44 protein-coding genes and 2 pseudogenes (1 of these 46 running past the window's edge) are annotated in these 57,671 nt (G+C 70.5%); 17 read left to right on the top strand and 29 right to left on the bottom strand.

All coding sequences use genetic code 11. The annotated features are described in order from the left end of the window. Positions 1 to 58, top strand: the end of a protein-coding gene (locus AB0M79_RS34530) for an NAD-dependent epimerase/dehydratase family protein (RefSeq protein ID WP_364222433.1). Its footprint begins 869 nt before the window's first position; the window shows 58 of its 927 coding nt (coding positions 870–927); the start codon falls outside the window, past its left edge; the stop codon is at positions 56 to 58. Between the two features lie 311 nt (positions 59 to 369). Here the strand turns inward: AB0M79_RS34530 and AB0M79_RS34525 are convergent, their stop codons facing one another. From AB0M79_RS34525 to AB0M79_RS34510, 4 genes are all read right to left on the bottom strand, one after another. After that, on the bottom strand, positions 370 to 1,995 hold the full coding sequence (locus AB0M79_RS34525) for a ricin-type beta-trefoil lectin domain protein (protein ID WP_364222430.1): 1,626 nt from the start codon (positions 1,993 to 1,995) through the stop codon (positions 370 to 372). Positions 1,996 to 2,031: 36 nt separating this feature from the next. After that, on the bottom strand, positions 2,032 to 3,423 hold the full coding sequence (locus AB0M79_RS34520) for a glycoside hydrolase family 43 protein (protein ID WP_364222427.1): 1,392 nt from the start codon (positions 3,421 to 3,423) through the stop codon (positions 2,032 to 2,034). An 81-nt stretch (positions 3,424 to 3,504) separates the two neighbouring features. Next, a complete protein-coding gene (locus tag AB0M79_RS34515) occupies positions 3,505 to 4,977 on the bottom strand; it encodes a family 43 glycosylhydrolase (protein WP_364222424.1) in 1,473 nt (490 codons plus the stop codon). Positions 4,978 to 4,995: 18 nt separating this feature from the next. Continuing rightward, on the bottom strand, positions 4,996 to 6,060 hold the full coding sequence (locus AB0M79_RS34510) for an arabinan endo-1,5-alpha-L-arabinosidase (RefSeq protein ID WP_364222421.1): 1,065 nt from the start codon (positions 6,058 to 6,060) through the stop codon (positions 4,996 to 4,998). A gap of 362 nt (positions 6,061 to 6,422) precedes the next feature. Between AB0M79_RS34510 and AB0M79_RS34505 the strand changes: the two are divergent. The 3 genes and pseudogenes from AB0M79_RS34505 to AB0M79_RS34495 all read left to right on the top strand — a co-directional run. Beyond that, a pseudogene (locus AB0M79_RS34505) lies at positions 6,423 to 6,553 on the top strand (IS3 family transposase); the annotation flags it as partial. A 76-nt stretch (positions 6,554 to 6,629) separates the two neighbouring features. Continuing rightward, positions 6,630 to 7,619, top strand: coding sequence for a PaaX family transcriptional regulator C-terminal domain-containing protein (locus AB0M79_RS34500; RefSeq protein ID WP_364222418.1), 990 nt, complete (start codon positions 6,630 to 6,632; stop codon positions 7,617 to 7,619). A gap of 462 nt (positions 7,620 to 8,081) precedes the next feature. Then, positions 8,082 to 10,403, top strand: coding sequence for an RICIN domain-containing protein (locus tag AB0M79_RS34495; RefSeq protein WP_364222415.1), 2,322 nt, complete (start codon positions 8,082 to 8,084; stop codon positions 10,401 to 10,403). A gap of 310 nt (positions 10,404 to 10,713) precedes the next feature. On the opposite strand, the gene AB0M79_RS34490 is transcribed toward AB0M79_RS34495, so the two are convergent. Continuing rightward, entirely contained in the window at positions 10,714 to 11,520 is an 807-nt protein-coding gene (locus tag AB0M79_RS34490; RefSeq protein ID WP_364222412.1) for an AraC family transcriptional regulator, read from the bottom strand. 49 nt (positions 11,521 to 11,569) lie between these two features. Between AB0M79_RS34490 and AB0M79_RS34485 the strand changes: the two genes are divergently transcribed. After that, entirely contained in the window at positions 11,570 to 12,031 is a 462-nt protein-coding gene (locus AB0M79_RS34485) for a DUF2000 domain-containing protein (RefSeq protein ID WP_364222409.1), read from the top strand. Positions 12,032 to 12,251: 220 nt separating this feature from the next. Next, complete coding sequence (locus tag AB0M79_RS34480) at positions 12,252 to 12,662, top strand: hypothetical protein (protein WP_364222406.1); 411 nt, start codon at positions 12,252 to 12,254, stop codon at positions 12,660 to 12,662. Here the strand turns inward: AB0M79_RS34480 and AB0M79_RS34475 are convergent. Then, positions 12,617 to 13,798: an amidase gene (locus AB0M79_RS34475; protein WP_364222403.1), complete on the bottom strand. Its 1,182-nt coding sequence runs from the start codon at positions 13,796 to 13,798 to the stop codon at positions 12,617 to 12,619. The two genes, AB0M79_RS34480 and AB0M79_RS34475, sit on opposite strands and share 46 nt — an antisense overlap. A gap of 700 nt (positions 13,799 to 14,498) precedes the next feature. On the opposite strand from AB0M79_RS34475, the gene AB0M79_RS34470 reads away from it, so the two are divergent. Then, a complete protein-coding gene (locus tag AB0M79_RS34470) occupies positions 14,499 to 15,068 on the top strand; it encodes a hypothetical protein (protein ID WP_364222400.1) in 570 nt (189 codons plus the stop codon). A gap of 487 nt (positions 15,069 to 15,555) precedes the next feature. Here the strand turns inward: AB0M79_RS34470 and AB0M79_RS34465 are convergent, their stop codons facing one another. Continuing rightward, complete coding sequence (locus AB0M79_RS34465) at positions 15,556 to 15,777, bottom strand: hypothetical protein (RefSeq protein ID WP_364222463.1); 222 nt, start codon at positions 15,775 to 15,777, stop codon at positions 15,556 to 15,558. Between AB0M79_RS34465 and AB0M79_RS34460 the strand changes: the two genes are divergently transcribed. Then, positions 15,692 to 15,913, top strand: coding sequence for a WD40 repeat domain-containing protein (locus AB0M79_RS34460; protein WP_364222397.1), 222 nt, complete (start codon positions 15,692 to 15,694; stop codon positions 15,911 to 15,913). The genes AB0M79_RS34465 and AB0M79_RS34460 overlap by 86 nt on opposite strands. Here AB0M79_RS34460 and AB0M79_RS34455 read toward each other — a convergent pair. The 5 genes and pseudogenes from AB0M79_RS34455 to sigJ all read right to left on the bottom strand — a co-directional run bounded on the left by AB0M79_RS34455 (position 15,885) and on the right by sigJ (position 19,855). After that, complete coding sequence (locus AB0M79_RS34455; RefSeq protein WP_364222394.1) at positions 15,885 to 16,091, bottom strand: hypothetical protein; 207 nt, start codon at positions 16,089 to 16,091, stop codon at positions 15,885 to 15,887. The genes AB0M79_RS34460 and AB0M79_RS34455 overlap by 29 nt on opposite strands. Before the next feature lie 8 nt (positions 16,092 to 16,099). Continuing rightward, complete coding sequence (locus AB0M79_RS34450; protein WP_364222391.1) at positions 16,100 to 17,416, bottom strand: bifunctional class I SAM-dependent methyltransferase/N-acetyltransferase; 1,317 nt, start codon at positions 17,414 to 17,416, stop codon at positions 16,100 to 16,102. Next, positions 17,413 to 18,339 carry a ribosome small subunit-dependent GTPase A gene (rsgA, locus tag AB0M79_RS34445; protein ID WP_364222388.1) on the bottom strand — a complete coding sequence of 309 codons (927 nt, stop codon included), beginning with the start codon at positions 18,337 to 18,339 and terminating at the stop codon, positions 17,413 to 17,415. The genes AB0M79_RS34450 and rsgA overlap by 4 nt, the downstream gene beginning before the upstream one ends. 464 nt (positions 18,340 to 18,803) lie before the next feature. Further along, a pseudogene (locus tag AB0M79_RS34440) lies at positions 18,804 to 18,893 on the bottom strand (IS5/IS1182 family transposase); the annotation flags it as partial. 89 nt (positions 18,894 to 18,982) lie between these two features. Next, complete coding sequence (gene sigJ / locus AB0M79_RS34435) at positions 18,983 to 19,855, bottom strand: RNA polymerase sigma factor SigJ (protein ID WP_364222385.1); 873 nt, start codon at positions 19,853 to 19,855, stop codon at positions 18,983 to 18,985. A gap of 34 nt (positions 19,856 to 19,889) precedes the next feature. Between sigJ and AB0M79_RS34430 the strand changes: the two genes are divergently transcribed. Then, the gene (locus AB0M79_RS34430) at positions 19,890 to 21,044 is read left to right on the top strand and encodes an FAD-dependent oxidoreductase (protein ID WP_364222382.1); all 1,155 of its coding nucleotides are present in this window, start codon (positions 19,890 to 19,892) and stop codon (positions 21,042 to 21,044) included. Positions 21,045 to 21,132: 88 nt separating this feature from the next. Here the strand turns inward: AB0M79_RS34430 and coaD are convergent, their stop codons facing one another. Beyond that, complete coding sequence (gene coaD / locus AB0M79_RS34425; protein WP_364222379.1) at positions 21,133 to 21,570, bottom strand: pantetheine-phosphate adenylyltransferase; 438 nt, start codon at positions 21,568 to 21,570, stop codon at positions 21,133 to 21,135. Between the two features lie 209 nt (positions 21,571 to 21,779). Between coaD and AB0M79_RS34420 the strand changes: the two genes are divergently transcribed. Together AB0M79_RS34420 and AB0M79_RS34415 are read left to right on the top strand one after the other, a co-directional pair. After that, positions 21,780 to 23,207: a hypothetical protein gene (locus AB0M79_RS34420; protein WP_364222376.1), complete on the top strand. Its 1,428-nt coding sequence runs from the start codon at positions 21,780 to 21,782 to the stop codon at positions 23,205 to 23,207. Positions 23,208 to 23,602: 395 nt separating this feature from the next. Further along, positions 23,603 to 24,259, top strand: coding sequence for an Imm1 family immunity protein (locus AB0M79_RS34415; protein WP_364222373.1), 657 nt, complete (start codon positions 23,603 to 23,605; stop codon positions 24,257 to 24,259). A gap of 87 nt (positions 24,260 to 24,346) precedes the next feature. Here AB0M79_RS34415 and AB0M79_RS34410 read toward each other — a convergent pair whose 3' ends face one another. The 3 genes from AB0M79_RS34410 to AB0M79_RS34400 form a co-directional block, all read right to left on the bottom strand. Then, positions 24,347 to 24,688, bottom strand: a complete 342-nt coding sequence (locus AB0M79_RS34410; protein ID WP_364222370.1) for a hypothetical protein — start codon at positions 24,686 to 24,688, stop codon at positions 24,347 to 24,349. Positions 24,689 to 24,808: 120 nt separating this feature from the next. After that, complete coding sequence (locus AB0M79_RS34405) at positions 24,809 to 27,337, bottom strand: DNA topoisomerase IV subunit A (protein WP_364222367.1); 2,529 nt, start codon at positions 27,335 to 27,337, stop codon at positions 24,809 to 24,811. 53 nt (positions 27,338 to 27,390) lie between these two features. Continuing rightward, entirely contained in the window at positions 27,391 to 29,463 is a 2,073-nt protein-coding gene (locus tag AB0M79_RS34400; RefSeq protein ID WP_364222364.1) for a DNA topoisomerase IV subunit B, read from the bottom strand. A gap of 274 nt (positions 29,464 to 29,737) precedes the next feature. Between AB0M79_RS34400 and AB0M79_RS34395 the strand changes: the two genes are divergently transcribed. Then, entirely contained in the window at positions 29,738 to 32,092 is a 2,355-nt protein-coding gene (locus tag AB0M79_RS34395) for a PQQ-dependent sugar dehydrogenase (RefSeq protein ID WP_364222361.1), read from the top strand. A 68-nt stretch (positions 32,093 to 32,160) separates the two neighbouring features. Here the strand turns inward: AB0M79_RS34395 and AB0M79_RS34390 are convergent, their stop codons facing one another. After that, positions 32,161 to 34,740 (bottom strand): HEAT repeat domain-containing protein, encoded by a 2,580-nt coding sequence (locus tag AB0M79_RS34390; protein WP_364222460.1) that lies wholly within the window; start codon positions 34,738 to 34,740, stop codon positions 32,161 to 32,163. A gap of 404 nt (positions 34,741 to 35,144) precedes the next feature. Between AB0M79_RS34390 and AB0M79_RS34385 the strand changes: the two genes are divergently transcribed. After that, complete coding sequence (locus AB0M79_RS34385) at positions 35,145 to 35,519, top strand: hypothetical protein (protein ID WP_364222358.1); 375 nt, start codon at positions 35,145 to 35,147, stop codon at positions 35,517 to 35,519. A gap of 25 nt (positions 35,520 to 35,544) precedes the next feature. Continuing rightward, positions 35,545 to 36,126 carry a GNAT family protein gene (locus tag AB0M79_RS34380; RefSeq protein ID WP_364222355.1) on the top strand — a complete coding sequence of 194 codons (582 nt, stop codon included), beginning with the start codon at positions 35,545 to 35,547 and terminating at the stop codon, positions 36,124 to 36,126. Between the two features lie 186 nt (positions 36,127 to 36,312). Here AB0M79_RS34380 and lepB read toward each other — a convergent pair whose 3' ends face one another. Beyond that, positions 36,313 to 36,612: a signal peptidase I gene (lepB, locus tag AB0M79_RS34375; RefSeq protein ID WP_364222353.1), complete on the bottom strand. Its 300-nt coding sequence runs from the start codon at positions 36,610 to 36,612 to the stop codon at positions 36,313 to 36,315. Positions 36,613 to 36,671: 59 nt separating this feature from the next. On the opposite strand from lepB, the gene AB0M79_RS34370 reads away from it, so the two are divergent. Beyond that, positions 36,672 to 36,923 (top strand): hypothetical protein, encoded by a 252-nt coding sequence (locus tag AB0M79_RS34370; protein WP_364222350.1) that lies wholly within the window; start codon positions 36,672 to 36,674, stop codon positions 36,921 to 36,923. Positions 36,924 to 36,999: 76 nt separating this feature from the next. On the opposite strand, the gene AB0M79_RS34365 is transcribed toward AB0M79_RS34370, so the two are convergent. The 3 genes from AB0M79_RS34365 to AB0M79_RS34355 form a co-directional block, all read right to left on the bottom strand. Further along, positions 37,000 to 38,079: a DUF418 domain-containing protein gene (locus AB0M79_RS34365; protein ID WP_364222347.1), complete on the bottom strand. Its 1,080-nt coding sequence runs from the start codon at positions 38,077 to 38,079 to the stop codon at positions 37,000 to 37,002. Between the two features lie 189 nt (positions 38,080 to 38,268). Continuing rightward, positions 38,269 to 39,246 (bottom strand): NAD(+)/NADH kinase, encoded by a 978-nt coding sequence (locus tag AB0M79_RS34360; RefSeq protein WP_364222344.1) that lies wholly within the window; start codon positions 39,244 to 39,246, stop codon positions 38,269 to 38,271. 82 nt (positions 39,247 to 39,328) lie between these two features. Next, a complete protein-coding gene (locus AB0M79_RS34355) occupies positions 39,329 to 39,721 on the bottom strand; it encodes a VOC family protein (RefSeq protein ID WP_364222341.1) in 393 nt (130 codons plus the stop codon). A 249-nt stretch (positions 39,722 to 39,970) separates the two neighbouring features. On the opposite strand from AB0M79_RS34355, the gene AB0M79_RS34350 reads away from it, so the two are divergent. Continuing rightward, positions 39,971 to 41,524, top strand: a complete 1,554-nt coding sequence (locus AB0M79_RS34350) for a glycoside hydrolase family 43 protein (RefSeq protein WP_364222338.1) — start codon at positions 39,971 to 39,973, stop codon at positions 41,522 to 41,524. A 30-nt stretch (positions 41,525 to 41,554) separates the two neighbouring features. On the opposite strand, the gene AB0M79_RS34345 is transcribed toward AB0M79_RS34350, so the two are convergent. Continuing rightward, positions 41,555 to 42,856, bottom strand: coding sequence for an aspartate aminotransferase family protein (locus tag AB0M79_RS34345; protein ID WP_364222335.1), 1,302 nt, complete (start codon positions 42,854 to 42,856; stop codon positions 41,555 to 41,557). 84 nt (positions 42,857 to 42,940) lie between these two features. Here AB0M79_RS34345 and AB0M79_RS34340 point away from each other — a divergent pair, with 84 nt between their 5' ends. After that, entirely contained in the window at positions 42,941 to 43,828 is an 888-nt protein-coding gene (locus AB0M79_RS34340) for a LysR substrate-binding domain-containing protein (protein ID WP_364222332.1), read from the top strand. Positions 43,829 to 43,850: 22 nt separating this feature from the next. Here the strand turns inward: AB0M79_RS34340 and AB0M79_RS34335 are convergent, their stop codons facing one another. From AB0M79_RS34335 to AB0M79_RS34305, 7 genes are all read right to left on the bottom strand, one after another. Then, entirely contained in the window at positions 43,851 to 44,891 is a 1,041-nt protein-coding gene (locus AB0M79_RS34335; protein WP_364222329.1) for a DUF916 domain-containing protein, read from the bottom strand. 64 nt (positions 44,892 to 44,955) lie between these two features. Beyond that, positions 44,956 to 45,588, bottom strand: a complete 633-nt coding sequence (locus tag AB0M79_RS34330; RefSeq protein ID WP_364222326.1) for a hypothetical protein — start codon at positions 45,586 to 45,588, stop codon at positions 44,956 to 44,958. A 37-nt stretch (positions 45,589 to 45,625) separates the two neighbouring features. Then, positions 45,626 to 48,802: a family 43 glycosylhydrolase gene (locus AB0M79_RS34325; protein WP_364222323.1), complete on the bottom strand. Its 3,177-nt coding sequence runs from the start codon at positions 48,800 to 48,802 to the stop codon at positions 45,626 to 45,628. Between the two features lie 71 nt (positions 48,803 to 48,873). Then, positions 48,874 to 53,598, bottom strand: coding sequence for an Ig-like domain-containing protein (locus tag AB0M79_RS34320; RefSeq protein ID WP_364222320.1), 4,725 nt, complete (start codon positions 53,596 to 53,598; stop codon positions 48,874 to 48,876). Between the two features lie 170 nt (positions 53,599 to 53,768). Continuing rightward, positions 53,769 to 55,685 carry a beta-L-arabinofuranosidase domain-containing protein gene (locus AB0M79_RS34315; RefSeq protein ID WP_364222317.1) on the bottom strand — a complete coding sequence of 639 codons (1,917 nt, stop codon included), beginning with the start codon at positions 55,683 to 55,685 and terminating at the stop codon, positions 53,769 to 53,771. A gap of 2 nt (positions 55,686 to 55,687) precedes the next feature. Continuing rightward, positions 55,688 to 56,611: a carbohydrate ABC transporter permease gene (locus AB0M79_RS34310; RefSeq protein ID WP_364222314.1), complete on the bottom strand. Its 924-nt coding sequence runs from the start codon at positions 56,609 to 56,611 to the stop codon at positions 55,688 to 55,690. 4 nt (positions 56,612 to 56,615) lie between these two features. After that, positions 56,616 to 57,533 carry a sugar ABC transporter permease gene (locus tag AB0M79_RS34305; protein WP_364222311.1) on the bottom strand — a complete coding sequence of 306 codons (918 nt, stop codon included), beginning with the start codon at positions 57,531 to 57,533 and terminating at the stop codon, positions 56,616 to 56,618. Between the last annotated feature and the right edge of the window lie 138 nt (positions 57,534 to 57,671).

The raw sequence follows: 57,671 nt of genomic DNA, 5'->3' as shown, positions 1-57,671 counted from the left end.
GACGCCGACCGCACAGGGCATCGCGACCTCACTCGACGCGGCGCGAACGACAACGTGAGCGTGGCAGCAGTCCTCCGTCTGCTGAACGACCGCCTACTCCTCGTCGGAGACTGCAGTCGCGAGGCGGGCAAGACGTCACGGGTACCGGCAGCGTTGCCGGGCCGCGGTCACTCGGCCCGGCAACGCTCACGGGTGTGAGCCTCAGATCGCTACAGGCTGCGGCATTGTCCTGACTTCGGACCGGCGGCCGTGTTGGTGAGGCCGTTGTTCACCGGCGGCGGGGTGTTGTTGCTGCACGCCAGTGGGCCCGTGATCACGTTTCCTGCGATGACGTTCCATTTACAGTCCCCAGCGGCCTTGCGGCCGTGCTCAGATGCGGGTCCAGTGCTGGTTCGGCGCGCCGGTGCAGGTCCACAGGATGACCGTGCTGTTGTTGGCGGTGGCGGCCTGGTTGACGTCGAGGCACTTGCCGGATTGGGTGCCGCGGACAGTGCCGTCGGATTGCAGTGTCCAATGCTGGTTGGTGCCGGTGCCGCAGGTCCAGAGGATCACCCTGGTCCCGTCGGCGGTGCCGTTGTTCTCGGCGTCGAGGCACTTGCCGCCGATGCGCAGCTGTCCTGAGGTGCTGGTGATGATCTGGGTGATGCCGCCGTTGCAGTCCCAGATGACGGCCTGGACGCCGTCGGTCGGTGCGCCGCCGAGCACGTCCAGGCAGCGACCGGATCCGGCACCGCGAAGGCTGAACGTCGTGGTGGGGGTGGTGGTGCCGGTCCGGACCCGGTACATGACCACACCGTGCGGCGGGACGGTCGCGCTGATCGCCCCTGAGGTGTTGCGGGCCGCCTTGGTCCAGACGTCGAACAGCTGGTAACCGCCCGCCGCCGGCATGCCGATCCCCGCGGCGGTGGTGGCGATCGTCGCGGTGCTGCCCGAGCGGTTGAGTAGCGCAACCGCCCCCGAACCGTCGCTGAGTGTCTTGGCCCACACCTCGGTCTCACCGAAGTCGCGCACCCGCTGAGCCTGCCGGCCCGCGCTGTCCTGGTTGATCGCCAGCACGTCCGGGTTGGTCAGCACCGAGCGCACGTCGGCGGACATCGTGGTGAGGTCGTTGCCGGCGATAAGCGGAGCGGCCATGATCGCCCACATGCTGAAGTGCGCTCGGTTCTCGGTGGGCGTGAAGGTACCGCGGACGCCGACTTCGAGCATGTCGGGGTCGTTCCAGTGCTGCGGACCCGCCCAGGAGTGCAGCGGCGCCTGCACGTCGAGGATCTCGGTGATCCCCATGAAGCAGTCGGCGCGGCAACCGGTGCTCCAACTGTCGGTGATGTCCTCGGTGGTGCGCCACATGTCCGCCACCGGGCTCCAGTTGTAGGACGGGCCGGTGTTGCTGTGGGCGCTGTTGGGGTTGATGGAGTAGACGATCGGCCGTCCGGTGGCGCGCAGCGCGTCACGCATCTTGGTGAAGCCGGCGTTCTGGTCGTTCAGGGTGCCCCAGGGCGAGCACCAGTCGTACTTCAGGAAGTCCACACCCCAGGAGGCGAAGGTGTTGGCGTCCTGCTGCTCGTGGCCCAGCGCGCCGGTGGCGCCGCCGAGGGCGTTGAAGTACTGGGCGCAGGTCTTTTCGCGCGGCGCTTGGTAGATGCCGAACTTGAGCCCCTTGCCGTGGATGTAGTCGCCGAGCGCCTTCATGCCGGAGGGGAACCGTACCGGGTCGGAGCGCAGGTTCCCGGCGGCATCGCGGGTCGTCGCCTGCCAGCAGTCGTCGACGACGACGTACTGGTAGCCGGCCGCCCGCATACCGGAGTTGACCATGGCGTCGGCGGCTCCGCGGATCTTGGCTTCGTTGATGTCACACCCGAAGGTGTTCCAGCTGTTCCAGCCCAGCGGTGGCCGGACGGCCGGGCTGCCGGGCGCCGCCACGGCGGGTGGGACGGCGAGTGTCACGCTCGCCGTGGCGGTGACGAGGGCAGCAAGAGCCGCCACCGATCGCTTCATGAGCACCTGCTTCCGCACAGACAACGGATTGTCGAGTCAGGAAACGCGGAAGGTGGCGTCCTGGCGATCCGTGGCGCTGGAACTCGCACTGATCGGGTCGATGCGCAGCACGTAACCGGAGTGGCGCAGGTGTCGGTCGGGGAAGTTGTACGACCGGAACGACGACCAGCTGGAGTCGGCCAGGCCGGCCACCCGGGTGAAGGTGGCATCGGCGCGGAACGTCGCGGTGTTGTCGTTGGCATCCAGCCGGATCGCGTAGTTGCTGTGCCGCAGGAACCGGCCGGGAAAGTTGACCGACTCGAACGACACTCCGGCGGCGTCGGCCAGGCCGGGCACCATCCGCCACAGCTGGTCCTGGTGCGGGTCGAACGGGTAGGCGTCGATCCGGCCGATGTTGTCGGCATGCCGGATGTACCGGTCCGGGAAGTTGTACGACTTCAGCCGCACCCAGCTGGGCAGGCCCCAGCGCGCGACCAGCCCGTCGTACTCGGCGGCGGTGATACCGACGATGGAGCCGTGCTTGGCGTTCAGCGGCGGTGTGTAGTCACGCTGGTTGAGCAGCGTCCACGAGTTGCCGCCGATGTTCGACGTGGACCACGCGTAGTAGTCGTTGTTGACCGGGCTGAACGAGTCGCCCCAGAGCCGCCAGCCGCTGCCGGTGTTGCTCCTGATCAGCAGCGGCGCCTCCATGGCGTTGCCCTGCCGTAGCCCGCTGGTGTAGTTGCTGTAGCTGTTCGGGTTGCCGGTCGACGAGCGGGCGCCGTAGATCAGGCCGTCGGCCAGGTTCTTGTAGTACATGTAGAACGTCGACCCGTCGACCACGATGTCGGCGTCGAGCACCGGGTATCCCGGACTGAAGTAGACCTGGTTGGTGCTGACCGTCCGGAAGTCCGACGTGTAGTTGACCATGAACACGTCGGCGCCGTTGTAGGCGGAATAGACGATCGCGTACTGGTTGCGCGAGGCCACCCAAAACGCCGTGGGCGCCCAGGTGTGGGTGTTCAGGCCGTGCATCCGGATCCGGCGGTAACCGGTGAAGCTGCGCAGGTCGGTGGAGTCCCAGACGTGCAGGTACTGGTTGTTCTCGTTGAAGATGCGCCCGCGCAGGTCGGTGGCGAGGACGACGAAGGTGCCGTCCTGCTTGCGCAGGATGAACGGGTCGCGCAGGCCGAGAGTGCCGGCGGTCGGGGTCGCCACCGGGTTGTTCTGGTTCAGCGGCCGCCAGTTCAGCCCGTCGGTGCTGACCGCCAGATGCAGGGCGTAACTGTCGCCGCTCTCGTTCGGGGTCTCCTTGAAATAGCCGAAGACGTAGGCGGTGTTGGCAGCCAGGGCGGGCGCCGGCATGCCGAACACGGCGGCACCGCCGGTGGCGGCGGTCAGCGAACTCAGTGCGGCCAGGCGGGTGAAGTTGCGTCGGGAAAGGTGCACGGCATTCTGCCTTTCACTGGTCGTACGCGGCGGGGGGCGCCTGCCCCGGCGGCGTACCGGGGCAGGCTGGGCAGTGGGCCTCTACTCGCCGGAGGGTGCGGTCAGGGTGACGCCGAGACGGGCCGGAGTGCCGAAGTTGGGTGTGCCGTCGGCGTTCCAGGTGAACTTCTGGGCGCGGGTGGAGCGGTTCATGTCGCAGCCGCCGCCGGCCGAGTCGTTGGCGTGGTAGACGATCCAGTCCTCGGTGCCGTCCGGGCTCTTGAAGAAGCCGTTGTGGCCGGGGGCGAAGACCCCGTTGGCGTCGTTGCGCTGGAAGACCGGGTTCGGGCTCTTGGTCCAGTGCGCGAGGTTCAGCGGGTCGGTGCCGGTGAGGGTGAGCAGGCCGAGCTTGTAGTCGGGACCCCAGCACGCCGACGCCGAGTAGACGACCATCACCCTGCCGTTGTGGTACAGCGGCTCGGGACCCTCGTTGACGGCGCCGGTCTGGCGCTCCCAGGACAGGGTCGGCGAGCTGAGCCGGACCCGGGAGCCGGTGAGCGTCCACGGGTTGGTCAGGCGCTGGATAAAGTTGGACTGGCCGTACGAGCCGCCGGCGTTGTAGGTGCCCATCAGGTAGAGGTTGCTGCCCACCCTGAGCACGCTGGCGTCGAGCGCCCACTCGTTGCCCAGGTCGGCCTTGAACGTGTACGGGCCCATCGGATCGGTGCCGGCCGACTCCAGGACGTGCAGGCGCTGGGTGGGGTTGTAGTCGGATACGTTCTGCCCGGCGGTGTAGTAGAAGTACCAGCGCCCGTTGATCAGGTGAAACTCCGGCGCCCACATGTTGCAGCAGCCGTTGGGGCGCCCGGCCAGGTTGAAGATCACCTGGTCGGCGGCGGTGGCCAGTCCGGCCAGGGTGGCCGACCGGCGCATCGTGATCGTGGAGTTCCATGTGGTGGTGGCCAGGTAGTAGTAGCCGTTGTGGTGCTGCAGCCACGGGTCCGGGCCGTTGCGCTTGATCGGGTTGGTGAACGAGCCGGCGGCGCTGGTCAGCGGGATCAGCTGCCACTGCTGGTTCGCGCCGTCCAGGTCCTGGTACTGCGAGACCCGGGCGCCGTCGGCGGTGGACCATTCCCAGACATCGAGGGCCTTGCCGCTGTTCCGGTTGATCAGCCGGACGTGGCCGCCGGCCGAGTCGGCGAGCCGGAACTGCTGGCGGGCGTCGTTGCGGTCGGTGTTCTGCACCAACTGGATGCCGTCGGCGGTGGTGGGCAGGTCGAGGACCTTGCCGCTGTGTACCGACTGCACCCGGTACCAGCCGCCGCCGGAGTCCAGGAACTTCCACTGCTGCCAGGCGCCGTCGTTGCGGGTGTACTGGTTGATCGCGGCGCCGTCGCCGGTGGCCAGGTTGTAGACGTCCAGTGCCTTGCCGCTGTGGCGGTTGACCAGCACGTACGGCGTTCCGGCCTGGACGGTGGCCGCCGACGCCTCGGTGGTCGGAGCGACCGTGCCGACGGCACCGAGCGCGGCGACCAGCCCGGTGGCCAGGATGGCGCGAAGTTCTGTTCTGCGCATGGGGATGCTCCTTCCGCCTCAGTAGACGAACGGCCAGCCGGCACTGTCGTAGCCGAGCAGGTTGATGCCGAGCCGGGAGGCTCCGTTGTTGGCGTAGTAGTGGTAGACGAGCACGTCGGCGTCGGTGTCGGCGATGACGGCCTGGTGTCCGGGGCCGTGGATGCTGCCGTGGCCGGCGAGGACCTGGGTGCCGCCGCCCGAGGTCAGCCGGGTGCCGTTGCGGTCGACGAACGGCCCGTTCGGGCTGGTCGAGCGGCCCACCATGATCCGATAGGTGCTGGCGGCGCCCTGGCAACACCTGTCGAACGACACCCACAGGTAGTAGTAGGGGCCGCGCTTGAACATGTGCGGTGCCTCGATCGCCCCGCCGTTGCGGCCGGCGATCAGTCGGATACTGGAGTCGGCTCGCAGCCCCGTCGACGGGTTCAACGCGATCTGCTGGAGGCCGGACCAGAACGAGCCGAAGTTGAGCCACCAGCGGCCGTTGTCGTCCACGATCAGATTCGGGTCGATGGCGTTGAAGTTGTCCGACGTCCGGGACTCGATCACCAGGCCCCGGTTGGTCCAGCTGCCGGATGCCCCGGTGGGGCTGGTGGCCAGGAAGATCGCCGACCGGTTCTCGCCGAACGTGGACGCCGAATAGTACAGGTAGTACTGCCCATTGTGGTAGGAAATGTCCGGCGCCCAGAGACGGGCGCTGCCACCGGTGTACGCCCTGGTCCAGGGAGCGCCGCCGGGGAACACCGCACCCGCCGCGCGGAATACCGTGCGGTCGGTGGACGTGGTCAGGGTGATGTTGTCACCGGTCTGCGCGACGATGTAGGTGCCCGCGGGTGCCTTGACCATCGTCGGGTCGTGGGTGCCGATGGCGCCGGACACGACGCCCGGGTTGGGATACGACCCCGGCGGCGTAGTCGGCGTCGCCAGCACGTTCACGGGTGCCGCAGCGGCTGCCGCCGCAGTGGCGCTACCGGGCGGTCGTGCAGCGGCCTCCGCGTGCAGTGCCACGGCGGACATCGCGGCGACGACGGCAACGACCGGCATGACGAGCGTCGCCCGTCGGGGAGTCAGGTACTTCGACATGAAGCCCTCCACATCAGCGCCTGAGCACCTGCCCCGGCTCGGGAAGCACGGTGCAGGCAGCGAGCGCAATGGATGTTAGCGTTCACAACGAACGCATTGAATCGGCCGACGCCCGTTCGGTCAGGCGGGCATGGGGCCGGGTGTCGAACCGGGCCGCCACCCTGGTTCGGATGAACGACTCAGCGCGTCACGCGGCACTTAGTGTGCCTCCCGTGCAAAATACTGTCAATGGACAGGGGTTGATGTCCGACCTCGCCCGCCCGAGGCGGGCGGTACGCCACCCTCGGTCTCCACAGGGGGGCCCACCGGTGACTCAAGGTCGCCGATGTCGAAGACGCCGATCCACCCTGGCCTGGAACCCCCGCGACGACCTGCGCCTGGCGATCGCGACCTGGATCGAACGGACCCACCACCGCGGGCACCGGCAGCGACGCCTCGGACGACTCCCCCGATCGAGTTTGAGACAATCAACAGGCCCACACACACGGCCTGAACCACTCAACCTCGCGAATCAACCAAACCCGGGGCAGACCCGAGAGCTGAAATGCCTGTTTCATCCGGAGCGCCCAGTGGACTACCCGTTCGACATCGAAGAGATCTTCGCGAGGGAGGGGTTGGGTTCCATCCGGTTGCCCCGGCGGCAGGCCGGCAGTTCGCCACAGGGTCTGACTGTCACGCTCCTGGCCGACTACACCGTGTCCACCGGAGCCTGGCTGCCGTCCGCAGCGATCGTCGCGCTACTCGCGGAGTCGGGCGTGAGCTCCGCCGGCGCCCGGGCCGCCATCAGCCGCCTTGCCCGTCGCGGCGTTCTCGAGAGCAACCGGCAGGGCCGCAAAACTTTCTACCGGCTCACGCAGTCCGTCGCGGCTCATCTGCGCGCCGGCGGTGGCTGGGTAGCGTCATACGGGGCAGGCACCGCGATGTGGGACGACCGGTGGACACTCGTCGCGTTCTCGTTGCCGCAGGAGGCCGCATTGCAGCGGCGTGCACTACGCAACCACTTGCGGTGGATGGGGTTCGCACCGCTGTACGACGCGCTGTGGATCTCGCCGCGGGAGTTTGCCGCGAAGGCCTGGAGCGAACTTGACGAGATGAACCTGGACGCTCTGACGGTGTTCCGCGCCCGGCACCTCGACATTGCGACCGGCGCGGGTCGCAATCCCATCGACGCCTGGGACCTCTCCGCCATCGCCACCCAGTACGAGACGTTCATCCGCCGCTGGCGCCAGGTCGTTGCGGGCGTGCACGCCGGGCAGCTAGCCGGTGCGCAGGCTGTCCGCACTCGCACCGAGGTGATGGACACCTACCGCCGCTTCTCCACGCTCGACCCGCAGCTACCCGAGAAACTGCTGCCGGCCGGGTGGCTACGGCAAGCCGCCCGCGATGTCTTCGTCGCCGTCTACGACGGCCTGGCCGACTCCGCCGAGCAACACGTGCGAGCCGTCGCCGCCGCTCACGCTGCCGGCCCGTTGCCGGAGATCCACGCCAATACCGTCGCCGATCTCCTCTCGGGCGACCTCCCCGAGCGGACGCCCGTGCCGTCTTCTACGGACGCCTAGGCCGATAGCTCCGCACGCACGCTATGGCATGCCGCCACGAGACGCAGTCGGCAACCAGGGCCAGGCCCCCTGTTGAACGACCTGTGGCCGGGTGCCCGTCCGGCTCCAGCAGCCGCTCGCCACCGTCGGGATGGCCGGGGACACCGCGGTGCCCAACGTGATCCGTCGGCCAGTACGCCACCTACCAGGGGAAAGTGACCTGATCCCCGTTCGATGAAGGTTACGAAGAGGTAACGACCTTTGCAGACTGGTTACCTGCATGACGAAATATGTCGATGGTTGCGTTAACATTGCCGCGCTCCCGCGCCCTACCCTCGAACATGGCGCTCCGGGTCACCCGCCTTCTCCCCGCAGTTGAAGAGGGCAGATTCGGGGCAACTTTGGGAACGCTCCCATCTGCCTGCGCTCACTGCGCCGGACGGTGGACACGCCCCTTGCACCACCTGCAAACGGAGGTCTTTCGTGACACCCACATCGGCACCATCACACCGCAGCCGCCGGCGGCGTGGGCTACTGGCCGCGACCATCGCGGTCGTCCTCGCCATCGGCGGGCTGGCATTCGGCCTGGGCACCGCATCCGCGGCGACGGTGGACACCAACGCCTGGTACGTACTACTGAACCGGCATTCGGGCAAGGCGCTCGACGTGTACGAACTGGCCACCACCGACGGCGCTCGGATCACCCAATGGGCGCGTAACGACGGAGCAAGGCAGCAATGGCAGTTCGTGGACTCCGGCGGCGGCTTCTACCGGCTGCGATCGCGGCATTCCGGCAAGGTGCTGGACGTGTCCGGAGCGTCGACCGCTGACCGTGCCCAGATAGTACAGTGGACAGAGCACAACAGCTCCAATCAGCAGTTCCGGCTGGCTGACTCCGACGGCGGCCATGTCCGGCTGCTCGCCCGGCACTCCGGCAAGGCTGTGGACGTGCTGGACTGGTCCACCGCAGACGGCGCCGAACTCGTTCAGTGGCCGGACACCGGCGCCGCCAACCAACAGTGGCAACTCGTGCGCGTCGATGGCGGTCCCCCGCCGCCGACGACCACGCCTCCGCCCGCGAACGGCACCAGACTGATGGAGAACCTGGGCCGGGGAGTCGTGGCGGTGCGGTCCGGCGCCTCGAGCGTGCTGGTCTCGTGGCGACTGCTCGGCCTCGATCCGCAGGGAATCGGGTTCAACGTGTACCGGTCCACCGCCGGTGGTGCTGCCGTCAAGCTCAACTCCACCGCTCTGACCGGCGGGACGAACTATACGGACACCACGGCGAACCTGGCGCAGTCGAACAGCTATCACGTGCGGCCGGTGGTCAACGGTGTCGAGCAGCAGGCGAGCAGCTCCTTCACGTTGAGAGCCAACAACGCCGTCGAGCCGGTGGTCCGCGTGCCGCTGCGCAACACCGGGACGGTGAAGTTCGTCTGGGTGGGTGACCTCGACGGGGATGGTGAGTACGACTATGTGCTGGACCGCCAGACCAGCCCCCAGCGCATCGAGGCGTACCGCAGCGACGGACGGTTCCTGTGGGACGTCGACATGGGGCCGAACAGCACGAACCAGAACAACATCGAGGGCGGTTCGTCCACCATCAACGTCGGCCACAACGACGGGGTGACGGTGTACGACCTGGACAGCGACGGTCGCGCGGAGGTCGCCGTACGGATCGCCAACGGCGTACGGTTCGGCAACGGAGCCACGTTCACGCAGGGTAACGACAACAACCGCCAGCACATTGCCATCCTCGACGGGATGACCGGAGCGCCGCGCGCCACGGCACCGGTGCCGACCGACTACCTCAGCGACGGCCCGATGTACGCCCGCTTCGGCGTGGGCCACCTCGACGGCACCAACCCGAGCCTGGTCGCCTTCATGAAGAACCGCATCGGCAACGGAGGCTTCAACCTCATGTTCACGGCGTGGCGCTTCAACGGCAGCACCCTGGCCCAACAGTGGAAGTTCCTGCGCGGCAACCAGAACCTGCCCGACGGGCACAACACCCGGATCATCGACGTCGACGGCGACGGCCGCGACGAGATCGCCGAGATCGGATTCGTCCTCAACGGAGACGGCCGCCTACGCTATTCGCTGGCACCGCAGGGCATCGTGCACGGCGACCGGTTCCACATCGCCAAGATGGACCCCAGCCGCCCGGGCCTGCAGGGATACGGGGTACAGCAGGACAACCCCAGCGGTCTGCGCGAGTACTACTACGACGCCGCCACGGGCGCCATGATCTGGCAGCACGTGGAGGCCGGCGTCGCGGACAACGGGCGCGGGATGGCCGGCGACATCGACCCACGCCGTCCCGGCATGGAGGTCTGGTCCTTCTCGGGCGTCTACAACGCCGCCTCCAACCAGCGGCTCGCGGACACCGCCCCCTGGCCGCAGCACGGCCTGTGGTGGGACGGCGACCTGACCATGGAACTGTTCAACGACGGCAAGATCGAGAAGTGGGACCCGAACAACCCCACGCCCAGCAACCGCCTGCCGCGGCTGCTCACCGTGGGCCAGTACGGCGGCCAGACGTACGGGGTGTACCCGACGCTGATCGGCGACGTCCTCGGCGACTGGCGCGAGGAAGTGGTAGTCACCAACAGCAACTCCACCGAACTGCTGATCTTCACCACCAACCAACCGACCAACACCCGCCTGTACACCTTGGCGCACAACCCGGCCTACCGAAACGCCATGACCCTCAAGGGCTACCTCCAGTCACACCACCTCGACTACTTCCTCGGCGCCGGAATGACCCAGCCACCTCAACCGAGGATCGCCTATACCCGACGGTGACATCGCAGAGACTCTGCAGCGCTACGCACCCGAGCCGGCCGGCGACCAGCGATCACCCACTGGGCGCCGGCCGCGCTCGCCGACAACAGCCGACGCTGCCAAATGCGGTGCGGGCCGACAACCACGCCACGCAGCCGATGCCCGTGCAAGCGGCCGCCGTGAGTCGCGCTGCGCAGGTAGTCGGGGATCACCCCGGCCACGAACGCGAAGCCGACCACGTCCACGCCTTCGGCGACCTTGTCTGCGCCCTGCTCAGCCACCGCCGACCCATCAAGAAGACATCTGGGACGAGCCCGAAGCGACAACCTCGTCAGGCGATCGACGGCGCGTCACCGCGCCGGCGGCCGACGAAAGCGGCGGGAGTCGTCCCGAGGAACCTACGGAAGTGCCGCGTGAGATGTGACTGGTCGTGAAACCCCGCCTCGACGGCCGCGGCAGCGGGGGTCCGCCCTTTCAGCAGAAGTCTTCGTGCCATGTCGACCCGGCGGCCCGTCACGTAGCGATGCGGTGGAACGCCGTAGGCCCGCGAGAAAGCTCGCATCAGATGATTCGGGTGCGCGCCGAGCGTCTGCGCGGCCTCGGCGATGGTCAGCGACTCGGTGAGTCGACCATCGAGCAGTTCACGCAATCGGCGTGCCAGAGGGACATCGTGCGCTGCCGAGGGCAGCCGTACGAGATGCGCTCGCGCAAGCTCGCGCAACTCGTGGATGCCGTGCTCGGCCGCCATGGTGTCGGCGGGCGACCGCAGCGCGGCGTGCACGTGCCGGGCCGCAACGACGGCACGTGCGTCGTGCAGCGTGGGGGTCGCGGCGGCAGCGGTCGCGGTACGTGGCGGCAACCATGCGGGGTCGAGGTAGAGCACGCGCTTGCGGAAGGACTCTCCACGAACAGCCGACCGGCCGTCATGAGGAACGTGCGGTGGCAGCAGCGTCACGCTCGTCGGCGCCGCCTCGTGTCTGGCGCCGTCCAGGTCGTACGCCACCGCACCGGCGTCGATGAGCAGTACGGTCCAGGAGTCGTGCGTGTGGGCCGGGTAGGCATGGTGCTCGAACGTCGCGTGCAGCACTTCCTGCACCAAGGGCACCTCAGGATGCCACGCGCGCACCGCGTCGACCATGCTAGGAACGTACAAGACCAGGCTGACGGGGCCGTCGGACAGTAGACGGATGCAGGACACCCTTTCCGCGCCCGGCGCGGCCACCGATTCAACCGCACCTGTCCGCTTCGATACGAAGGTTGCGGTGCTGCTGCGCGACGACCTGCTGCCCTGGCAAGAGTTGAACGTCACCGCGTTCCTCATGAGCGGCATCGCGACAAGCGCTCCGGACCTGACCGGAGAGCCGTACCGCGACAGCGACGGCAACGAGTACCTGCCGATGCTTCGTCAGCCGGTGCTCGTCTTCACCGCGGACGCGGCAAAGCTGTCCGCGGCACGGGAGAAGGCGCTCGAGCGGGGCATCCCGATCGCCGTATACACCCACCAACTGTTCTCCACCGGCCACGACGCGGCCAACCGCGCCGCCGTTGCCTCCGTACCCGCCGGCGAACTCGACCTGGTCGGGGTCGCGCTCCGCGGACCACGTAACGCGGTCGACCGCATCACGAAGGGCACCCGGATGCACCAGTGACAGGCGCCGGCCATCGAGGCGGCACGGTCAGGCGAGGCCGACGCCCGAAGACGGCGCGGCCCTCGTCGGTGCCTTCCCCTGGGTGGGTCACGGAGTTTGGTCCGCACCACACGCGTTAGCCGCCCCGGACGGCGGGTACACACCGACACCTCGAGGTACGCCGGGGCCAGAAAGGGGTTGGGTACCGATGCGACACGGAACCGGTGCCGCGGTGACGGGAATGGTCCGCGGAACCATGGCGGCCATGGCCATGTCCGGCCTTCGGCAGGTTACTACCTCGCTCGGCCTGGTAGCCCAGGTACCGCCAGAATCCGTCCTGTGCGAGACGGCCCCGCGGCTGATGAACGCGATCCCGGTAGCCCAGCGAACCGCCCTGGTCGAGGGGATCCACTGGAGCTACGGGGCGTTCGGCGGCGTACTGTTCGGGATGCTCCCGCGACAGCTACGCCGTCAACCATGGACCGGCCCCGCCTTTGGGAGCGCCTTCTGGCTGGGCTTCGAGTTGGTCGTCCGGAGAATGCTGGGGATCGCCGACGGCGAGGGCGGCGTCCGCCAGAAGCTGGCCCTCGCGGCCGACCATGTCCTCTACGGGACGGTGGTGGGTGCCTCCGAGTGGCCATACCGGGACTGACGCCGGATGCGGGTCTCGCTGTTGTTCAGCGCCGATTCGATCGCGAGCCCGGTTGCGCAGAGCAGGCCTTCGCCGTACATCGGGCCGACAAGTTGCAGGCTGGCGGGCACGGGAAAGTCAGGTGACGGTATCGGCATGGAGATCGCGGGGACGCCCGCGAGATTGAACGGCGCGGTCAGCCTGGTGAGCGGGAAACCCGCGAAGGCGGTCAACAGCGGTGGGGACGCGACCAGCGTCGGCAGCGCCAGAACGTCGACCTCGTCCAGCGCCGCGGCCACTTCCGCCTGCCACGCCGCGCGGGTGACCATGGCCTCGGCCAGCTGCTGCTCGGTGATGTCGCGGCCTGCGCACAGGCCGCCGCTGACGAACTCACCGACTCCGTCGGCGTCGAGCAACGAATGGTGCGCCCGCCACAACTCGCCGAGGATGATCGTGTCGAGGGCGTCGTAGGTCTGCTCCCATCCGGGCAGCCGCACCTCGCGGACGGTGAGTCCAACCGCGTGTAGTGCCGCGTCGACGACCTCTTCGACCGCGGGGTCGACGCCGTCTATCCGCAGCCGTCCGACCCGGCGAGCGGGACGCGACGCGACCGTCCAGTCCGGCTCCAACAGACGCATTCCGGTGACCACGCCGGCCACGTCGCGGGCCATCGGACCAACAGTGTCCAGACTGGGTGCCAACGGCCAGACACCTTCCGTCGGCACCCGTCCCCAAGTCGTCTTCAATCCCACGATCGCGCAACACGCGGCCGGGATACGGACCGAGCCGCCGGTGTCGGTGCCCAACCCGATGTCCGCTTCACCGTTGGCGACCGCCACCGCGCTGCCGCTCGATGAACCACCCGGGATGCGGTCGGGCGCCACGGGGTTGACTGGGGTGCCGAACGTCGCGTTGTCGCCCGCCGGGCTGACACACAGTTCGGTCAGCGTGGTCTTGCCGACGATGTACGCGCCGGCCGAGCGCACGCCGGCGAGGCAGCGCGCATCGGACGCGGCGAGGGTCGCCCGGTCACGTACCGCCACGCACCCGGCGGTCGTGATCACGCCGGCCATGTCGATGGCGTCCTTGACGGCGACGCGGACGAGCCCGCTGGGGTTGGCGGCGGGTGGATCGAAGCGGGTGATCCAGATCGACATTCGGCGAACATACGATGCGCGACGACGGACCACCATGCATTTTCCCACCAGCGCTACCCCCGGTATTCGGCATGCAGCTCGGCGTACGGTCGGCGGCGGTCAGGGTAATGCCGCGTTCTACCCATGCCGATCTCGGCACAGCAGTGCGTCCCCGGCGTACGGACGCGATGAGCCGGGCACTCCTCGGCCAGGGCGCGGACCTGGTCTGCCTCGAGTTCGAACGCCTTTCCGGCTGCCGGTGAGGAACAGCGTGTCGGCCGCGATGCCCCACCGAAGATGATCAAGAAAGTCCTGATGCCAGAACCGTCCGCGGTCGGCGGCCGGACGCGACGGCCAGGCGTCGCCAGGCAGGGTAACGCTGTGCGGCCTACCGGTGCCGAGTCGAGCCCGGACCTGCTTCCACCGTGACGGCGCGAACGCGAGACGGTGGTGCAGCAACACCAGGTCCAGTGGCCGTCCCCATACGTGGCGGTCGGGTGGCTCCGCACGGCGCAGCGGAAGGTAGACGATCGTGTGCGGCGACCGGGCCGCCAGCCGGCCAAACGGGCAGCAGCATCCTCGACGCCCTCGGGAGGCGGACCTACGGGCACGACTCCGTATGGTGTCCGCACGGCCGAACTGCGGGATCCGTCTCCACCGGTACGTCCCGGCCGTCACGGACGAAGGGCGAGGTGACGTGGGTACCGATATCTCCGGCGGGGTGGAGATCCGGCCGAACGGTCCGGGATCGCCGTGGCTGCTGACCGACGCCGGTGTGGAGGACCTGCCGCGCAACTACGATGCCTTCGGTCTGCTGTTCGGTGTGCGGAACTACGCCGGGTTCGAACCCGTCTCGCCCGGCCGTGGCCTGCCTGCGGACGCCAGCACGGAACTGCTCGCTCGCCGGTTCTCCGACGACGAACACGATCACACCTGGGTGGCGTGGACACAACTGGCCCGCATCGACTGGACCGCGCAGGCCCCTCGCGTGGACGACCGGATCCACGAGTACGAACTGACGAGCGAAGGACCGATCCTCGTCGGCAAGGCGGGTCACCATGGGCGCGCCTGGCGCGCGGTGGCCGGCGAGGACGCCGATCCCCGGGGCAGCAGCTATCCCGAGGGAACCCAGTGGCGCGCGCCCGACAGGATGTGGCGGGTGGAGCGCCTCCGCCAGGGCGACGTCCTGCGTGGCGACCCGCCGCTGCGCGCGCTGCTGGACACGATGCGCGGTCTCGCCGAGCGACATGGCGACGACAACGTGCGGCTGGTCGTCTGGTTCGACAGTTAAGGCGTGTCCGCGGCCCAGGTCCTTTCCACCCTGGTCGAGGCCGCGTTCGGCATCGCCGGGCAGGCATGATCGGTGTACGGGGCCGGCACCTCGCCGCCATCGGACCGCAGGCGGCATCCGTCGGTCCGGCCGCGCTCGCGGGTGGTGTTCCGCTTGTTGCCCCCTTCTAGGCTGATCGGGTGGCAATGGGCGGATATCGGCTACGGCCAACGAACCCACCCCACCCGCGACAGCACCTCCGGTCCCCGCCGAACCCGCCCCACCACCGGCCGCACCACCCCCGACCACCGATGAAACCCCCCACCAAACCGGTCAGCCGACGACAACCGGCAACACCCCGGGCAAGGTGAAGCCCGACCCCGGCGTTGCCGCCGCCCTCGTCCGCTGGCCGCGCTGGCCGCCTCGAACCCGGCGCGACAAAGTCGCCATCGGCGGCACCATCGCCCTGGTACTGACAGTCGTCACCGCCACCAGCCTGCCGAGCTTCCTACCCACCGGACCCCGGCCCGTCCGGCCGCCGGCCCCAGCCCACCGCCACCCCCTCGGGCGACAGCCCACCGAACAGCACCGCCCCCGCCGGCCCGCGCATGTCGAACGCCCGTAGCTTGACGGGCCACAGCAACATGGTCGCCAGCGTGGCGTTCAGCCCCGACGGCAAGACCCTCGCCACCGCCAGCAGCGACCACACCGTACGGCTGTGGCGAGTCACTCCCGACGTCATCAACGGCGAGGGAGGGCAGCGTGCAAGAGCTGCCCCCATGCCGACGCGGGCACCGCGGTCGTCGTTGACCGTCGGTTCGTCGGGCGTTGTCGGGGTTACCAGGGGACGACGCCGTCGTCGTTGAGGAACGAGCCGGTCAGGCCGCCGTCGGGCAGTGTGGCAACCCGGATCGCTGTTGCCGCGGCCTCGTGGGGCGGCCGGCCCTGGAAGCCGGTGAAGTCGATCGCGACCAGGCCCGGACCGTCGCTTTCCGGTAACGCCCGGTGGGTGTGGTGCCCGGGAGGTGAGTCCCGGGCACCCACGGGATTTGTCAGACTCCGAACGCGGCGGGGTACTGGATGGTGCCGGCGGGGATCGGTCGGGTGGTGTCGAGTGCTATGGCCATCATGGCTTCGTCGGGTACCTCGAAGGGAGTCCGTATACCGAAGCGGGAGGCGGGGGTGAAGCCGAACCGCGGGTAGTAGCTGGCGTGGCCCAGGACGAGGACCAGGTTCTCTCCCATGGCCCGGGCGGTGTCCAGGGCGGCGCGGATGGCGGCGGAGCCGGCGCCGGTGCGCTGGACGGAGGGCAGTACCGCGCACGGGCCCAGGGTGAGGGCGGGTGTGCCGTCGACGTGACACCGGGTGAGCAGCGCGTACCCGACCGGGGTGCCGTCAGGGGCGGTGGTGATCATGGACAGGCCGTCGATCCAGGCCTGCGGGTCGGCGCGCAGGGCGTCGATGATGTCGGCTTCCATGGCGGTGGGAAAGGCGGCGAGGTTGATGGCGCGGATGGCGGGAATGTCTTCGGTGGTCTCGGGGCGAGTGGTCCAGGTGGGCATGGTGGTCCCGTTCTCACTGTTGACGAGGGGGTTGTCGTGGGGTTGGAGGACGTAGGCGGCGTACTGGTAGTCGCCGCCGTGCTCGCGCCGCATGGCGATCTCCGCCTGGAGCGCGGCCAGTGCCTCCGGCATGCCGGGCTGCCGGGGGTCCACTCGGGAGATCCGCTGGGTGAGCGGGCTGTAGTACTCGTCCCACCAGTCGGTTTCCGGCAGTGGCCAGTGGGCGCTGAGGCGGTAGCCGGCGGCCTGTGCGGCGTCGGTGTTCATGGCGTGGGTGCGCAGGGGGTAGGCCGCGTCCCAGTAGGCGCGGGCCGATGCGGCGGGGCTGGGCACGGTCCACTCGATCTCGGTGGCAACGAGGACCCCGCCAGGGGCGAGCAGGCGATGCCAGGCACGCAGGGCGGTGTCGAAACCGATGGTGTAGACCGATCCCTCGGCCCAGATCACGTCGAAGCTGTGATCGGGAAAGGGCAGCTGGTCCATCGAGCAGTTGACGACCGTGACCTGGCCGCCCAGGCCGCGGCGTGCTGCCTCGGCCGCGAGGCCGTCCAGGAACGGCTGGTGCAGGTCGACGGCGGTCACGTGGGCTCCGGCTTCCTCGGCCAGCAGCAGCGTGGAGCGGCCGGGTCCGCAGCCCGCGTCCAGCACCCGGGGGCGCTCGGGCAGCGGACCGGCCATCTCCAGTAGGCGGCGCGTGGTGGCGTCCGAGCCGGGGCCCTGCCGGGGCAGGTCACGGTGCAGGGTGAAGAACGCCTCCGTGACCGGGTCGGTACCGGGAACGTGGTCGGGCGTGCCTGTGTCGTTCACTGCTGACGCTCCCGGAACTGGTAGGTGGCACGCAAGTTTCTCGTGATGCCCTTCTTGATGGCGTCCCGGTCGGCGCGCACCCGCGCATCGGTGCGGGAGGCGGCATAGGTGTTCTCGCGCAGCAGTCGGTGGTAGCTGTCCAGGCGACGCCGGGGAACTTCGCCGGCCTCGACAGCGGCCAGGACCGCGCAGCCCGGTTCGCTCAGGTGAGCGCAGTCCGTGAACCGGCAGCCCTGTGCGAGGTGCTCGATCTCGGAGAACGTCTGCTCCAGCCCCTCCTGCACGTCGTGCAGACCGATCGCACGCAGGCCTGGGGTATCCAGCAGGACGCCACCACCGGGCAACGGGAGCAGTTCCCGCCATGCGGTGGTGTGCCGGCCCTTGCCGTCCGCGTCGCGTACGGCGCCGGTGGCCAGCCGTTCCTCGCCCAACAAATGGTTGCCCAGGGTGGACTTGCCCGCTCCGGAGGGGCCGAGCAGCACGATGGTGCCGGTCAGGGCGGTGGCCAAGGTGTCCAGGCCCTGCCCGGTCACGGCGCTGGTGACCAGTACGTCCGCCCCTGGGGCCACCGCGGACACCTGGGCCCGGGCCGCAGCCGGGTCGGCGCTCGCGTCGGCCTTGGTGAGCACCACGACCGGCTGGGCGCCGCTCTCCCAGGCCAACGCGAGCAGGCGTTCGGTCCGGGCGTGCTTGAGCGGGGCCGCGAGTGACACCGCCACGACGACCGTGTCGACGTTCGCGGCCAGTACCTGGCCTTGCGAGGTACGCGAACTGCTCGAGCGCACCAGGGCGGTGCGCCGCTCCAGTACCGCATGCAGTGCAGGGCCGCGTTCCGTGGCGGCAGGACGACGCAGCGCCGCCCAGTCACCCGTGCATGGTGCCGACAGCGGGTCGCCCTGACCGACCGCGCCGGGAATCGTCACACGGACGATTCCCGCATCGGTGACAACGTCGCAGGAGCCGCGTTCGGCCCGTACGATTCGGGCCGCGATCCGCCCGGCAGCGCGATGAGGTGCGAAGGCGTGCTCCCACGCTTCGCCCCAGCCGTAGTCCGTCAGGGAATACGGCTGAGCATGAGATGAGAAAGATTGAGACAACGTAGAGACCCTTGAACAGGGGTCCCAAGACACATGAGGTGGTGCCTCCGCGAGCCGCCGAGGCTCAACGGGGCAGCAGCGTCAGGTCAGACCGGGACCCGGGACGTGAGGATGATCTGGCGGGCACTGCACACGGCAGTGGCCTTCGCGGCAGTCATCAACTCACCCCCTATTTTCCGGTCCCACAACCGACCTGGTGTCGCTGTGCCGCCGACCATAACACGTGAATCGGCCGAGCGGCCCGACGGTCTAAAACCCTTCGTTGACCCGCGTGTCTCTTGCGTGTAGTGATCGTGCACGCCGCCGGGTGGTTCCTTCTGCAGATGGCCGTCCTTGCGGGCACCGGCGGCGTGCTGGTGAGCGCGGCTGGTAATCGTGTCGGCGTCCTCCCGTCAGGTAAGAGCGGTCATGATCGTCTGTGGTTGCGGCTCATTCGGTACGGCGTGTCGACGGCCTGAGCCGCAGACGATCAAGAGCCGGCGGCGGAGGAAGGCGGCCACGGCCCCAGCTTCGCGGGGTTGACCACCAGGTTCAGCTCGGCGATCCGACCGTCGGCGACCTCGACGCCGATCACGCCGCACACGGCGCCGTCCAGTTCGAGCACGAATCCGTGCCCGCCGGCGAGCAGCACCGGCTCCAGCCGTACCCCGGCGTACCGGCGGGCCAGCCAGGACAGCAGGGTGACCACCCGCTCGTGGCCGTACACCGGTTTGCGGGCGGCGGGCACCGCACCGCCGCCGTCGGAGCGCAGCACGATCCGCGGGTCGAGCAGGTGAACCAGTTCGGCCAGGTCGCCGTCGGCGCTGGCCGCGGTGAAGGCTGCGAGCACCCGCCGATACTCCTCCGTCGAGACGGGTTTGCGCGGTGGCGCCTCTTCGCGGACCCGCCGGCGCGCCCGCGACGCGAGCTGCCGGCAGGCCGCCGGGGTCCGGTCGACCACCACGGCCAGCCGCTCGAAGTCCATTCCGAACGCGTCGTGCAGGACGAAAGCGACCCGCTCCGCGGGTGACAGCGTCTCCAGTACCAACAGCACGGCGGTGCGCACCGACTCGCGCAACGCGACGGTGTCGCCCAGGTCGGTGTCGTCGTAGCCGGCCAGCGGTTCGGGCAGCCAGGTGCCCACGTACGCCTCCCGGCGGGCCCGGGCCGAGCCGAGCATGTCCAGGCAGATCCGCGACGTCACCGTGGTGAGCCAGGCCCGCGGGTTCGCCAGGTCCGTCGGGGCCGCGCGACGCAGCCGCAGGTATGCCTCCTGCACCGCGTCCTCGGCGTCCGAGGCGCTGCCCAGCAGCCGGTAGGCGACGGCGAACAGGTAACGCCGATGCTCCTGCCAGCCGTCCATGTCACGCGATTCTGCCCTACGTCGTCACCCGTGCATGGAGAGCATCACTGTCGTCGGCGGCGGCTTCGCCGGGCTCGTCACCGCCATCACCTGCGCCGAGGCCGGCGCCCGCGTCCACCTGCTGGAGGCGCATCGGAGGCTTGGTGGCCGGGCCCGCGCCACCGAACCGCCGTACGTCGCCCACGAGGGCCCGCACGTCCTCTACTGCAACGGCCCCTGGTGGCGCTGGCTCGCCGACCGCGATCTGACCGGCGCGTACGCCACTATCCCGCCGCGTGGGCTGGCCAGTGTCCGGTTTCGCTATCGCGGCCGGCTACGCCGCACACCGCCGGCGGCGCTGCTGCCCGTTGTCACGCGGCGCCGCCGCGACGCGCCCGTCGACGTCGACTTCCACACCTGGGTCCGCGAGCGGCACGGCGCCGCGGCGGCGACCGCCATGTCGAACCTGATGGGAGTCGTCACCTTCGACGCCGACCCGGGCCGGCTGTCGGCCGAGTTCGTCTGGCAACACCTGCTGCGGGTCACCGCCCCGGTCCCGGCCGTCCGGTACGTCACCGGTGGCTGGAACGGCCTCGTCGACCGGCTCGCCACCCACGCCCGTAGCCTGGGTGTACGCATCGAAACCGGTGTCCGGGTGACCGAGTTGCCCACCGCGCCGGTCATCGTCGCCACCTCCCTGGACGCCGCCGCCACCCTGCTCGGTACGTCGCTGCCACATGTCGAGAGCGGCCGGTCGGTCCTGCTCGACCTGGCAGTACGGGCCGCGCGCGGCGACGCCTTCATCGTGTCCGATCTCGACGAGGCCGGTTGGCTGGAGCGGTACACGCTGCCCGACCCGGGTCTGGCACCGGCCGGGGAATCACTGATCCAGGCCCAGCTGCCGATGCGTCCCGGCGAGTCGAAGGCCGACGGGCTGGCCCGCCTGGAGGCGCTGGTCGACCAGGCTCTGCCCGGCTGGCGCGACCGAGTCACCTGGCGGCGGGACGCGGTGGCGAATGGCCGTACGGGGGCGCTGGACCTGCCCGGACAGACCTGGCGGGACCGGCCGGCCGTCGATCGCGGCGACGGCGTCTACCTCGCCGGCGACCAGGTCGCCGCACCGGGCCTGCTCAGCGAGGTCTCGTTCCACAGCGCGGTGACTGCCGCCCGGCTCGCGCTCGGCCACCCCGTGCCGCAGGAGACCAGCTGACGATCTGGCACCGGTCGCGCGGTCCGCCGTCAGGCGCTGGTGGCCCGCAGTGGCGCGCCCGCCGGCGCACGGGCCAGACGCCGACGAGTCAACCGCCGAGTTCGCGCACGAGCGTGGAGGACATGGCCACCAGTTTGGGCCTCGCGGGCAGGAGCAGTGTGGTGATGCCGAGGTCCTGGTTCATAGACGCCAGGTGGTGTTCATGCTGTAGGTCGGCTCGGTTGCGTACCCCGCGGATGATCACGCCGGCGCCGTGCTGCCGGCAGAACGCGACCGTCAACCCGCCCCACGCGGTGACCGCGACGTCGTCCCAGTGCGCCGGAAGTTCCCGGCGCAGTCGGGTCGCCCGTTCCGCCTCGGTGCCGGTCGGGTGCTTGTCACCATTGGCAGCCACGAGCACGGTGATCCGCGCGAAAAGATGTCGGGCCCGTTCGATGAGGTCGAGATGACCCGGCGTGAAGGGGTCGAAGGTACCGGGATAGACCGCATGCTCGCCCAGCCGGCTCCCGCCGGTCGTATCGGACATCGTTGCAGACTAGTCGAATGTCGACTCGGATCGGTGGCGTCGCGGGGCGCCGAGCTGGCCCGCGGATACGGGTCCGTGGGGGACTTGAACCCCCATGCGTTATACCTGTGAACCAGACGAGCCACCCAACTGGGAACGCTACGTGACGTAGCGATTCGGATGCATAGCATTGCCTGGGAAGCCCGCAAGCTATCTGGCAGGCTGTCGGAGTGCAGCCGCCCGTAGGTGCCTCTGGAGCACTCCTCAACCCAGTCGACGCCTTCGACGTTCCGGTTCTGGTCCGCCGCTCGTCGCCGTTGGCGCCGGGCCGTCGGCCCCACCCTTCCCACATCGAGCGGGCTGACCAGTCGTGGCCGGTAGTCAACGATGTGCCGCCAGACGGTCTATACCGTGTCCAGACGACCTGGCGCGACATCATCGATGCCGCGCTTACCGTAGGACGTGATCCGACAGCCTGGCTGGCGTCGGTGCCGAATCTGGCATGGTCAGAGATAGTCGCTCGCCGTTCACCGCTGGTGGCTTACCTCGGACGGCAGCCACGTTCCGGTGACAACCGCTATCGCATCGAGCCGAATGTGGTCTACCGCGAGGGTACCGAAAGGTCCGCCCGGGGAGCGTTCGGCTACCGGCTCGGCATGACGATGGCGGAATGGGCCTGCCGGGGACTGATGGGCCTCGGGCCGACGACGCATGCTGAAGCCGTGACCCCGGGCAACGCGGGATCCGCTTGGTCGAATGTCAGCAGCTTGCCTGACCTCGTCGGCGATCATCCGGGTACTCCCACGACCTGGCTGGTCGAAGCCAAAGGGCACCGGAAAGTGCCGCGCAGCGCCCTCCTCAAGGGTGCCCGTCAGTTGTCCAACCCGAACTTGCTGACCGGGCCTCACATGCGCGTCCTATGTGGCGCGAGCCTGGAACCGCAACTCTTTATGAGCATCGACATTGAGGCCGTCGTCACTGAAGAGTGCTCGGGGCGTCAGGCGGACGCTGATCCGGTCAGCGACGACGAAGCCCTACTGGCTCTGGCTCGCTCCAGGATGTTGCTCTACCTGGCATTGATTGCGATTCCTGTGACCGAGCGGCGGATCGTGCCGGTCGGGCCTGCGTCGGCGGTTGCCGGCCGCTCGCGTAACGGCACCGTGTCTCTGCTCGAATTCGACTCGACGACAAACCAGGAACGACTGGAGGCCCGTGACAGGGACCGATACGAGGGACGCGACGGGCGAGAACGACGCGACATGCTTACGGGCCGGGTGCCCGGCACCGATCTGATCATTGGCATGTCACGGCGATTGTTCGCCGCGTGCGGCAGCCTCGCTGCCGTGCAAAGACGCGTCGCCATCGAGGTCGATCGTAAGCAACCGCAGCCGACCGCTTCGGAGCGGGAGCTGATGAGCGAGGACAATCTCGCCATCCGATACGAGCAGCGGCGGGCTCTGTACTGGCAGCGGGAACGGGCACTCACAGCTGAGACGGTGGCAAGTACCCGTGCTCGATTTGAGGAGGGGCAGCAGCGTAACTGGCAGGCGCTGCTGGGTCGGCAGGTTCCTATAACTGTTGATGCGCCGGCCGATGTTCTTGAGGCTGCGACCACCGACACGTACCTTGCGGTCGACACTCGGACCGCGACGCGCTAGCCCGTAGCGGCAGTAAGGCGTTGATGGGTCGGCGTGGCGGTGATCGATAGCTGAAGAGGTCCCGTCGCCTTGCCCGTCTGGAACATCCAGGGCTGGGCTGACCCGGCAGGCGCCCGTTCCTGGGAATCGGTTCCGCGCGGATGAGCACGCATCCATCATCCCGGGTCCCTGGGGCAGTCGGGCCGGGTCGCGCAAGGACGGCAAGGTACGAGCCAGCGGGAGGTGGACGTGTCGCTGGTTGACAGCGTTCAGACGGGTTTGCGACGTTGACCGCCGGCATCGATCGCGCGGGGCAGGAGACCGCCGCGGCTGATCACAGCGTGCGGCGGACGGCCGCGCAAGCGGCAGCTGCGGGCTTCGACGGGGTCGCGCAGAACCTGGCCAGGGTCCGTGAGGTGATCGGCCAGATCCAGGCCGGCATCGGCGGCCTGGCCGTACACACCAGCGAGGCCGCCACCGCTCTGGCGAGTGTTCCGGAGCAGCCGACGCCGCAGGAGGTCATCGCGACGCTCGCGCCGGTGGCGGAGAAGGTGAGCGGTCTCCACGACGGTGTCGGTGGCTGTATCGGCCTGGTCGACCAGGCAAGGCAGATGACCGCGACGGTTCTGCGCGGCGGTGACCCCGGGGTCCTGCTGGCCAGGCTGGACGCGATCCAGCAGGTCCTAGCCGCGGTCGGCCGGCACGGCACCGCGACCAGGCGGCAGGTCGAGGCGGCGATAGCCGAGGCGAGGAAGACCGGTGGCTCGGGAAACTGCGTCAGCCTCATCGTCCCCGACGGGTCGGACTTCCCACCCATGCTGCAGATCTGCGTCGGCCACCCCGAACGGTCCTTCGCCTACCACGTCGCCGCCGACGGCAGCAGCGGCTGGGCCCACCAACCCGAACTCGACAACGGCCCCGCCTTCACCTTCGACTACGCCGGCACCCCGACCGACGCCTGGCCCGAACGCAGCCGGGTCACCCCGGCAAGCGCGCAAGCCGCCGCCCACGAATTCCTGGCCAGCGGCGGCGGCCGGCCCTCGAACCTCGCCTGGGACATCGTCGCCGACTAGCTTGATGTGTAACCCGTGCGGCATGGTCCAGAGCGTGGCGCAGATGCAACAAATTGGTGTCCGAGAGAGCTGGAGCATCTGCCCCGCTCAGCCGGAGAACCTTTTCGCAAGTTCCCGCATCCGTTGCGTGCCCTCGGCCACTTGGTCGCCGGTGAGGGGCGTCCCGGGCATGAAGCCCAGGCGCTCGATCTGGTCGGCGAAGCGCAGGCATTCCCGGTGGGCGTGTTCGCGACAGGCGAGGCAGGTGACGCTTTCCGGACGGGTGGAGGTCATCGCGTAGGGCACCTGGACTCCGCAGCCCGTGGTGACGACGGTCGGTGCGTCCGTCGCTCGGCCCAGCATCGACACGACGAGGTTGCGGGTGTCGGCGTCGACCTTCGGCACCTTGCGCTCGACGTGGATGTGCGGATCCGGGTCGCTCGTCTGCATCCGCGCCTCCGTGTTCGTCGCGAGTCAGGTTACCGTCCGCCCGCGACCCGGTGCGGGCTGATCCTGCCCAGCCCCGACCACCGCCGGCACGAACCTACCGGCGGCGGTCGACTCCAAGGGTCAGTCGCGTTCGATGAGGTGGCCGACGACGCCGGGGCCGAGCATCACCGGGGTGCCGGAGCCGTCTCGACGCTGGTCGACCGGCGGCAGCTCGACCGGCTCGCCGGTCTCGGTCGCGCCGGCCGGCCGGGGGCCGATCCAGGCGACGGTCAGCTCCTGCTCGCCCTTGAGGAACCGCTGGGCGCGGACCCCGCCGGTGGCGCGTCCCTTGGCCGGGTACGCCTCGAACGGGGTGACCTTCACGCCGACACCGGTCGAGGTGACCACCATCGGCTCGCCGTGCGCGGCGTCGTCGGTGCGTATGGCGCCGAAGAAGACGACCCGGGCGTCGTTGGCGAGGTTGATGCCGGCCATGCCGCCGCCCTTGATGCCCTGCGGGCGGACGAGGTTGGCACCGAACCGCAGGAGCGAGGCGTCGGAGGAGACGAACGCGAGCGTCTCGGTGCCGTCGGTGAGCCAGGTCGCGCCGACGATCTCGTCGCCTTCGCGCAGGGTGATGACCTCGAACTCGTCGGAGCGTACGGGCCATTCGGGGGCGGTCACCTTGACCACGCCGGCCCGGGTGCCGATGGCGAGGCCCGGGGAGCCGGCGCCCTGCTCGCCGAGCGGGGCGAGAGCGACGACCCGCTCCCCCGGTTCGAGCGGCAGGAGTTCGCTGGCGGACATGCCGCCGCTGAGCGAGACGGTGCCGGCCTGTTCGGGCAGGACCGGCAGCGGGAGTACGTCGGTCTTGAAGGCGCGGCCGGTGTTGGTGACGAGGAGCACCTGGCCACGGGCGGTGGAGTGGACGAGGGAGCGTACGGTGTCGTGCCGGACGCGGCCGTTGCGGCGGCGGCCCTCGGTCGCCTCCTCCGATTCGGCGGCGGTCCGGGCGACGAGCCCGGACGTGGAGAGGATGACCTGGCAGGGGTCGTCGGCGACCTCGAGCGGGCCGGCCGGCGCGGACGCGGCGAGGACCTCCTTGAGGTCGCCGTCGATCAGCGTGGTGCGCCGGGGCGTGGAGAACTCCTTGGCGACGGCGGCCAACTCGTCGGAGACGACCTTCTTCAGCACCGACTCGTCGTCGAGGATCTTCGACAGTTCGGCGATCTCGCCGCGCAGCCGCTCCTGCTCGGTTTCGAGTTCGATGCGGTCGAAGCGGGTCAGCCGGCGCAGCGGGGTGTCGAGGATGTAGGTGGCCTGGATCTCGGTGAGCGAGAACTCGCTGATCAGTGCCTCTTTGGCGGCCTGGACGTTGTCGCTGCCGCGGATCAGCGCCACCACCCGGTCGATGTCGATGAGGGCGATGAGCAGGCCGTCGACCAGGTGGAGGCGTTCCTGCCGCTTGCGGCGGCGGAAGCTGCTGCGCCGGGTCACCACGTCGTAGCGGTGGGCGAGGAACACGTCGAGCAGCGGCTTGAGGCCGAGGGTGCGGGGCTGGCCGTCGACGAGGACGAGGTTGTTGACGCCGAACGACTGCTCCAGCGGGGTGAGCCGGTAGAGGTCGGCGAGCAGGGCCTGCGGGTTGACGCCGACCTTGCACTCGATGACGAGCCGGGTGCCGTTCTCCCGGTCGGTGAGGTCCTTGACGTCGGCGACGCCCTGCAGGCGGGCCGCCTGCCGCTGACCGCGGCGGGGGCCGGAGGTGATCGGCTTGCCGCGTACCTCGTCGGTGACCGCCTCGATGACCTTCTCGGCGCCGACGCCGTACGGCAGCTCGACGACGGTGATCGCCTGCCGGCCGCGGCTGCCCTCGACCGGGCCGATCTCGACCTTGGCCCGCATGCGGACGACACCGCGTCCGGTCTCGTAGGCGCGGCGGACCTCGTCGAGGCCGAGCAGCATGCCGCCGGTGGGCAGGTCGGGGCCGGGTACGAACTCCATGAGCTTGTCGAGGCTGGCGTCGGGGTGCCTGATCAGCCAGCGGGCGGCGGCGACGACCTCGCCGAGGTTGTGCGGGATCATGTTGGTCGCCATCCCGACCGCGATCCCGGAGGTGCCGTTGACCAGCAGGTTGGGGAACGCGGCCGGCAGCACGGTCGGCTCTTCCAGCGAGCCGTCGTAGTTGGCCTTGAAGTCGATGGTGTCCTCGCCGAGTTCGCCGACGAGCAGCATCGCCTCGCGCGACATCCGGGCCTCGGTGTAGCGGGAGGCGGCGGGTCCGTCGTCGGGCGAGCCGAAGTTGCCGTGGCCGTCGATCAGCGGGGTGTTGAGCGAGAAGTCCTGGGCGAGCCGGACCATGGCGTCGTAGATCGCGGTGTCGCCGTGCGGGTGGTACTTACCCATGGTGTCGCCGACGACGCGGGCCGACTTCACGTGTGGGCGGTCGGGGCGGTAGCCCTGCTCGCTCATCGAGAACAGGATGCGCCGGTGCACCGGCTTGAGGCCGTCGCGGGCGTCGGGCAGCGCACGCGAGTGGATGACCGAATAGGCGTACTCCAGGTAGGAGTCCTCGACCTCGGTGGTGAGCGGATTGTCGATGATCCGCGCACCGGCCTGGTCGAACGCGGACAGGTCTACCTTGGGTTGGTTGCCCTTGCGGCGTGCCATGGTTCAGCCTTCTGTTCGGACGTACCGGGGGGGTTCGGACAGGGTGACGCCGGTCAGGCGTCGATCGTCTCCTGGTCGACCCGGTCGGCCGACTCGATGAGCCAGTTCTTGCGGGGTTCGACCTTCTCCCCCATCAGCAGTTCGAGAACCCGTTCGGCGGCCTCGACGTCGTCCAGCGTGATCCGCCGTACGGCGCGGCTGGCCGGGTTCATCGTGGTCTCCCACAGTTCGTCGGCGTTCATCTCGCCCAGACCCTTGAACCGCGGGATCGGCGTGACGACCTGCTTGCCGGCCTTCTCCAGCCGGGCGACGGTGCCGGTCATCTCGGCCTGGGTGTACGTGTAGATCGTCTGGGTGTTGCGGCCCTTGGTGGTGATCTTGTGCAGGGGCGGCATCGCCGCGTAGAGCCGTCCGGCCTCGATCACCGGCCGCATGTACTTGGCGAACAGGGTGATCAGCAGGGTACGGATGTGCGAGCCGTCGACGTCGGCGTCGGCCATGATCAGCACCCGGCCGTAGCGCAGCGCGTCCAGGTCGAAGGTGCGGCCCGAGCCGGCGCCGAGGACCTGGACGATCGCCGAGCACTCGGCGTTGTCGAGGACCTGTTGCAGGTTGGCCTTCTGCACGTTGAGGATCTTGCCCCGGATCGGGAGCAGCGCCTGGTATTCCGACGAGCGGGCCAGCCGGGCGGTGCCGAGCGCGCTGTCACCCTCGACGATGAACAGTTCGCTGCGGCCGATCCCGGTCGAGCGGCAGTCGACCAGCTTCGGCGGCATCGACGCGCCCTCCAGGGCGGTCTTGCGCCGGGCGGCGTCCTTCTGCTGCTTCTGGGTGAGCCGGACCCGGGACGCGTCGACGATCTTCTGCAGTACGGTGCGGACCTCGGCCCGGCTGCGCCGGTCGTCCAGCCAGGACCGCAGCTGCCGCTCGACGACGGTCTGGATGACCCGGGTGATCCCGGCGGTGGACAGTTCGTCCTTGGTCTGCGAGGTGAACTGCGGCTCGGGGATGCGGACGTGGATGACGGCCGTCATTCCCTCGAGGACGTCATCGAGGACCGGCGGGTCCTCCTTGGCCTTCAGCAGCCCGCGGGTGTTCTTCACGGCGTCGGCGAGGGCGCGCAGGGCGGCGCGTTCGAAGCCCTTGCGGTGGGTGCCGCCGTGGGCGTTGCGGATGGTGTTGGTGAAGCTCTCGACGGTGCGCTCGTAGCCGGTCCCCCAGCGCAGCGCGACCTCGACCTCGGCCCGCCGTTCGACGCCGGCCTGCATGACGCCGCTCTCGTCGGCGGCGTTCTCCTTGTAGGTGCCCTCACCGGTGATGACCAGGGTGCCGGAGACGGCCTTCTCGCCGGTCGGGGCGAGGAACTCCACCATGTCGGTCAGCCCGCTGGGGAAGTGGAAGACCTCCTCGGTCGGACCGTCGCCCTGCGACGCGTCACCGGTCAGGTCACGCAGGACGTAGGTGACGCCGGGCACGAGGAACGCGGTGTTGCGCAGCTTGGCGCGTACGGCGGCGACGTCGAGGGCGGCGCCGGACTCGAAGTAGCGGGCGTCGTGCCAGTAGCGGATGGAGGTGCCGGTCGCCTCGCCGCGCTTCATCTTGCGGGCGATCCGCAGCCCGGACTCGGGCGTGTGCGGGGCGTCGGGGTCGGGGCCGTCGAAGACCCCGGGTACGCCGTGCCGGAACGACATCTCGTGCACCTGCCCACCGCGGCGTACGGTGACGTCGAAGCGCCGGGCCAGGGCGTTGACCGCCGAGGCGCCGACGCCGTGCAGGCCGCCGGAGGTCTTGTAGCCGGAGCCGCCGAACTTGCCGCCGGCGTGCAGCCGGGTGAGCACCAGCTCGACGCCGGACAGGCCGGACTTGGCGTGCCGGTCGGTGGGGATGCCACGGCCGTCGTCGTCGACCTGCACCGACCCGTCGGCGTGCAGGGTCACCTCGACACGGGTGGCGTGCCCGGCGACGCCCTCGTCGGTGGAGTTGTCGAGGATCTCGTTGACGAGGTGCCCGACACCGCGACTGTCGGTGGACCCGATGTACATGCCGGGCCGCTTGCGGACGGCGTCCAGACCCTCGAGGTGGGTGAGGTCGTCAGCCCCGTAGAGGGCCTCGGGCTGTGCGGTCAACTCGTCGTACTCCCAGCTCTGGCAGGTGGGCTCACCCGCTTTCGGGCCTGTTCGTTCCGGTGGCGTCCGGTGGGCCGCCGCCCGTGAGCCTAACCGGCCGGTCGGACATCGGTCGGCGACCGGCCGGTGGCCGGACCTGGATTACCCGCGGATTTCGATCTAGTTACATGTGACGCTTGCCGCACGCAGTCAGCAGCCTCTATGGTGTGAAAGCGCTTACGAAAGCGCTTTCGCAAGCGCTCTCTGGCTACTACGACGGATTGGTTGGCTTACCTTGTCGAAGCCCAGATGGCTGCAGAAACGGCACCGGAGCATTGCCCTCGCCGCCGCCGCGGTGCTGGTGGCCACGTTGCCCGCGACCCCCGCCGGCGCCACCCCGAACAGCGCGCCGAACTCGAACAACGCCCCGATCACCGACCCGATTCCCGAGGACCCGACCCCGGCCACCCTCGGCCTGGTCGTCGAGGAGTTCGCGAGCTTCCCGAAGTCGGAGCCGGTTCCGACGCCGACCGACCAGCGCCTGGTGCGACACGCCCGGATCAACTACCTCGGCGAGGTCCCGGACGGGTCCGGCCGGCTCTACGTACCCGACCTCAACGGCAAGCTCTACCTGGTCGAGAACGGCGTCAACCACGACTACCTCGACGTCGGCGCCACCTTCGCCCCCGACTTCTGGTCCGGCCGCGGCCTGGGCAGCGGGTTCGGTTTCGTGACGTTCCACCCGAAATTCGCCCAGAACGGCAAGTTCTACACCACGCACACCGAGGCCGGCGCCGCACTGACCTCGAAGACCCCCGACTTCACCACCCAGCCGAACACCGTCGTGCACAGCGTGGTCACCGAGTGGACCGCGACCGACCCGGCCGCCGACACGTTCAGCGGCACCCGGCGCGAGGTCATGCGGATCGGGTTCGCCACCTACATCCACGCCATCCAGCAGATCGACTTCAACCCGACCGCGAAGCCCCGCGACGACGACTACGGCCTGCTCTACCTCGCCGTCGGCGACGGCGGCATCGGGGTGAACACCGACGAGCCGCAGAACCTCGGCACCCCGCAGGGCAAGATCCTGCGCATCGACCCGCTCGGCACCAACAGCACCACCGGCCGCTGGGGCATCCCGAAGAAGAACCCGTTCGTCAAGAAGGCCGGTGCCCTCGACGAGATCTACGCGTACGGGATGCGCGACCCGCACCGGTTCAGCTGGGACCCGGGCACCAACAACCGGATGTTCCTCGGCCACATCGGCGAGCACGCCATCGAGGCCGTGTACGAGGTCCGCGCCGGCGACAACCTCGGCTGGAGCGTACGCGAGGGCGCCTTCGTCTTCGACAAGAACGACCGCTGCAACCTCTACCCGCTGCCGAACAACGACCGCGGCTACGTCTACCCGGTCGCCGCCTACGACCACGACCCGCCGGCCGGCTGGCCGTGCACCAGCGACAGCGGCCATGCCATCAGCGGCGGCTTCGTCTACCGCGGCGACCTGCCGGCCCTGCGCGGCAAGTACGTCTTCGGCGACCTGGTCGAGGGCCGGGTGTTCTACACCGAGGCGAACCAGATGCGCCGCAACAAGGACAAGCTCGCCAAGCTCCACCAGCTGCACCTCTTCGACCAGGCCGGAAACCGGGTGAACACCCAGGACCTGGCCGGCGACGGCCGCGTCGACCTGCGCTTCGGCACCGACGCCGACGGCGAGCTCTACCTGCTGTCGAAGGCCAACGGCAAGATCTGGAAGGTCACCGACACCCGCCGGGTCAAGGCCAACCCCGACGTGCACCCCAGCATCGAGCGGAGCCTGGCCGCCTACTACGACTTCGAGACGATCTTCCCGCCGGACCGCGCCCTGGAACTCGACAAGGGCTACTCCGGCACCGACATCCGCCTCGTCAACGGCGGCCCGGACATGCGGGTCAAGGACGGCGCCTACCCGGGCAGCAACACCTCGATCCAGACCAAACAGGTCAACCCGACCGTCGCCGGCAACGACGACTGGAAGGCCGGGATCTTCAACCAGAACGGCGTACCGACGCTGAACGCCTTCAACCGGACCAAGGGCACCACGGTGATGGGCTGGTTCAAGCTGACCGGGCCGCACAGCCCGGCGCTGAACTCCAACACCGCCAACCCCGACGACCGCTACAACGCCATCGGCCTGGCCGGCATCCTGACCGGCGACTCCGACGGCCACGGCGTCCGCGCCCTGCTGGAGCTGATCAACGTCAACGGTGAACTGCGCCTGGTGGCGCTCGGCCGCCGACTCGACGGCGGCGCCTCGCAGACGTTCGCCGCCAGCGAGGACTGGCGCACCCTGCTGCCGCAGAACGAATGGGTGCACCTGACCGCCACGTTCGACTTCGACAAGGGAACGATGGCGCTGTACCGCAACGGCGAGAAGGTCGACGGCTTCTACACCGCGACCGGCGACCCGTGGCAGGTCGGCGGTGAGGGACCGCACTACACCTCGCCGACCGACCCGCGCGGCATCAAGATCGGCGGCTCCTACCCGCAGGACACCCGGGAACAGAACCCGTGCGACTGCCGGATGGACGCCCTGATGTTCCTCGACCGCGTCGTCACCCCGTCCGAGGTACGGGCCCAGTACCGCCTCGTCACCGCCGGAAGCTGACCGGCAGGTGAGAGCCGGGGTACGGCGGGTAGTCCCGACCCGCCGTACCCCGGCTGGCGTCTGCGGCCCTACACCGCCGGGGATGCTGCACGCAGCTCCGGCAGCTCGTCGGGCCAGCCGACGAGCAGGGACCACCTGGCGACCTCGCGGTCGGGCCCCACGTACCCGAGCAGGGCCCGCTCCCGCAGCACCCGGCGGGTGTCGGGATCGTCTGGCCACCCGGTGGCCAGTGCCCGCAGCGCCGCGGCCCGTACGTCCCCGGACCAGTCGTGCACGGCCCGCTCGTGCAGCAGCTCGAGCGTGCCCGGCAGGTCCGGCCAGCAGATCGCGAGGGCCTGCACCACCATCAGCCGGAAGAAGCGATCGGGATCGGCGATCCGCCCCCGCACGAAGGCCGCCGTGTCCGGCTCGTCGCGCCAGTCGTCGATCAGCCGGAGCAGCGCCAGCCGACGTATCGCCGGCTCCGGGTCGGCGACGGTCCGGCGGCGCAGAAACCGCAGCGTACGGGGATCGTCGCGCCAGCCTTCCCGCAGCGCCTCCAGCGCGATCTGCCGGACGGCACCGTCCTCGGCCTCCAGCGCCCGCCCGTGCAGGAACCGCACCGTGCCCGGCTCGTCGCGCCAGCCGTCGAACAGCACCCGTACCGCGATCTCCCGCACCCGCCGGTCGGGATCGAAGACAACGCAGCCACGGACGTACCGGACCGTCTGCGGATCGTGCCGCCAGTGCGTGGCCAACGCCCGCAACGCCTCGATGCGGACGGACCATCCGGCGTCGGTCGTGACGAGCGTCCGCAGAACGGTGGCGGTTTCGGGCTGATCGGGCCAACCGGCGACGAGAAGCCGCACCATGTCGCGGCGGATCGGCAGACTCGCCTCGTTCCTCACCCGGTCGCGCAGGACGGCACCCACTTCGGGAGTGAGGTCCCGCAGCGCCGTCACTGCCTCGAGTGCCGCCCCGCGCACCTCGGCCCACTCGTCGCTCAGGCAGTCGCGGATCCGCGCGGCGGTGTCCGCATCGACGTGGCGGCTGGCCGCCAGCGCCTTCAGCGCAGCCGCCCGTTCTTGAGGCGACGGATGGTCCAGCAGGACCGGCGTAGCCCGCTCCCCCGCGGCCGGAACCGGGTGGTCGGGGCCGCGGACCACGCGGGTCGGCGGGTTACCGCCCGCCCCGGCCGGGTCCAGCCCGGCCGCGATGTCGGTGGCCAGGGACTGCACCGAATCCTCGATCACCAGGCCCGGGCTCAGGTCCGAGACACGCAGCCGGTACCAGTCCGCGTACCCGGCGTGCCCGGCCCACGCCGGGCCGAGCCGGACCAGCACTGGCCGGACCTCCCGGACGAGGACGCGGGTCCAGCGCTCGTCGCAGGAGTATTTCTCCCACTCGTACGCGCCTTCGAGCAGATCGAGGACCGTGTTCACGATCTGCCGGGTCCGTAGCGTCCGGGCGGTGGCGATGTCGATCTCGGTCAGGCAGCGGATCGCCAGCAGCGCGTGGTGCGGCGGGTCGTCCGTCCACCAGTAGCCGAACGGGGCGGCCCGCAGCAGGGGGTCGATCGCCCGGCCGGCCAGCCGGGGTATCCCCGCGACGACGTGCGGCAGCACGCCCCGCCAGTCGGGGTCGGTCCATCGGGTCCGGAACAGGTCGACGACGTCGTCGTCGGACAGTTCGCCGGCGGTGTGCCGTTCGACGATCCCGTCCGCCACGAGGTGCCGCCGCACCGGTGCGGGACACCCGTCCGGGTCGGTCGGCCGGCCGCGGTGGCCCGGCCCTGGTCGGGCGAAGACGTCGCGGACGTATTCGTACGCGGCCCGCCGGTCGTCGAGCACCTCGGGCCGACCGGTCGACAGGATCATCAGCAGCAGCGGACTCCCGGCCAACTCCGCCAGGGCGGGTGCGTCGTCGATCGCCGCGAGCAGCCGCCCGGCCGCCCCGGGGTCGTGCGGCCGGTGTGCCGCGCACAACCGTCTGGCGCCCATCTCGATCTGCTCGCGGCCGAGATCCTGCAGCAGGTGGTGGGTGAAGCCGGCGGCGTCGAGAATCCGCCGTCGGTAGCCGGCGGTCCGCGAGGTGACGACGATCCGCGTACGGGGGTAACGGTCGGCGAAGGCGGCTATCCGCGCGGCCGCCGCGTCCCGTGACGCTGGATCGTCGATCACGTCGAGTCCGTCGACCAGGATCACGGCCCGGCCGTCACCGGCCAGGAACGCGTCCAGGTCCACACCGGACGGTTCTGGTTCGGCGGTGGCGTGGAGATGGGCGGCGAGGCTGACAACCGTACCGGCGGTCCGGTCCGGATCGGCGGCCCAGTCGCCGACATCGACGAGCACCGGCAGCCAGCCGGCCAGCCCGTCGAGCTCACCGTCGGACAACTCACCGGCCAGCACCAGCGCCAGATAGCGGACCAGGGTCGACTTGCCCGCTCCCGCGTCGCCCAGCAGCACCAGCCGCCGGGCGGCCGGCGCGGCCAGGACGGGCAGCGCCCGCACAGGCTGCGGCCCGGCCAGTTTTTCGGCCTCCCACCGCAGCTCTCTGGCCACCGCCGCCCCGCACCCGATCATCGCGCCGGAACCCCAGGTCACCTTTTGCCGCAGATACCAGGCGTCCTCCGCTGACGGATGGATCACCACCGACGGGGCCACGAACACCTCCGGCAACCGAACCCCATGGCCCGGCGCAGCACCGTACGGTTCCAGCCATCGGAGGCGTTCCCGCAACCGAAGCAGGTAGGGCCCGAACCCGTCGGTCGCGTGAGTCGTGGGGCGCACCGGGCCAACGTAGACGGGGCACGCCAGCGGCCAGCGACCTCACCGGTCGCCGGGGAACCGACCCGACGTCGCACGGCGGGCACACATAGCGCTCGCCTGACTCGTTGAGCTATCCGATACGGAGGGCCGAGCTGTCCGCGATGCGTCGAGGTGGGCGCCGTCGATAACGAGCCGGGCGACGGTGGGATAGCGGCCGGTTTGGCCATGTTCGACAGCTGGAACCCCAGCCTCACCGCACTCATCGAGGCCGCCGACAGCCCGCCGACCCGCGCAGGATCGAGGCGATGCCCACCGGCACACGCTGGACCCACCAACCGGGCATCACCCTCATCGGCGACGCCGCGCACCTCATGCCGCCGGTCGGCGAGTGCGCCAACCAAGCCATGCTCGACGCCGCCGAACTCGCCACGAACCCCGCCGACCCCGACTCGGCGATCCGGACGTACGAGGAGGCGATGTTCACCAAGATTCACCCGATCGCCGAAATGTCCGCACGGGTCCAGGCGATGATGCTGTCCTCCACCGCAGCCGACGACATCGTCCGCTTCTTCACACCCCGACCCGCCGAGCCGTCTGGACGTGCCGACGAGCAAGCACGTCGTTCCGCCCGCCCGCCGGGAAAACCCATTGCGAGGGGCCGGCACCGGATGTCTGGTTGACCGGCCATCAATCACAGGACGGAGCATGACCGCCATGTCGCTGCCCACCCCCACGCTGCACACCACCCGCCTCAGCCTGCGTCCCTTCGACGACGCGGATGCGGACGACCTCTTCGCGCTGCACAGCAACGCCTACGTGCTGCGCTACTGGGACGCGCCACCGTGGAGCGAACGCGCACGCGCCGAGCGGTTCATCACGGCCTGCCGGCAGATGGCAGAGCAGGGCACCGGTGCGCGGCTGGCCGTGGATCGTGACTCCGACCGGACGTTCATCGGCTGGTGCAGCCTGAACCGGTGGAACCCGGACTACCGCAGCGCAGCGCTGGGCTACTGCTTCGACGAGGCAGCGTGGGGCCACGGCTACGCGACGGAGGCCGCGCGGGCTCTGCTGCGGTGGGCGTTCGACACGCTGGACCTGAATCGCGTCCAGGCCGAGACCGATACCCGCAACCTGGCATCTGCCCGCGTACTGGAGAAGCTCGGGTTCGTGCGCGAAGGGACCCTGCGCGAAGACTGCGTCGTGAACGGCGAGGTTTCCGACTCGTGGGTCTACGGGCTGATCAGGCGAGAGTGGCGGCCGTCGCCCGAGCCGGTGCCCGCCAGCTGACTCCCCGCTGCCTCGCGCGACGTCGCCCGACATCCGGGAGCCTCGCTTCACCTGCGTCCTGAACGGGCACGTCACAGGAGGCGGGCCCTTTCGGAGCAGGCCGAAGGCTGCCGACAGGGCCGCGGTGGGCAGCACGACGGCGGCCGTGCCGAGCGCACCGCTACGCGCCACGAGCGCTCCGGCCGATCATCCGAGTGGCCGGAGCCGGGTGACGACACGGCCGGTGACATCGCCGTCGGGGACGGGTCCGTACGCCCGCGAGTCCCGCGATATCGCGCGATCGTCACCCATCACGTAGACCGTGTCCTCGGGTACCGTCACGGGCTCGCGTTCGGTGGCCAGTTCGGCCCTGGCTCGCAGGTACGGCTCCTGCGCCGGGGCACCGTTGCGGTGCAGCCGCCCACCGGCACAGGAGAGCAGATCCCCGGGCAGCCCCACCACCCGCTGCAGCGCCGTCACCTCGCCGGGCTGTCGGAACAGCACCACGTCGCCGTGCGTACGTCAGGGCAGCAGGTCATACCGGACCGGGCAAGCAGTCCCCGGCTGTGGAGACTCCGAGCGAGCTTGCGCTGGCAGTGCTGGGCAGCGTCGCCGCCGGAATCCGCACACCGGTCACCATCGCCATCGCCGCACGCGGCTTCGACATGGAGACCCTGACAGGCACCGGCCACGGCGTCCGCCAGCGAATCAGCCAGGCGGTCAGGTTCGGCTGGTACGCGGTCTTCGCGACGCGGCTGCTCCGCATGACGGCGGTGGCGCCAACTCCGGTTCCCCCGGCGTCGCCGACTGGCCGGTGACCGCTTTGACCGGCGGCGCCGGGACCATCGCCGCCGCGCTACCGGGCGGTGCGCGGACTACCGCCCGCTGCGCGGACTACCGCCCGCTGCGCCGGTACGTGACCCGTCGGACCAGTACCTCGAACGGCCCCCGTCGTCCGGTCCGCCGCATCCAGTCCGCCAGCAGCACGGTGGACAGCCACGTCGTGGTGGCGAGAAACGCCGTGCCGGCGACGGTCAGGGTGGCGGAGAGATCAAGTAGGAACGGGGTGAAGACGACCGCCCAGACCACCGACTGGGCCAGGTAACAGGTCATCGATCGCTCACCGGCCGCGGCGATCGCGTCGACCATCCGCCCAGGGCCGCGAGCCTGGAACCGGACGGCGATCAGCGACAGCAGCGCGGCGTAGCCGAGACCGCCCAGGACCCCGGTGGCGTCATGCAGGGGGCCGATCAGTTCGAGTGTCGGTTGGTCCGGGGGTGTCAGCACTCCGGCGAGCATCAGCGAGATCGGTTGGGCGCCGAGCACGGCGGCGCCGATCCCGACCGACGCCGTACCCCACAGCAACATCCGGTGCCGCTCCGGCCGCTCCAGGATCCGCCGCCGCCCCGCCCAGAGCCCGATCGCGAACGGGCACAGGAAGCCGACGGGGCCCAGGAAGGCGATGTAGAGGGATACCTGGGCCCGCTCGACGAGCATGGTGGGCACGTCCGGTGGCAGCATCGCAACGTCCGGAGGGCTGCTGTCGATGGTCGACGATCCGTCGCCCGGCAGCGCGCCGAGCGCGAAGAACAGCAGGGCCGTCAGTAGCAGCCAGCCGTCCTTCCAGCGCACCAACCACGCGCCCACGAGCAGGAGCACGCCGTACGCCGCCAGGATGTCGCCGGCGTAGAGCAGCAGCGCGTGCAGAAGGCCCACGACGATCAGCACCAGGCTGCGTCGCCACAGCAGCCGGCGTACGGCCCACGGCCCGAGCGCCCGCTGTCTGCGCGCGATCTGGGCGACGCCGTACCCGAACAACAGCCCGAACATCGGAAACGCCCGACCGTCGACGAAGGTCGAGAGCAACCAGGTGACGGCCGAGTCGACGCCCGATCCGTCGCGCGGGTAGCCGCCGAGCACCGACGAGCCACGCAGGAAGTAGTGCGAGTTGGCCAGGGCGATGAACAACAGCATGAAGCCACGTGCGAGGTCGGGCCCCAGGGCGCGCGACGCAAGGGCGGTCGGGCGGGACAGTTCCGTCGTCACGAGGCGTCTCGAAGGTCCGGAGGAAGCGGTGCTGACATGTCGATCAGCCAACCGCGCGCACCGGCCGGTAGCCATACCACTTTGGTCGACAGCAGACCTGACCAAAGTCGATTTGCCCTACCGGTCGTCGGGAATCCGGCCGGACGCCAGTCCGCCGGCGTGGCGGGCCTGGTCACGCAGCCGGGGCGGGACCAGGTCGAGGAGCTGGTCGGGGCGCAGCGGCAGGTCGAGCAGGCTCAGCTTGACCCGGCTGCGCTGGGCGTGCGCGGTCGGATCGAGCCGTACGACGTTGACGCCGCCGGCCCGTACGGTGACCGACAGGGTGCCGTCCGGCGGCAGCCGGCCGGCGTCGGTGCCGTCGACGGTGATCCGCAGCGCGGTCCGCGCCGGATTGTGCAGGCCGATGGTGTCGGTGCCGCCGAAGACCACCGCCCGGTTGATGCCGGACATCGGCGCGACCGGGGTGACCGCGACCGTCGCCGCCGACGGCGACAGCACCGGTCCGCCGGCGGCGTAGTTGTACGCCGTCGATCCGGTCGGGGTGCAGGCGACCACCGCGTCGCAGCGGTAGTAGCCGTACCGGGCGTCGTTGACGAGCAGGTCGACGACGGTGCCGCCGGGCGGTGCGGCGGGGGTCAGGACGACGTCGTTGAACGCGACGTGGCGGGTCACGCCGTCCGGTCCGCCGGTGACGGTGATGTCGAGGTTGGCGTGCGGTTCGAGGGTGAAGTCGCCGGCGACGAGGCGGTCCACCGCGGCGGCCAGGTCGGGCGGGGCGATCTCGACGAGGAAGCCGAGGTGGCCGTGGTTGACCCCGAGTACGGGAACGTCCCGCCCGACGAGCAGCCGCATGGCGCCGAGCATGGTGCCGTCGCCGCCGAGGCTGACCACGATGCCGACCCGGTCGAGGAAGGTGCCCTGGTCGAGGAGGGTGACCCGGTCGTCGGCGACCCGGCCGACGTCGGCATCCCGGGCGACGACGGTGGCGCCGAGCCGTCCGGCGGCGTCGAGCAGGGTCCGTACCGAGTCGGCGACCGGCCTGGTCGGATGCACCACCAGCCCGATCACCCGGCCGTCCGTCGGCTGGTCGTCCACGCTCCGCGCCCCCTTCTCCCGCCGCTCCGGCCACGATCGCACGTCCGGCGGCCGGCCGCCCGGATTCCCCCGGGCCCGGGGCTCAGGCCGGGCCGAGCAGATCCCACCGGTTGCCGGCGATGTCGAGGAAGACGACGACGCGGCCGTACGGCTGGTCGTGGGGTTCGGTCACGAATCGGACCCCGGCGTCGACCAGCCGCCGGTACGTGGCGTCGAAGTCGTCGACGCGCAGGAAGAACCCGACCCGGCCGGCGGTCTGGTCGCCGACCGCGGCGCGCTGCCGCTCCCCGTCGGCGCGGGCGAGCAGGATGCCGGTCTCGGCGCCCGGCGGCCGCACCACGACCCACCGCTTCGACCGCCCGTCGTTGGTCAGCGACGGCGAGTCCTCGACGAGTTCGAAGCCGAGCACCCCGGTGAAGAAGGTGATCGCCGGGTCGTACTCCTCCACCACGATGGTGATCTGCTCAAGGCGCATGCCGGGAGCATATGTGCCGCCACGCGACGCCGACGGGCTGTCGGTCGGGCGGCGGGCAGAGCGTCCACATCAGAGCGTTGAGTATCGATCACCGTGGCTATATGGTTGGCATCGCCGCATTCCGGGCGTCCCGCACCGACGGGCCACCCGCCCGGGAACACCTTCCGACGTCGCAGGGCCGCGGTGAACCCGGTCCGCGCCCGCCGCCCGCCGACGCGGACCCACCACCGCCGACACGGGGGGCAGCGGATGCGCGCGGCCGGGACAGCAGCCACCACCAGCACCTCGACCGCTCCAGTCGGCTGGGCCGGCGGCGCGTTCACCAACCCGGTCGTCGCCGGGTTCCATCCCGACCCGAGCGTGTGCCGGGTCGGCGACGACTACTTCCTGGTCTGTTCCAGCTTCGAATACTTCCCCGGGGTGCCGGTGTTCCGCAGCCGGGACCTGGTCCACTGGGAACAGATCGGCAACGCGCTGGACCGGCCCAGCCAGTTGTCCCTGCCGGCCGGCACCCCGGCCTCCGGCGGTGTCTACGCGCCCACGCTGCGCCACCACGACGGCCGCTTCTGGCTGATCACGACGAACGCCGCGCCGGGCGGCGGCACCATGGTGTTCACCACCACCGACCCGGCCGGCCCGTGGTCCGAGCCGATCCGCGTCCCCGGCGTCGCGGGAATCGACCCGGACCTGGCCTGGGACGAGCGCGGTGACTGCTGGTGCACGTACGCCGGGGTCGAGCAGATCCGGATCGACCCGGCGACCGGCCGCTCGTTCGGCCGGCCGCACCGGCTGTGGTCCGGCACGCCCGGCGCCCAGGCACCGGAGGCCCCGCACCTGTACCGGATCGGCGACCACTGGTATCTGATGATCGCCGAGGGCGGCACCGAACGGGGGCACGGCGTGTCGATCGCGCGCGGGCCGGCGCCCGACGGGCCGTTCGAGCCGTGCCCGGCCAACCCGATCCTCAGCCACCGCAGTACCGGCCGCCCGATCCAGAACACCGGCCACGCCGACCTCGTCGAGGCACCCGACGGCACGTGGTGGATGGTGCTGCTCGGCGTACGGCCCCACGGCGGCACCCCCGGCTGGCACGTCATGGGCCGCGAGACGTTCCTGGCACCGGTCACCTGGGTGGACGGCTGGCCGGTCGTCGGCGAGGTCACGCCGGCGATGGCGGCGCCGCCGTGGCCGCCGCGGCCGGTCGCGGCGCCACCGGTGCGCGACGACTTCGACACCGGACGGCTGCACCCGGGGTGGATCTCGGTGCGGTCGCGGCCCGACGAGACGTGGTCGACCACGGAGCGCCCCGGCTGGCTCACCCTCCACGCCCGTGGCCGGTCGCTCGACGAACCCGACATCGTGTTCGTCGGCCGCCGCCAGCAGCACCCGTCCTGCCGGGTACGCACCCTGGTCGACGCCACCGCCGGGTGCGGCGGTCTCGCGGTACGTCTCGACGAGCGGCACCACTGCGGGATCGAGGTCGGCGACGGCGAGGTACGGGTCACCGCCCGCACCGGCGGGCTGCGCCAGACGGTCGCCACCCGGACCGCACCCGTCGGCGCGGTCCGGCTGCGGATCGACGTACGCGCCTCCTCCCCCGCCGACTGGCACCCGTGCCGGGAACCCGACCTGCTGCGGCTCGGCGTCGAGGCGGCCGACGGCACCTTCGACGTGCTGGCCGAACTCGACGGCCGCTACCTGTCGACCGAGGTGGCCGGCGGCTTCACCGGCCGGGTCATCGGGATGTACGCCGCCACCGGCACCGTCGGCTTCGACTGGTGCGACCACGAACCCGTCGACTGACGGGCAGTCGCCCCACACCGCGCGGGGCGGCTACCCCCGGGTCACGTCGCCGATCGCTCGGTCGAGGATGTCGAGCCCCTCGACCAGTTCGTCGCGGGTGCAGGTCAGCGGCGGCGCGATCCGGAACACCCCGCCCATGCCCGGCAGCTGCACCACGTTCATGTGCAGGCCCAGTTCCAGGCAACGGCGGGTGACCGCGGCACCGAGCGCGTCGGCGCCTTCGCGGGTCTCGCGGGACACCACCAGCTCCAGGCCGATCAGCAGGCCGCGCCCACGGACGTCGCCGATCACCTCGTGCCGGCCGGCCAGGTCGGCCAGCCCCTCGCGCAGGAAGGCGCCGAGGTCGGCCGCCGCCGCGTCGAGCTTGTCGCGCTCCAGGACGTCGAGCACGGTGTTGCCGACGGCGGCGACCAGCGGATCGGCGACGTGGGTGGTGTAGAACAGGTAGCCACGGTCGTGGGCGGCCCGCTCGATGTCGGCGCTGGTGATCATCGCGGCGAGCGGCAGACCGGCGCCGAGGGTCTTCGACAGGGTGAGGATGTCCGGCACGACGCCGTCGCGTTCGAAGGCGTACCAGGTGCCGGTGCGGCACAGGCCGGTCTGCGCCTCGTCGAGGATCAGGAGCATGCCGCGTTCGTCGCACTTGCGGCGCAGCGCGGCCAGGTATCCCGGCGGCGGGTCGATGACCCCGCCCGAGCTGAGGATCGGTTCGACGATGCAGGCGGCGAGGCTGCCGACCGACTGGGCGTCGACGAGGTCGAAGGAGAAGTCGAGCTGGCGCCGCCAGTCGAGCTCGCCGTCGGGGGTACGGAAGTCCGGCCGGTAGGCGTTGGGGGTCGGGATCGCCAGGTTGCCGGGGGCGGCCGGGCCGTACCCCTTGCGGCCCGCGCTGTAGGTGGCGTTCGCGGCGGCCTGGGTCATGCCGTGCCAGGACCGGGCGAACGAGACGATCTCGTGGCGACCGGTGACCAGCTTCGCCATCCTGATCGCGGCCTCGTTGACCTCGGCGCCGGTCGTCAACAGCAGCACCTTGTCCAGCGGGTCGGGCAGTGACCCGGCGAGCCGCCGGGCCAGGTCGACCACCGGCCGGCTCAGCATCCCGCTGAAGAGGTGGTCGAGGGTGGCGACCTGACGCTGGACCGTGGCGACGATCTCGGGGTGGCTGTGGCCGAGGATGGCGCTCATCTGCCCGGAGGTGAAGTCGAGGATGCGCCGGCCGTCGCGGGTGAAGACGTAGCTGCCGGCGGCCCGTTCGATGATCTCGGGGGTGAAGGTGCCGGCGCCGCTGTAGCGGACGAGGTGCCGGTCGACATCCGGCCAGAAGGAGTCCATGCGCCGACGGTAGGCACGGCCGAGCGTCACGTCCATCGCGGAAAACTTCCGCTGCTGTTAAGCGGATCCGTACAGTCTGCGGTGATGAGCCTGCACCCGTGGCGGCTGCGCCTGCTCGCCGACCTCGCGGCGCTGGGCACGATCCGCGCCGTCGCCGCGCACGAGAACCTGAGCCCGTCGGCGGTCTCCCAGCAGCTGGCTGTCCTGGAGCGGGAGACCCGTACGCAGCTGCTGGAACGCACCGGGCGGCGGGTGCGGCTGACGACGGCGGGACTGATCCTGGCCCGCCGGGCCCGGGAGATCCTGGAGCGGATGGACGCGGCAGAGGCCGAACTGCGCGGGCTCGGCGACGAACCGGCCGGGCGGGTGACACTCGCGGTCTTCCAGAGCGCCGTGCACGCCCTGGCGGTGCCGGCGGTGTCCCGGATCGCCCGGGCGCACCCCGACGTCGAGGTCGTGGTGCTGGAGCTGGAGCCGCACGAGAGCATGCCGGCGCTGCGCCGGGGCGAGGTCGACGTCATCGTGACGACGACGGACTTCGTCGGGACCGAACTCGACCCGGCCGTCGACCTGGTGCCGATCGGCGAGGACGAGATCGTCATGGTCCTGCCGGCCGGCCATCCGGCCGCCGTGGGCGAGTCCGTCGACCTGTCCACCTGCGCCGACCAGCGCTGGGCGTTCGACGTGGCCGGCTCCTACATGTCGCAGCTGGCGACCGGGCTGTGCCGGGCGGCCGGGTTCGAGCCGCGGATCGTGTGCCGGCTCAACAACTACCTGCTCACGTTGCAGCACGTGGAGGCCGGACTTTCCGTGGCCATGCTGCCGGGCCTCGCGGTCGACCCCCGCTTCGGCGTCGTCACCCGCCCGCTGCGCGGTCCGGTGACGCGCCGGATCACCGCGGCGGTCCGCCGGCCGTCCACCGCACAACCCGCCGTCGCGGTGACCCTGGACGCCCTGCGCGCCTCGTACTGACCCGGCCGCTTCCGGGCGTGGGTCAGGGCGCACCCGGCGGGCTGCCGGCGAGGGTGGCTTCCCGGGCCTGTGCCCGGCCCTCCTCGCGGGCGCGGTCGAGCAGCCGCGCGAGCCGCTGCCGGCGTCGCCGGGTCACGGTCCGGGCCGCCACGACGAGGGCGAGCAGGACGACGACGAGGGCCAGTTGCGACCAGGGCACCGCCCAGACCATCACGGTGGCGGAGGCCGGCCGGATCTCGGCGCCGGCCGGGTCGCCGCCGAGGACGGCCGGGATGACGTCGACGGCCGTACGCAGCGGCCCGACGGCCCAGACCCCGGTGACCCGGGCCTCGATCCGGCGGTTGCCGGACGGCAGCGTCTCCTCGACGTCGGCCGGGACGGTGCGGCCGCCGAGGCCGAACAGCCCCGGAACCGTCACCCGGCCCCGGCCGGTCACCGCGGCGTTGCCGTCGTTCGTCGCGGTGTAGCCGACGTCGACGGTGCCGGCCGAGAACGGATTCCACGAGGGGCGGTAGGTGGCGGTGAGGTCGCCGACCGCCAGGCTCGCGGTGATCGTGCCGCTGGCGCGCAGCATGACCCGGAACCCGACCCGGCTCTCGACGGCGACCGTGCCGCCGGTGCTGGTGACGGTCGCCGCGATGCCGGCCGGGTGGTCCCCCGGCGTGGCGTCGCGCGGCACCGTGATGGTGAACGGCACCACCTTCGTCTGCCTGGCCCCGACGGTGACCGTCTCCTGCACCGCGATCCAGGTGCCGCCGTCGGTCGACTCCTGGTGGGACGGGAGCATGTTGAAGCGTCCCTTGTCGGTGAGATAGCCGTCGGCGGCCTTCAGCGCGAACGTCGCGGCGGCGTCGCTGAAGTTGCGTACGGCCAGGTGTTCGGTGACGACCTGGCCCGGGTCGAGGGTGCGTTCGATCCACCGGCGGCCGTCGGGGCCGTTCCCGTCGGCCGGCTGCACCGCCCAGGTGAGCGTCGGTTCCGCCAGCGCGCCGGCCGGCGCGATCGGCACGGTGACGAGCACCGCGGCCAGCACGGCGAGCAGCCGCGGCAGGGTTCGGATCATGGCGGGCCTCCGGTGGGAGAAGGGGTGCGGTGGGGGCCGCCGTACGACGGCCCCCACCGGTGCCTCATTCGAACAGCGACAGGGTCAGCATCGAGGTGTACGAGCCGGCGGCGACGTCCGCCGGGGTGCGCAGGAACAGGTCGGCGTCGACGGAGTACGCGTCACCGGCGGCGCCCCCGGAGTCGAACGTCGAGACCAGCAGCTCCTGGTCGACCAGACCGACGTTGTTGCCGGGCTGCGTCGGCTCGTCGAGGACGGTCACGACCTCCTCGCCCTCGCTGACCTGGCCGGTGCCGCCGCCGTCGATCAGCCGCGGCTTCCAGCCGAGGTGGCCGGCGCCGATCGGTGCCTGGCCGGCGTCGCCGACGAAGTCGGTCGCGCTGCCCAGCACCGCCCACGCGGCGCCTTCGGGCACCTCGTCGGCGGTCCGGGTGTCGGTGATGGTGACCGTCGGCAGGGTGCCGACGAACTGACGGACCAGCAGGGTCGAGCCGTCCTCGGTCAGGGCGACGGAGTCACCCGCGATCGACATCGCGAGCACGCCCGGTTCGGTGATCTCGTCGATGTCGACGGTCACCTCCACGTCGGCGTTGTCGCCGGGTTCGGCCATGGCCGGCGACGGCAGCACGGCCGCCCCGGCCAGCAGGGCGCCGGCGGCACAGGCCGCGAGCAGGTGCTGGCGCTTGCGTGTGTTCATGGTCTGCTCCAAGTGATTCGTGATCGGGGCTGGCGGGTCAGCCGGCGCAGTCGACGCCGGGGTGCGGTGCGGTGCGGGTGGTGGTGACGTCCCGGCCGTCGACGACCCCGGTGGCCCGTACGGTCACCGAACCGGCCGGCGCCGTGGCCGCCCGTACGGTGAACGACTGGTAGGCGTTGGCGCCCGGCGCGACGTCGGCGAACGACCGGCTGCCGTACGGGGTCTCCAGCGCGACGTCCACCGGTGCGCCGTGATCGTTGCGGGCCTGTACGGCGACGTACGCCCGGCCGGCGATGCACCGGGGCGTGACGGTGACCGTCACCGGCACCTCGGCCTGGACACCGGGGTCGTCGGCGAGGACCCGCCACTCCGTGACCGCGACCGCGGAGTAGGTGGTGCCGTTGCCGTTGGCCCGCAACGTCGCCCGCACCCGGGGCGTGGTGACGGGGTCGAAGGTGACGGTGTTGAAGGCGGTGGTGCTGGTGCCGTAGCCGGACGCGCCGGTAACGTCCCGCCAGGCCGCGCCGGCCTCGTCCCAGTACTGCAGCACCCAGCCGTCGGGCGCGGCGACGCCGTCGCCGGTGCCGGGGTTGGCGTCGCGCCAGAACTTCAGCTCGGTGCCGGTGATCCGGACCGGGCGGCTCCAGTCGTACTGCACCCACTGGGTCGCCGGACGGTTGCCCGACCAGGTGCCCCAGATCTGCGCCTGGCTCGGGGTGGCCGGGTCGGCGCCGTCGTTGAGCGCGGTGACGCTGTTCCAGCCCGCCGTGTAGGAGGCGGTCGGGGTCGCGATCGGCCCGATGTTTCCGGTCAGCGGCCCGGACAGGTCCGCCGGGACGGTGACCGTCCGGGCGGTCTCCAGGTTGCCGGCCACGTCGAGTGCGCGGAACGACACGGTGTGCCGGTTCTGGTCGGGCGCGGCGATCGGACCGGTGTACGCGGTCCAGGCGCCGGTGCCGATGGCGTATTCGATGCGGGCGACGCCGGAGGTGGCGTCGCTGGCGGTCACCGTGACCGCGCGGGTGGCGCTGTCGACGGTGCCGGTGCTGGCCGGTGCGGTGGCGTCGACGCGTACGGCGAGGTCGGCCGGTGCCGAGACGTTGCCGGCGCGGTCGGTCGCGGTCGCGGTGACGGTGTGCTCGCCGTCTCCGGTGACCTCGACGTCGACGTGCCGCACGTCGGTCGCGACGGCCGGCTCGCCGTCGTCGACCCGCGACCGGATGGTCAGCCGGCCGCCCCGGTCGTCGACACCGGCGACGCGTACCCGCACCGCGGAGCGGAACCAGCCGGCGCTGCCGGCGCTGCCGCTGGGCGTCAGCGTCAGCGTCGGCGGGGTCTCGTCGCCCTCGGTGTCGTCGGGTGAGACGACGGTGACCTGCGCGGCGACGCGGTCGGCGGCGTAGCCGAGCACGGTGCCCCGGATGGTGAACGTGCCGGGCTCGGCGACGTCCTCGGCCGTCACCGGGTCCCAGAAGACCGGCAGCCGCAGCGTCTGCGCGCCGTACGTCACGTCGACGGTGCCGGGCAGGTCCCGCTCCCCCATTTCGACGGTGATCGCCGGCGGGGTGACGGCCTCCGGTTGCGCGGCGAGGATCTTCCACTCCTCGACCGCCACGCCGGAGTATGTGCTGCCGTTGGTGGAGGCGTCGAAGACCGCCCGGACCTGGGTGGTGGTGACCGGGTCGAAGGTGGTGCTCTGGAAGCCCTGGGTGCCGGTCGGATAGCCGCTCGGGTTCGGCACGTCGGCCCACTGCCCGGCGCCGGCGTCCCAGTACTGGATGCGCCAGCGGGCGGGTGCGGCGACGCCGACGCCGCTGCCCTGCGGCTGGTCGTTCCAGAACTCGATCTGCGAGCCGGAGATCCGCACCGGCTGGTCCCAGGTGTACTGCACCCACTGCTGGGGCGGGTTGTTGCCGGTCCAGGTCCCCCACATGTCCGGCGGCAGCGGGTTTGACCGGACGATCTCGTCGTTGAGTGCCTTGACCCAGTACTGGGTGGGCACCGGCTCGTTGGAGACGGTGACCCGCGCCTCGTACGCGATGTTCGGCCGGGGTGTGAGGTCGCGGCCCTTGGCCGGGGTGGGTGTGACGAGCTTGATCCGGGGCGGGGTCTGGGTGTCGTCCCACTCCAGCGGGTCGATCGCCGCCGAGCGGCGGAAGTGGCCGCCGCCGACCGCGTCGGCGGTGTGGTACGCCAGGTACCAGCGGCCGTCGAACTCCAGGATGCCCGGGTGGCTGGTCGTGGAGGAGACCGGCCGCAGCAGGGTGCCCCGGTAGGTCCACGGCCCCTCGGGTGCGGACGCCGTCGCGTACGCGATGCAGGCGTGGTAGTTCGCCGGGGTGCACTGCGAGGTCGGGCCGGCGTTGTTGCCGGCGTACGCCATGTAGTAGGTGGCGCCACGCTTGAAGATCCAGGCGCCCTCGAAGAAGCCGGTCAGCCCGGTGACGGTGCGCGGGGTGCCGATCGGGGTCTTCATGTCCGGCTGGAACTCCAGCATCCGCAACTGGCTGAACGAGCCCCACCAGACGTACACCCGCTGGTTGGGGGCCTCGCCGTCGACGAGGATCGTCGGGTCGATGTTGTGGATGTTGTTGGCCGTCGGTACCCGCTGGGAGATGATCGGCCCGCCGGCGTGGTCGGTCCACGGGCCGGTCGGGCTGTCCGAGACGGCCACGCCGATCGCGAACTTGTCCGACGCCGGGCTGTCGCGCTCGTGGATCGGGACGTACCAGTAGTAGCGGCCGTCGACGCCGCGGACCACCTGGCCGGCGTACGCGCGGCCGGGTGTCGCCCAGGCGAAGACCGCCTCGGGACGCATCAGCGACGGGAAGTGGGTCCAGTGCCCGGCCTCGACGTCGGTGGTCCGGAACGCTCCCCACTCGTTCATGATGAAGTCGTTCGTGGACGGTCCGGCCTGGTCGTGGCCGGTGTAGATGTAGAGCTGGTCGCGGCCGGTGTCGTTGCCGGGGGCGCCGGCGGGCACGACGACCGGCGCCGGGTCGGCCGAGTAGTAGCTGCCGTCGCCGAGGATCGGGTTGACGGTGTTGGTGAACGTGTACGAGTCGGGTTCGGCGGCCAGGGCCGGCGCGGCGGGGCCGGCGAGGGTGCCGGCGACGAGCCCGGCGACGGCCGCCACGGCGGCCGCGGTGCGGAACCGGCGCGGTGGCCGGGGTGTCGGTGGGGCGGCGGCGCCGCGCACCACAAAGGTGTTCACGGTGTCGGTCTCCTCGTTCTCGCTGAGGGGGTGGTGGCGGCGTCGCGGCGACGCCGCCACCACGCGAGCGGCTAGCCGCAGCTGAGTGCGCCGAACGACGCCGCCGTCTCGACGGTCACCGGCTGACCGTCGACGGTTCCGGTGGCCCGGACCGTCGCGGTCGCGGCCGGCACCGACCTGGCCCGGGTGTTGAACGCCTGGTAGGCGGACTGTCCGGGCGCGACCCCGGACACCGTGCGCGACCCGTACGGCGTCACCAGTTCGATGGTCAGCGGCGTGTCGTCGGCGTTGCGGGCGTTGACCCGCAGGTAGACGTTGCTGCCCAGGCACTGGGTGTACGCCTGGACCTCGACGTCCCAGGCCGGGGGCTGCGGCGGGTCGCCGACGGTGAGGGTCAGCGTGGTCCGGGTGGCGCCGGCCTCGCTGACGTAGTCGGGCAGGATCAGGTCGCCGGTGACGGTGTAGCGGCCGGGGGTGTCGACGATGCTCTCGTCGAAGTTCCACTCGACACCGATGGCCTGGTTGTCCCGCGAGCCGTCGTTGTAGGAGACCTCCACCTTGTCCGGCAGGTACGGCAGTTCACCGACGTCGACGGACTGCTCGAACGTCTCGGCGCCCTGGATCGAGATGCCGCCGGTCGACATCTCCGGGCGTACGTAGACGCGGGCCTCGGCGATCAGCCCGTACGCGTCGTTGGTGCCGTAGACCACGAACGGGTCGACGTTCGGCTCGGCGACCATCTCCGGCGTGATCTCCTGCCAGCGGAACGCGACGGTGCCGCGTTCGCCGCTGGTGTAGATCCCGTCGAGGGTGGCCGGCAGGGTGGGCACCTGGCCGACGGCGGTGCGGATGAGCACCGGGGCGCGCACCGAGTCGACGGTCTCGCCGTTGGCGCGCCAGCGCAGCACGCCGGTGCCGGCCCCGCTGCCCTGGACGCCCCAGATGCGGATCCGCAGGTAGCTGGTGGTGACCGGGGCGAATTCGAGGTTGTTGTAGGTGTTGGTGGCCAGGGCACCGGCGTACGTCGAGCCCTCGGCGAGGGTGACCGGCGTCCAGGTGGTGCCGTCGGTGGACGTCTCGACCGCGTACGTCGTGGCCGTCGGGCGACGGGTGCCGCCGTTGTCGTCGTACCAGTAGATGCCGGTCGACGACAGCCGCACCGGGCTGGCCCAGGCGTACTGGATCCACGCCTCCCGGGCCGGGCTGGTGCCGTTCTGCGGCAGGTTCCAGTTGCCCCAGCCGTTGCCGGAGCCCGGGTTCGAACTGTTCGGGGTGCTGGCCTCGTTGACCCGCTGGTGGTTCTCCCACGACGTGGTGCCGCTGGTGCTGACCGTCGCCGTGGCCCCGAACTCGGCGACGACATCCCGCTCGGTGAGGGTCACCGCCACGGTCGTCTCGGACCGTTTCTCGCCGTCGTCGGCGAAGAACCGGAACACGTAGTCGCCTTCGACGGTGCCGGTGACCCGGGTGGCCAGCGCGCCGGCGTCGGAGAAGATGACGCCCGCGCCCTGCGGCGCCGAGACGGTCTCCCAGCCGAAGGTGAGTTCGTCGTCGTACGGGATGCCGTCGTCGGTGGCGGTGCCGACGAGCCGGGTGGACAGGTTGCCGTCGCCGGTGCCGTCCCGGGCGGCGGTGACGACCGGCGCCTGGTTGGCCACCGGTGGCACGTCGCGTCCGGAGTCGAACACCTGGATCTCGGTGATCGCGGTGTAGAAGGTCGGGTTGTTGGTGAACGCGATCCGCAGCTTGTCGGTGGTGACGGTGCCGAACAGCGCCTCGTTGAACTTCGCCGACGGGACGACCGGGTTCTTGAACTGCCCGGGGACCTCCCGCCAGCCGCCGTCGCCGTCGGGCACCTGGACCCACCAGCGGGCGGGTTCACGGTAGCCGCCAGCCTGGCGGTCGCTGACGAAGAACGCCTTGACGTTGTCGAAGGACTTCGCCGACCCGAGGTCGAGTTCGATGTAGCCGTTGCGTTCGGTGGCGCCGTAGTTGCCCCAGTAGGGCTCGTTGGCGGTGACACCGTCGGTCACCGCCGACAGGGACACCGGCCGCTCGGTCTCCTTGATGGCGCCCGGCGTGTGGTTCATCGCGGTGCTGCTCCAGCCGGGCGTGTGGAACTGCCGCCACGGCGTGGGCCGCACCCCCTGCTGGGTGTACGACGAACTGAGGCCGGCGCCGGCCGCCAGGTTCGGCGCGTCCTCGGTGAGGTCGATGCCGGCCGTGCGCAGGTACGCCACGACCCGCTCGTCCTCGATCGGGGTGTCCACGGCGGCCGGGAAGCTGCTCGCGCTCGGCGCGGTGAAGGTGACGGTCAGCCCGTCGGCGACCTGGACCTGGTTGGAGTTCGGGTCGTAGGTGAGCTTGCCGAGCTTGTCGGTGCTGACCTTCTTCGCGCCGTTGACGAACAGGCTGTAGCCGGCGCCGAGGCCGTACTCGCTGCCGTCGGGGTCCCAGACGATCGTGACGTCCTGCCCGTGGTAGCGCAGGTTGTTGACCATGAAGTGCTCGTACCCGAACTCGATCGGCCACAGCTCGATCTTGTCGTCGGAACGCGGCTGGATACCGGCCATGTCCTCGACGAAGATGTAGTTCATGTTGCCGAGCATGATGTGGTTCGGGTTGTTTCGGCCGAAGCTCCTGGTGGTCGGGTTCCAGTTCGAGTAGTACTCGGCCTGGTTCGCGACCCGCAGGTCCCCGCCCGGGTAGATGCTCCACGCCATCCAGTCCAGCAGCCGCTTGGCGTACTGCGGGGTGATGTACTTCTGCTCCGGGTCGTAGTGCCGCAGCGCGGACCGGACACCCCGGTACTGCACCGTGAAGTTGATGTTGGAGAAGTTGTTGGAGCCGCCGATCCCGTAGGCCGCCCGGTCGTACTGGTTGGCCGTGTAGAACGGGAAGATCGGGAAGTTGTCGCCGTACGTCAGGAACCGGAACCCGTCGACGTACGTCTGCCACTGGTCGAACGGGATCAGGTTCTCGGCGTAGACGTCGTAGAGGTTCGACTCCTTGGCCGGGATCAGGTCCCGGGCCGAGGCGGGCAGCGGGTTGGGCCGGCCGTTGGAGCTGGCCGCGCTGGTGGCGCCGTGCGACGTGCCGGCCAGGAACATCCGCATGTCGGGGCTCCACAGCCGGTCCAGGATCGCGTCGCGGATGCCGTCGGCGCTGGCCCCCATCTCGTCGATCTTGGCCTGGTCGGCGCCGGAGATCTGGTAGAGCTGGCGGGCGGCCTCGAACGCGCCCCACACGTACGCCGACTCGGGACGTTCGATCGTGGCCGCGCCGGGAGCGCCGCCGTTCACCCGCGGGAAGCCGAAGGTGATGGCGTCGGAGTCGTTGCCCGGCATGTAGTTGCTGGAGTAGGCGATGAGCTTGTCGTCGTTGCCGTCGTAGTGCTCGAGCTGGCCGACCCCGTCACCCTCGAAGTAGTGCGCGAACCTGCGGGCGATGTCCGGCCCGCCGCCGTGCACGTTGTACGCCTCCAGCCCGGCCGTGCCGAGGTACTGCGAGTAGTGGTTGTTCCAGCTGGTGTGCCCCGGACTGTCGAGGAACGCCGAGGAGCCGGACAACTCGCCGATGTTCAGGATCTGCCCGTACGGCAGGTAGGGCGTGCGCAGCCACTTGGTGTCCTGCAGGTGCATCGGCTGGGTCAGCGCGACGGCGTTCTGGTAGAGGTTCACCCCCTCGATCGTCGTCGGGTACTGGTAGACGTGGCCGGACGCGTTGGCGTCCAGCGAGTTGTACCGCTCGCCCCACCAGCGGTAGACGATCGCCTTCTCCAGCGCGGGGTCGGGGACGTCGATGTACGGCACGTCCTGCGCCCAGCGGCGGTTGAACTCGGTGATGCCGGTGCGGACGGCCTGCCCCGGGGCCATCTCGGCGTACTGCCGGTAGCTCTCGACCGTCTGCGGCAGCGTCGCCGAGGAGACGGCGCCGACGACCGCCAGCGACACCGTGCCACCGGCGGGCACGGTGACCTCGCGGTCGAGGTTGGCGCCGGTACGGGTGAACCCGGCACCGGTCAGGTCGACCCGGATCGTGTCCCACGGGGTGTCGATGGTGCCGTTGTTGGAGCCGCTGGTGATGGTGCGGGTGCCGGTCAGCTCGGCCGGACCCGCGCCGGCCTGGGTCGCCAGCGGCGAGGCGGCCCGGACGGTGAAGGTGGCCGGGGCGCCGCCGGGGTTGGTGAAGTCGATGGCGGTGACCGCGACGTTGTCGTAGGTGATGAACTTGGTCAGGTCGGCGGTGACGCCGGTGCCGCCGATCGTGTACCGGCTCCTGGCGTGGCTCGGCGCGTTGAACCGGTTGGCGTTGACCTCGGCGACGGTCTGGCCGGGCACCGTGACGGTGTAGAGGTTGCCGAGGTTGTTCGGGCCGCCGACGTAGGCACTGCCGGCGAAGCCCATCGTGGTGAAGTTGTTGTTGCTCGCGCCACGCATGTAGAGGGTGCGGCCCCGGGTCATCAGCACCGCCGACCCGAGGGTTCCGTGGACGCCGAGAACGCGGTCGAGGTAGTAGTCGGTGCCGCCGGCGGCGAGATCCTTTTCGAAGATCGACTGGTGCATGTTGGCCGCGGTGAACGGCACACCGGGCCGCAGCTGGTTGGCGACGTCCCCGGCGTTGCTGTAGGTGGGATCGCCGATCTCCATGACGTGGTTCTGTCCGTTGGTGTAGACACCGACATCACCCTCGTTGCCGGGGAGGATCGGGCTGGCGGCGTGCGCCGGAGACGACACGCCGACCCCTCCTCCCACGACCAGCGCGGCCAGGGCGACCCACAGGGGCACCCTTCTCACGCGTCTACGGCTCATGTTCTTCCTTCCTGTACCGGTGCGGCGGGCGTTTGCGGTGCCACCAGCGCCGCACCTTGGCGGTGGTCCGAGCGGCATGTGATGTGTGGATGACGGAAGGCGCGTTAGCGCTAACATCCGGCGGTGGCCCGGACCGCACCAGGGGCCACCGGCGGTCACCCGGCGGTCGGCAGCCAGACCCGCATCGTCGAGGGGCCACGGTTGGCCCAGGCGTGGTATTCGACCAGCGGCACCTCGTCGGGTGCCGCGTCCGCCGGCGCCGGCGCGGGGTCGGCGTGGTAGGGCCAGTCCAGGTCGCGCTGGTGGACGGGCCGGCAGCGCACGGTCACCCGACCGTCGACCAGGCGGGGCGGGTGACCGGTGTCGACGTACAGGTCGTCGACCGTGTCGACGCCCGCGACGTCCACCGACTCCAGGGCGAGCACCAGCGGACCCTGCTCCACCGCGACACAGCCCCGGACCGCGTCGACGCGGGCGTCCGGGTAGGTGAACCGGGGCGCCACCGGCAGGGACAGGACGACCTCTTCGCCGCGCCGCCACACCCGTCGCTCGGTGACCACCCCCGGGCCGACCGGCCGGGTCCGCCCGTCCACGGTCACCGTCGCACCCCGCACCGCCCACCCCGGCACCCGCATCGACAGCGCCCAGGGGCGGTCGTCGTCGCTGTCGATCCGCACCCGGATCCGCCCGTCGTGGGGATAGCCGGTCGCCACCGTCACCCGCGGCTCCCGCCCGTCGGCGAGGCGGTACGCGACGGTGCCGGGCACGTACTGGTGGAGCTGCAGCCCCTCGTCGTCGGCCGTCGCGACGTACGACGTCAGACTGGCCAGGGTGCGCGCGACGTTGGTCGGGCAGCAGGAGACCTCGAACCACGGCGCCCGCAGCGACGCCGCCGCCCGCAGGCTGGGCCGGTCGGCGTCGGGCTCCGTGCCGAGTTCCCGGCGGTGCAGGGTGTTGGTGTAGAAGAAGCTCCGGCCGTCCGCCGACGGCGACGTCGACACCACGTTGAACAGGGTCCGCTCGATCAGGTCGGCGTAGCGGGGATCACCGTCGGCGAGCAGCAGCCGCCACGCGAACATCACCGAGCCGATGCCGGCGCAGGTCTCGGAGTAGGCCCGGTCGGGCGGCAGCACCCAGTCACCGCCGAACGCCTCGTCCTGGTGCCGGGAGCCCTGCCCGCCGGTCACGTACGTGCGCCGGGCCACGGTGCTGCGCCACTGGTCGCGTACGGCGTCCAGCAGGGCGGCGTCCTTCAGCTCGACGGCGATGTCGACGGCGCCGGCGGCGAGGTAGTTCGCCCGTACGGCATGTCCACGTAGAACGGTCGCCCGCCGGACCGGGATCTCGTCCTGGAAGTACTCCCGGCCGAACTCGATGTCGCTGAGCCGGCCGTGGCCCCGCCGGTCGACGAAGAGAGCGGCCTGGGCGAGGTAGCGGTCGTCGCCGGTGGTGCGGGCGAACTCGACCAGCGCGGTCTCGATCTCGGGATGTCCGCACAGGCCGTCGATGCCGGCCGGCCCGAACGTCTCGCACACGTTGTCGGCGGCCCGGCGGGCCACCTCGAGCAGCCCGTCGTCGGCGCCCGGCCGGGTCCGGGCCCGGGCGACCGCGGCCTGCAGAAGATGACCCACGCAGTACAGCTCGTGGCCCCATTCCAGGTCGGACCAGCGCGGTTCCTGCCCGCGGCGGCCGAACTTGGTGTTCAGGTAACCGTCGGGCTCCTGCGCCGCCGCCACCCGCCGCACCACGGCGCGGAACCTCGACTCGAGACCCGCGTCGCCGCCACGGCCGATCTCCCAGGCCATCGCCTCGAGGAACTTGTAGACCTCCGAGTCGGAGAACTCGCGTCCCCGGCGGCCGTGGCCGAGATCGCCGCGCGCGGCCAGGTCGAAGTTGCGGATCCAGCCCTCCCGCTCGAGCCAGTGCTCGATGTGCCCCAGGGTCGCGGTGGCGTTGACCGACTGACGCTCGGCCCAGAAGCCGCCGGTGATCCGGACTTCCGCCAGCCCGAGCGGCCGGAACCGGCCACGGTTCGGCAGGACGGGCGCGGCCGTGGGTGCGGTGCCGGTCATCGTCATCCCTTCAGGGCGCCGGACATGAAGCCGCGCACATAGTGTCGTTGGAGCAGCAGGAACAGGACGATGCACGGCAGGGCGAGGACGACGACGCCCGCCTCGGTCGCCCCGTAGTCGACGACGCCCTGGACCTGGCCGCGCAGGTTGGACACGGCGAGCGGCAGGGTCATGCGTTCGGTGTCGTTGATGAGGATCAGCGGCGCCATGAAGTCGTTCCAGGCGGCGAGGAAGGCGAACAGCCCGACGGTGATCAGGCCCGGCTTCACCGCCGGCAGCAGCACCCGCCACAGGGCGCTGAACGAGGAGCAGCCGTCGACCAGCGCCGCCTCGTCGAGTTCGCGGGGCACCGCCTCGAAGGAGATCCGCATCAGGAAGGTGGAGAACGGCAGCTGGAACATGGTGAGCACGAGCGCCACGCCGACCAGCGAGTTCTCCAGTCCCACCTCGTTGAGCAGCACGTAGAGCGGGATCAGCAGGGTCGCGTACGGGACCATGAGGATCGCGAGGGTGAGCAGGAAGAGGATGTTGCGGCCGGGAAAGCGGAACCGCGCGAACGCGTAGCCGCCGAGCAGGGAGATCAGCAGCGTGAGGGCGACGGTGAGCAGCGAGACGAACGTCGAGTTCGCCAGGTAGCGCCAGACGCCGGCCTGGTAGTTGGCCAGCGTGACGTAGTTGCCGAAGCCCCAGCCGTCGACCTGGTTCGTGCCGGCCTGCGGAGAGACCGAGGCGACCGCCGTCCACAGCAGCGGGGCCAGGAAGATCAGTCCGACCGCGCCGGTCAGCACCCAGTACGGGGTCCGGAAGGCGATTCCGGCGATGGTGACACCGGACGACCCGGCCCGCCGGGGCCGACCGGCCGGCGCCGGGGCCGGCGGTGGCCCGCCGGCGGTGGTCGTCGAGGTGGAATCGGAAACCACGGCCATCGGCTCAGCTCTCCTCGGACCGGAAGGCGCGCATCTGCAGCGCGTTGATGAGGATCAGGGCCAGGAGCACGATGACCGACAGCGCCGCCGCCACCCCGAGGTCGTTCTGCCCCTGGAAGGCCACCATGTAGATGAGCTGGACGACGGTGATCGTGCTGTTGTCCGGGCCGCCCTTGGTGAGGATGTAGAACTGCTCGAAGGCGAGCAGGGAGCCGGTCACGCAGAGCACGGTGGTCAGGGCGAGCGTCGGGCGCAGCAGCGGCAGGGTGATCTTGCGGAAGATCTGCCACCGGGTGGCGCCGTCGGAGCGGGCGGCCTCGTACACCTCGGCCGGGATGCCCTGCAGGCCGACGAGCATGAGCACCATGTAGAAGCCGGCGTAGCGCCACACGATGAGGAAGATCGTCGAGAACAGGGCGGCGTTGGGTGAGCCGAGGAAGGTGATGCCCAGGCTGTCCATCACCGGCGCCAGCGGACTCGCGTACGGCGAGTAGAGGACGTAGAACAGCAGGGACGCCGAGGCCAGGCCCAGGGCGCTGGGGATCAGGAACGACGCCCGGAGCAGGTTGTTCCACCGGCTCGACTCCTGCACGAGCAGGGCCAGCCCCAGACCAAGCGCCAGGAGCAGTACGGTCGCGAGCACCGTGTATTTGACGGTGAACACCACCGAGTCGGTGAAGAAGCGGTGGTTGATCGCCTTCACGAAGTTGTCGGGGGCGTTGATGCCCTGGTCGCCGGTGAGCAGCGGCCACCTCGACAGCGACATCCTGACCACGAGCAGCAGCGGGACGACGAACAGCGCCACCACGAACAGCGTGGTCGGTGTCGCGTAGAGCCAGCCGAGCAGGGCCCGGCGGCCGCGGGGACGCGCTCGCCCCCGCGGCGCCGCCACGGGCGGGTGGGACGGCGCGTCGACTTTCATCGGAACCTCTCGTTGGTCGGCCGGCAGGTCGGTGGCGGGTCGCGGGTCGGGTCGGCCGTGGGGGGGGGGCGGGGGGGCCCCCCCCCCCCCCCCCCCCAGCGGGGTTTTGGACTCGGGGGTGTAGCCGGTTTTGCGGTT

This window comes from Polymorphospora sp. NPDC051019, assembly GCF_040683055.1.
Taxonomy (GTDB): Bacteria; Actinomycetota; Actinomycetes; order Mycobacteriales; family Micromonosporaceae; genus Polymorphospora; species Polymorphospora lycopeni.
The sequence above is the reverse complement of the archived record's forward strand: the minus strand, read 5'-3'. Positions and strand labels throughout refer to the sequence as shown.

Bases quoted from the DNA above. Each gene is read 5' to 3' on its own strand.
- AB0M79_RS34510 (WP_364222421.1), bottom strand. From the start codon at position 6,060: ATGTCGAAGTACCTGACTCCCCGACGGGCGACGCTCGTCATGCCGGTC.
- AB0M79_RS34475 (WP_364222403.1), bottom strand. From the start codon at position 13,798: ATGTCGATCTGGATCACCCGCTTCGATCCACCCGCCGCCAACCCCAGC.
- AB0M79_RS34490 (WP_364222412.1), bottom strand. From the start codon at position 11,520: ATGGTCGACGCGGTGCGCGCGTGGCATCCTGAGGTGCCCTTGGTGCAG.
- AB0M79_RS34460 (WP_364222397.1), top strand. From the start codon at position 15,692: ATGGTCGCCAGCGTGGCGTTCAGCCCCGACGGCAAGACCCTCGCCACC.
- AB0M79_RS34380 (WP_364222355.1), top strand. From the start codon at position 35,545: ATGACCGCCATGTCGCTGCCCACCCCCACGCTGCACACCACCCGCCTC.
- AB0M79_RS34330 (WP_364222326.1), bottom strand. From the start codon at position 45,588: ATGAACACACGCAAGCGCCAGCACCTGCTCGCGGCCTGTGCCGCCGGC.
- AB0M79_RS34310 (WP_364222314.1), bottom strand. From the start codon at position 56,611: ATGGCCGTGGTTTCCGATTCCACCTCGACGACCACCGCCGGCGGGCCA.
- sigJ (WP_364222385.1), bottom strand. From the start codon at position 19,855: ATGGACGGCTGGCAGGAGCATCGGCGTTACCTGTTCGCCGTCGCCTAC.
- AB0M79_RS34525 (WP_364222430.1), bottom strand. From the start codon at position 1,995: ATGAAGCGATCGGTGGCGGCTCTTGCTGCCCTCGTCACCGCCACGGCG.
- AB0M79_RS34480 (WP_364222406.1), top strand. From the start codon at position 12,252: ATGGTCCGCGGAACCATGGCGGCCATGGCCATGTCCGGCCTTCGGCAG.
- AB0M79_RS34345 (WP_364222335.1), bottom strand. From the start codon at position 42,856: ATGGACTCCTTCTGGCCGGATGTCGACCGGCACCTCGTCCGCTACAGC.
- AB0M79_RS34410 (WP_364222370.1), bottom strand. From the start codon at position 24,688: ATGCAGACGAGCGACCCGGATCCGCACATCCACGTCGAGCGCAAGGTG.
- AB0M79_RS34365 (WP_364222347.1), bottom strand. From the start codon at position 38,079: ATGCTGTTGTTCATCGCCCTGGCCAACTCGCACTACTTCCTGCGTGGC.
- AB0M79_RS34405 (WP_364222367.1), bottom strand. From the start codon at position 27,337: ATGGCACGCCGCAAGGGCAACCAACCCAAGGTAGACCTGTCCGCGTTC.
- AB0M79_RS34315 (WP_364222317.1), bottom strand. From the start codon at position 55,685: ATGACCGGCACCGCACCCACGGCCGCGCCCGTCCTGCCGAACCGTGGC.
- coaD (WP_364222379.1), bottom strand. From the start codon at position 21,570: ATGTCCGATACGACCGGCGGGAGCCGGCTGGGCGAGCATGCGGTCTAT.
- AB0M79_RS34350 (WP_364222338.1), top strand. From the start codon at position 39,971: ATGCGCGCGGCCGGGACAGCAGCCACCACCAGCACCTCGACCGCTCCA.
- AB0M79_RS34515 (WP_364222424.1), bottom strand. From the start codon at position 4,977: ATGCGCAGAACAGAACTTCGCGCCATCCTGGCCACCGGGCTGGTCGCC.
- AB0M79_RS34355 (WP_364222341.1), bottom strand. From the start codon at position 39,721: ATGCGCCTTGAGCAGATCACCATCGTGGTGGAGGAGTACGACCCGGCG.
- AB0M79_RS34430 (WP_364222382.1), top strand. From the start codon at position 19,890: ATGGAGAGCATCACTGTCGTCGGCGGCGGCTTCGCCGGGCTCGTCACC.
- AB0M79_RS34305 (WP_364222311.1), bottom strand. From the start codon at position 57,533: ATGAAAGTCGACGCGCCGTCCCACCCGCCCGTGGCGGCGCCGCGGGGG.
- AB0M79_RS34385 (WP_364222358.1), top strand. From the start codon at position 35,145: ATGCCCACCGGCACACGCTGGACCCACCAACCGGGCATCACCCTCATC.
- AB0M79_RS34485 (WP_364222409.1), top strand. From the start codon at position 11,570: ATGCAGGACACCCTTTCCGCGCCCGGCGCGGCCACCGATTCAACCGCA.
- AB0M79_RS34340 (WP_364222332.1), top strand. From the start codon at position 42,941: ATGAGCCTGCACCCGTGGCGGCTGCGCCTGCTCGCCGACCTCGCGGCG.
- AB0M79_RS34335 (WP_364222329.1), bottom strand. From the start codon at position 44,891: ATGATCCGAACCCTGCCGCGGCTGCTCGCCGTGCTGGCCGCGGTGCTC.